We start from the raw sequence: 55,794 nt of genomic DNA, 5'->3' as shown, positions 1-55,794 counted from the left end.
TCGTCGAGCTCGCGATCCCCTACCTGGGGGAGAACCCGATCGAGATCGGCAGCGGTCTCGGCGACTACGCCCTGGCCTGGGCGGAGCACGTCCCGCACTTCACCGCCACCGAGGCCGACCCGGACCGGCTGGTGCAGCTCAAGGAGCGCCTGGCCGACCACCCGACGATCGACGTCCGGCAGATGCTCCTCCCCGCGGCCGACGCCGCCGGGGAATACAGCGCGGCCGTGTCCTACAACGTGCTCGAGCACATCGAGGACCACGTCGGCGCCCTGCGCAGCATGGCCGAGCTGGTCCGCCCGGGCGGCCGGATCATCCTCATCGTCCCGGCGTTCATGTTCGCCATGAGCCACGTGGACATCGCGACGGGCCACATCCGCCGCTACACCAAGAAGACGATGCGCGCCGCCATGACCGAGGCCGGCCTCACCATCGAGAAGCTGCACTACGCGAACGCCCTGGGCCTCATCGGCTACTACGGCGCGACCAGCATCTTCAAGCTCGCCCCCAAGGAGGGCGGCATGGTCAGCTTCTACGACAAGCTTGTCCTCCCGGTCACCAAGGCCGCCGAGACGGTCATGAAGCCGCCCTTCGGCCAGTCGGTCTTCGTCGTCGCGAAGGTCCCCGGCTGACCAGCCCCACCACCCCGGCCCGCCCGGCGACCACATACGTGCCGCCGGGCTGACCCGCTCGACCGCTCGGCACCCATCCGTGTGTCGCCGACCGCAGCTGTGAGCACCACCGGGCCCGCCCCGGTGACGAAGACCCCGCCCCGCGGCACGCGCCCCCGCGGTGACGAGGAGTGTGTAGTGAGTAGCACGAAGCCCGCCGGACCCCCGGCGGGCTTCGTCGTGTCCGGAGCCTCCGCTCAGGGCCGCCCGCCCTGAGCGGAGGCTGCCGCGGCCTCGGACGTCGATGGCCGGACAGACCAGTTCATGCATCTCGGCCCCGTGAGGCCGGATGCCACCGAGCCGGCCCGGTGCGGTGCCGGGCGCGGTGCGGTGCCGGGCGCGGTGCGGTGCCGGGCGCGGTGGATTGGGCCGGGTCAGCCCTTGATCTGGTAGGTCGGCCGGATCGTCGCGCGGGCCAGGGTGTGGAACGCGAGGTTGAAGCCGACGTACGCGGGCGTCGCGCCCTCGCCGACCTCCAGCCGGTCGACGTCGATGGCGTGCACCGCGAAGACGTACCGGTGGGGGCGGTCTCCGGGCGGCGGGGCGGCTCCGCCGTACCCACTGTCGCCGTAGTCGGACCGGATGCTGAAGGCGCCGTCCGGCAGCGGGTCGGCCCCGCGCGGCAGCTCGGTGACCGACGCCGGCAGGTTGACCACCACCCAGTGCCAGAAGCCGCTGCCCGTGGGGGCGTCCGGGTCGAAGCAGGTGACCACGAAGCCGCGGGTCTCGGCCGGGAAGCCGGACCAGGCGAGCTGCGGGGAGAGGTTCTTGCCGCCGACGCTGGTGTGCACGTACAGCTCGTCCAGCTGCTGGCCGTCGGTCACGTCGGTGCTGGTGACCGTGAACGCGGGCACCGCCGGCAGGAGGTCGTAGGGATCCGGTGCGGTGGGACGCTCCAGGCTCATGCGCGTAGCCCTCCTCGACTGATGAGTGTCGGGACCTGTTGCCCTGGTGGAGCCGAGACTAACCAGCTCAGATGTCCGCCGCCTTTCGGCCCGGAAACAGCCCGGAAGGAAGCGGGAACAGCACGGAAGGAAAACGCACAGGTGGTGCGCGTCCCCGGGCTTGCGCCGGGCGATAGTCATGTCAGACATCCGACCGGGTTCGTGCGGCAGAGATCCCCGTGCCCGGTGGTGACAGGTTCGTCCAGCGCCGGACGACCGGCAAGTCGGCACCCGCCCGTCCGGGCGGGTGCCGACTGCCGTCCAGCACCTTTCAGAATCGCTCGATGTGCAGCCCGCGGTAGAGCCTGCGGTAGACCACCCCGGTGCGCGAGTTCCCGGCGTCGATCATCATGCCGCCGCCCATGTAGATTCCCACGTGCCCCGGGCCGACGACCAGGTCGCCGGGACGGGCCGCGGAGCGCGACACCGTCCGGGCCCGGGCCGCCTGCGCGCCCGACGAGTGCGGCAACGACAGACCCATGAGCCGGTACGCCGACTTGGTGAAGCCCGAGCAGTCGAACGAGTTGGGGCCCGAGGCGCCGGCCGAGTAGCGCTTGCCGACCTGTGACCGGGCGAACGCGAGGACCGCGCTCATCCCCGTGGGGTGCCGGCGCGGGATCGCACGTGTGCGCACCGTCACTTTTCGCTGGGGAGCGACGACCGTGCGCCTCATCAGGACCCGCCGCTGAGTGACCCGTTTCTGAGCGGCCACAAGCGCGGCCCGGCGCGCGGCAAGACGGGCTGCCCGCTGCTCGACAATTGCGCGCAAAGTCGCGGACTGCTGATTTTCCGGGGGCTCGGGCACCGCTTCACGGGCGAGGGCCGCCCGGCGTACCGCCAGCACTTGACGTTGCGCCGCACGCAGCGCGGCCGCGGCCGGTTGCCGGACCGCCCGCCGGACCGCGGCTCGTGACGCCGGCCGCTCCGGCCGGAGCGACAAAAGTGGTTCGACCGTGCCGACCTGGGGTAATTCGACTGTGTCAGCAGCTCGGGTCGGGGGGATCTGCGCCTCAGCGGGAGAGGCGACGGGCTCGAGGGCCGGGACACCGACGGCCAGCGCGAGAACGCCGACGGCCAGCACACGGCCGGAGGACGGACGGGACAGCGAAGCCTCCGAGTTCGGCCCGGGGCACTCACGCGAATCCCATTCGCAGCGGACCACATCGGCCGCCGCAGTTGTCAGCCGTTGACCGCCGACAATGGGAACCCGGGCAAATTGGGTTATTCCGTCGACCATGCCAACACATGTTCGCTCCTGGATAAGGCGGAACACGCAAAATCATCCGGGTGTCGCCGACGATTTCGAGATCGTCTCCGCCGGAGAGAAGCCGTCGTTCGCGCGCCCGCGCGTACCCCGTTCCCGCTGGTGGAAACACTTTCGCCGCGGTATCGACCGGGTGATGTCGCGGCAACCGTGGCGAAGAACACGCGGCGTCCGGCCGGCCCGGGAGCACACTGGGCCGATGGAGCGCGTCGACCTCGGTGAGCTGCCCTATGACGAGGGTGTGCGGAGCATGGCGGGCTGGGTGGCGGAGCGCCAGGCCGGGCGGGCTCCCGACCGGCTCTTCCTGCTGAGCCACCCGCCGATCATCACGTACGGGCACACGACCCCCGTCTCGGAACTGCCCGCCGACCTCGCCCGCATCCCCACTGTGCGCACCGACCGCGGCGGCCACGCGACCTATCACGGGCCCGGGCAGCTGATCGGCTATCTCGTGCTCAACCTGCGGGAGCGCGGCCCGGGCGACGTCGTCCGGTGGCTCGAGACGACTCTCGTCGCCGCGCTGGGCGACCTCGGCTTCGCCACCGTGCGCCGGGACACGCCGAAGGGCTCGCCCAGTCTGGTCGGCGTGTGGACTCCCGACGGCGAGAAGCTCGTCTCGATCGGCATGCGCATCCGCGGCGGCGTGACCAGCCACGGCTTCGCGCTCAACATCGATCCGGACCTGTCCGTCTTCGACACGTTCGTCGCCTGTGGCCTCGACGACGTCCGGATGACCTCCCTGCGCCGCCTGTCCGACCGTCAGGGCGTGCCGCTGCCGGCCGAGGCCGAGATCCGCGACACGCTCGCGCGGCACCTACAGAAGGCCTGGTAACACGCTCTCGAACTCGGTCCGGTTCGGTCCGAGCACCGCGAAGACCACCCGCTCGAAGGGCCGCTCCCTCAGCGCCTCCGCGAAGGCCCGCGCGACCACCACCGGGTCGTTGCCGAAGACCCCGCACCCCCACGCGCCGAGCACGACCCGCCGATGCCCGTGCGCCGCCGCCACCTCGAGCACCCGGCCCGCCCGTCGGCGCAGGATCTCCGGCATCGAGGCGGCCAGCTGCGGCTGATTGCGCCGGATCGCCCCGAGATTCGGCGCGGCCGCGGTAAGGAAGGACACCAGGTACGGGTCCGGCAGCAACTCGCCCCGATCATCCCGGAAGACGGGTACGCCCGGCGAGTACACAACCCGGTCCGAGTACGTCAGCTCCGCGTGCGCCCGGTGGTACTCGTAGAACTCGCGAGCCGCCAGCAGACACGGGTAGAGCGCCGAGCTGCGCGCGATGCTCTCCTCCTGCGCCTGAGCCCCGTTGAGGAATCCGCCGCCCGGGTTGCGCGCCGACGCGAAGACGAGCGCCGCCACGTCCCCGCCGAGCCGCCGCGCGGCCGCCAATGTGGACTCGCCGGTGACCTCGATGGCGACTTCCCCGTCGTAGGCGGCCGGAGAGAGCGCGACCTCCGGCCCGTACATCCGGGTGCCCGCCACGGCGCTCGTCGCGTCGATCGTCACGTCCGCGCCGGCCGGGTCGCGATAGGAGCCCCGCTCGGCGATCTCCACGGCCTCGCGCCCCATGGCCTTCAGTCTGCTGCTCATGACGGCGTGGCCACCCTTGTTCAGCTGAGCGTGCGAGCGGAGGGTGTGGGATTCGAACCCACGAAGAGTTTCCCCTTACCGGTTTTCAAGACCGGCGCCATCGGCCACTAGGCGAACCCTCCCGGACTGCGGCGGGACTCAGTCTGCCAGATCGGCTCCGGAGCGGCCGCAGGAGACCGGTGGCACGTACTTTTTTCACCCTATGAAACAGCGGACGGAGCTGCTGAAACATCGCATTGCTGCAGGTCAGGGCGGTTGACGCTGAATCGACCGCTGTGATTAGTTCGGGTTCTTACCTGTCAGACCGGGGCCCCCACCCCGGTCGGAAGGGAGTCCCCATGATCAGAAGATCCCTCCTCGCCCTCGCCGTCGTGACGGGGGTGGCGCTCGTCGGTACGCCCCCGGCGCTCGCCGCCAACGAACAGGTGCAGGTGTATCTGACGACGACGAGTGACGGCGGTGGCCGTACCGTCTCGCGGGGTCTGCAGCAGCAGACGCCGATCAACTTCGCCGCGTCCACCGGCGGCGCGAACCAGACGATCAATGTCAACGAGAACACGACGTACCAGCAGTTCGAGGGGGCGGGTGCCTCCTTCACGGACACCGCCGCCTTCGACATTCGGGGCAGCGGGGCGCTGTCGGCGGCCACCCAGAACGAGGTCATGACGAAGCTGTTCAGCCCGTCGGCCGGGATCGGCGTCAGCGCCCTGCGCAACGTCATCGGCTCGTCCGACCTGGCGCAGAACAGCTACTCGTACGACACCACCTGCTGCGACGTCAACGACTTCTCGCTGAGCCGGGACGCCGACGTCATGGCGCTCACCAAGCAGGCGATCGCCCTCAACCCGTCCGCGTTCGTCATGGCCTCGCCCTGGTCGGCGCCGCCGTGGATGAAGGACAACAACGCGTACAGCCAGGGGTATCTGCAGTCGCAGTATTACGGGGCCTACGCGCAGTACTTCGTGAAGTACATCCAGGGCTACCAGGCCCAGGGCGTGCCGATCCGGTACGTGACCGAGCAGAACGAGCCGACCTGCTGCGCGGGCTACCCGTCGATGCAGTGGAACGCTTCGGGCCTCCAGTACTTCGCCAAGACCAACCTGTTGCCGGCGTTGCAGGGCGCGGGACTCAACACCAAGCTGCTCATCGGCGACTGGAACTTCGACACGTACGACACGTGGGTCGCGCCGCTGCTCAACGACACCGCCATCCGCAACCACCCCAACTTCGGCGGCATCGCGTGGCACGACTACGGCGGCAGCCCGAGCGTCGCGACCAATGTCCACAACCAGTTCCCGAACGTGAACGCGTACATGACCGAGCACTCGGGCGGCACGTGGGTCGGCAACCAGCACGCCGAGGACATGGGCGACCTGATCGAGTACTTCCGCAACTGGGGCCGCAGCTGGACCAAGTGGTCAATGGCGGTCGACGAGAACATGGGCCCGCACAACGGCGGCTGCGGCACCTGTACGGGCCTGATCACCGTGCACCGCAACGACGCCCGGCGCGGACAGGTGGACTACACGATCGAGTACTACACGATGGGGCACCTGACGAAGTTCGTGCGGCCCGGGGCCGTACGGATCGACTCGAGCGCCAACGGCACGGTGCCGAACGTCGCGTTCCGCAACGCCGACGGCTCGAAGGCGCTGATCGCGTACAACACCAGCGGCAGCCCGCAGAGCGTCAAGGTCAACTGGGGCGGCCAGTCGTTCGTCTACAGCCTGCCGGCACAGACCTCGGCCACCTTCACGTGGTCCGGGACTCAGTCCGGCGGCGGCAGCAACACCGGTAGCGCCATCCGCAGCGACACCGGCAAGTGCCTGGACGTGACCAATGGTTCCACGGCCAACGGCAACCTGCCGCAGATGTGGACCTGCACCTCGGGCCCCAACCAGACGTGGACCCGGAACGCGAACGGCACGGTTCAGGCCCTCGGCAAGTGCCTCGACGTCAAGGACAACGGCACGGCCGACGGCTCGGCGGTCCAACTGTGGGACTGCTTCGGCGGTACGAACCAGCAGTGGACCCTGACCGCCGCCCGTGACCTGGTCAACGTGGCGTCCGGCAAGTGCCTCGACATCGTCGGCAACAGCACCGCCGACGGGGCGAAACTGCAGATCTGGACGTGCACGGGCGCCGCCAACCAGAAGTGGTCGTAGGAGTTAGTTGTCGTACCCCCGGGGCAAGCTGAGGGTCATGCACGCAGTGGTGATCGAGGAGCCGGACGGCCTCGTCTGGTCCGAGGTGCCCGACCCTCAGCCGGGCCCCGGGGATGTCGTCGTGGAGGTGACCGCGGCGGCGGTCAACCGGGCCGACGTCATGCAGCGCCAGGGCAAATATCCGCCGCCGCCCGGCACCCCCGCGTGGCCGGGCCTGGAGTGCGCCGGGGTGATCACCGCGGTCGGCGCCGAGGTGACCGGCCACCACGTCGGCGAGCGCGTCTGTGCCCTGCTCGCCGGCGGGGGCTACGCCGAGCAGGTCGCCGTGCCCGCCGGTCAGCTGCTGCCGATCCCGCAGGGCATGAGCGTGCAGGAGGCCGCGGCGCTGCCCGAGGTCGCGTGCACGGTCTGGTCCAACGTCGTCGACCTCGCCCGCCTGCGCAAGGGCCGCGTGCTGCTGGTGCACGGCGGCGGGGGCGGCATCGGCACCTTCGCCGTGCAGCTGGGCAAAGCCCTGGGCGCCACGGTGATCGTGACCGCCCGCGAGGCCAAGCACGACCAGCTGCGCGCCCTCGGCGCCGACTTGGCGATCGACTACAGCACGACCGACTTCGTCGAGGCGGTCCGCGACTTCACCGGCGGCCGCGGCGCCGACGTCATCCTCGACATCATCGGCGCGAAATACTTGGCCCGCAACATCGAGGCGCTCGCCCCGGACGGCCACATCGCCACGATCGGCATGCAGGGCGGCAGCAAGGCGGAGCTCAACCTCGGCGCCCTGATGGCCAAGCGCGGCACGATCTCGGCCACGACGCTCCGCGCCCGCCCGGCCGACGACAAGGCCCGCATCGTCCGCGGCGTCCGCAACCAGGTCTGGCCCCTCCTCGACGCCGGCGAGATCCGCCCGATCATCGACCGCACCCTGGAGATGCGCGACGCCGCCGAGGCCCACCGCCTGATGGAGGCGAGCGACCACATCGGCAAGATCCTCCTGCTCCCCGGCGACCCGGCCTGACGTCAGCTGGTGAGGAGGCGGCGGGGGCCGGCGCCCTCGTTGCCCAGCTTGTCGCCCGGGTTGACGAGGGGGCAGGCGGCCAGCGACATGCAGCCGCACCCCACGCAGGCCGTGAAGTCGTCGCGCAGTTGCTGCAGGTGGCGCATGCGGCGGTCGAGCTCGTCCTGCCAGCAGGCGGACACGCGCGCCCAGTCCTCGCGGGTCGGGGTGCGGTTGTCCGGGAGGAGGGCGAGGATCGCGGCGACCTCCTTGAGGGGGATGCCGACGCGCTGGGCGATGCGGATGAAGGCGACCCGGCGCAGGGCGTCGCGGCGGTAGCGGCGCTGGTTGCCCGCGGTGCGGGTGCTGGTCAGGAGCCCCTGGCGCTCGAAGAAGTGCAGGGCCGACACGGCCACGCCGCTGCGTTCGGCCAGCTGGCCCACCGTGAGTTCCATGACGCCGCCCCTCCCCGTGCTTGACCTCAACATTAGTTGGGGTTCTAGCGTCCGGGGCATGCAGACCTCGCCTCTCCGCATCGCCGTCATCGTGGGCAGCACCCGGGAAGGGCGCTTCGGGCCCACCGTCGCCGGCTGGCTGGCCGACGAGATCACCCAGCGACCGGACCTGGACGCGGACCTCGTCGACCCGATCGGCCCCGGCTCCGTCACCAAGCAACTGGACCTCGCGGACGCGTTCGCCGTCGTCACGCCCGAGTACAACCACAGCTATCCCGCGCCGCTCAAGGCCCTGGTCGACGATCATCGGGCGGAGTGGCAGGCCAAGCCGGTGGGCTTCGTCTCGTACGGGGGATTGTCGGGCGGGCTCCGCGCGGTGGAGCATCTGCGGCCCGTCTTCGCGGAGCTGCACGCGCACACGATCCGCGACACGGTCAGCTTCCACGGCGCACGGCACTGTTTCGGGCCGGACGGGCGGCCTGTCGACCCCGCGAGCACGGTCGCCGTGCACCGGATGCTCGACGGGCTGGCGTGGTGGGGCGTGACGTTGCGGGAGGCCCGGGCGCTTCGGCCGTACCCGGGATCGCGAGGAGAATGACCATGCAGAAGCGTGACCGATATCCCGCGCTCGGCCGGGCGGCCTTTGCCGTGACCGGGGAGTGGCATGGCCCGGAGAAGGAGGCCGTCGCGGCGGAGCTGCTCGCCGCCCGCCGGCGCGAACCGTGGCCGGAGGGGCTGCTGACCTGGTCGGTCTTCGTCGACGCCGACGGAGAGAAGGTCCGCGACTATGCACAGTGGAGTGTCGAGCCGACACTGCCGGACCTGACGATCGCCGGGGCGGAGAGTCACGACCGGGCCGTCTACCGGCTGCATCGCGGGACCACGCCCGGGCCGGTCGAGCCGGGCGCGGTGGTCTTCATCCGGGCCGACACCACGGACGCCGGCCGGGCGCGCACCTGGATCGACGCCGTCTTCGCGGCCTTGGCCGGAGGCACCGACCTGCCGCCGGGTGGTCTCGGGGCCTTCTTCCACATCAGTACGGACGGCAGCCGCGTGCTGAACTACGCCGAGTGGGAGAGCCCGGAGGCGCACCGCCGGGCCCTCGCTGCGACGCAAGGCGAATCCGTCTCGCTGGGCCCGTTGTGGGACCGCGTGCACACCATGCCGGGCGTTCGGCCGGTGAGTGTGACGCGTTACCTGCTGCACGCGAGCCTGGGGACATGAGATAGATCGGCGTTGACCTGCAAAATTCGGTCCCCGACCGGTCAGGGGGTTTTCGTCGGGCCCGTGACCCCGTACCGTGCCCTCCGGGTTACTCCAAGTTGGACTCAGGAGGTATGCGTGAGGGCTCGTCGCGTCATGGTGCTGGTGGCCGCATCGATTGTGCTGGCCGCGTGCGGCAACAGCGCCGAGCCGGCGACGGAGAAGGCGGCGGTCGATGCACCGGCCGCGGCCGCGCCGACCTCCGCCGCCGCGAAGAAGGCGGACGAGGACGTGCTGCCCGCCCCGGACGACAAGACCGCCGAGAAGTACGTCGCCGCGCTGAAGAAGATCGACCCGGAGATCGTCGAGGACGGCGAGCAGAAGGTCGTCGACCGCGGCCTCGACCAGTGCGGCAGCGTGAAGGAGTTCCCCGACAACCAGGCGTCGCTGGTCAGCACCACGAACCAGCGCTTCACCTCCGCGGGGCACCCCAAGGGCTTCGGCAAGACGAAGGCCAAGGCGATCCTCAAGGCAGTCCGCAAGTACATCTGCCCGGAGTACTGATCGGCGTCACTCCGGGGCGTGCAGGATCCGCTGCGGCCCCGGCCCCTTCGCGGCCAGCGTGTCCGACGGGTTCACCAGCGTGCACCGCTGCAGCGAGAGACAGCCGCAGCCGATGCAGCCCGTGAGCTGGTCGCGAAGGCGTTCCATCATCGCGATCCGGTCCTCGAGCTTGCGCTGCCAGCGCGCCGACAGCCGGGCCCAGTCGGCGCGCGTCGGGGTGCGCTTGTCGGGCAGCTCGGCGAGCGCCTCGCGGATCTCGTCGAGCGAGACGCCGACCTGCTGGGCGATGCGGATGAAGGCGATCCGGCGCAGTTCGTGGCGCTCGTAACGGCGCTGGTTGCCGCCCGTGCGGGTCGAGCTGATGAGCCCCTCGCGCTCGTAGAAGCGCAGGGCCGACTGGGCCACACCGCTGCGGGCCGCCATGTCGCCGATCGTCAGGAGGTCCACGGGCTCCCCTTGAGCTGAAGTTCACTTCAACTTGCAGTGTGAGCCTATGACGGTAGCGCAAGCACGACCAGACGTGATGGCCCGGATCACCGCGGACCGCAAGCACGCGCCCAGTGCGTACTCGACGCTCGACGTGCTGCAGGTCCTCTACGACCGCGTGTTGCACATCTCGCCCGAGACCGCGGATGCGCCCGACCGGGACAGGTTCCTGCTGTCGAAGGGGCACGGGCCGGCCGCCTACTACGCCGTGCTGGCCGCCCAGGGCTACTTCCCCGCCGAGTGGCTCGACGACATCGGCGGCCGCGGCAGTCCGCTGGGCCACCATCCCGACCGGGTGCTGGTGCCGGGCGTCGAGATCGGGACCGGCTCGCTGGGACACGGTCTCGGGCTCGCCGCCGGCATGGCACTCGGCCTGCGCGCCCAGGGGTACGCGACCACGCGCACCTTCGTCCTGCTCGGTGACGCCGAGCTCGACGAGGGCAGCAACCACGAGGCGATCGCCTATCTGGCCGCGATCAGGCTGCCGGTGACGGCGATCGTGATCGATAACCAGTCGGCGACGCACGGGTGGCCGGGCGGGATCGGCGTACGGTTCCCGGGCTGGCAGGTCTCCTCGGTGGACGGACACGATCATGACGAGATCGCCGCCGCCCTCGGCGAACGCCCGGACCGTCCGCGCGTCGTCATCGCCCACGTCGAGCCGAAGGGACAATGACCATGCGGGAGACCTTTGTCGCCACAACCACCGCCCTGCTGGCCGAGGATCCGCGCACCGCGCTCGTGCTGGCCGACATCTCCGCCGACGCGTTCGAGCCGGCCCGGCGCCGGCATCCCGACCGGGTGCTCAACGTCGGCATCCGCGAGCAGCTGATGACCGGGGTGGCGGGCGGGCTCGCGCTCACCGGGCTGCGGCCTTTCGTGCACTCGTACGCACCCTTCGCCGTCGACCGCGCGTACGAGCAGCTCAAGCTCGACCTCGGCCACCAGGACGCCGGCGCCGTCATCGTCACGATCGGCGGCTCGTACGACGCCTCGGCCGAGGGATACACGCACCAGTCCCCGGGCGACGTCGCGCTGCTCGACACGCTCGACGGCTGGACTGTGCACGTGCCGGGGCACCCGGACGAGGCCGCCGAGATGCTGCGCGCGGCGGCCCGGCACGACGACCGGGTGTACGTACGGCTGTCCGCCATTCACAATGCCAAGGCCAGCCTCGGTACGGACCTCAAAGTCATCCGCCGCGGCACGTCCGGGGCCGTCGTCCTCGCCGTCGGGCCGATGCTCGACCCCGTGCTCGCGGCGACATGGGGCCTCGACGTCACGGTGGCTTACACGAACACGCCCCGGCCCCTCGACACCCAGGGCCTGGTCGCCCTGCGTCCGACCGAGGTGATCGTGGCGGAGCCGTACCTCGCCGGGACGTCCAGCCGGGTGATCGCCTCGGCGCTGGCGCACGTACCGCATCGGTCCCTGCACCTCGGGGTGGGCCGCACCGAGCATCGCGCCTACGGAACGCCGGCCGACCACGCCGCGCACCACGGCCTCGACGCCATGGGGCTGCGGCGGTCGATCGAGGAGTTTCTCTAGATCGTCAGGGCCTTGGGGCGCTCGTGGAAGACCTGCTTGAACAACGCGTCGAAGTGCCAGACGCGGTCGGGCTCGGGCACCCGGACGCGGAAGCGCTCCCGCACCCCGTCGATCGCCGTGGCCGCGACCTCGAGCGCGGTCTGCCGGGAGTCGGGGCTCCACGTGACGTCGCTCAGGTGGCGCAGGTGGGCGTTGAGGTGCAGGCGCAGGCGGCGCAGCATGCGGGTCTCGTGCGTGACGACCAGGCGCCTCGGGGTCAGCAGCAGGATGAAGTCGCCGGCGAAGGGGCGGTCGGGGTTCGCGCAGCGGGTCACCAGCACGGTGGTGTCGTCCGGCTCGACGCAGCGGCGGAAGACCGGCAGATGCCGGCTGACGGTGGGAATGGCCACACCGGCTTCGGCGGCGGCGGGGAGGAACGTACGGGAGAACACGTCCATGCCGCGTTTAACGGGGGTTCACTTGGGAAGAGGCGGCCCCACCTAGATGAAACTTGAATTACAAGAGCTCGAGGATGGTCGCGTTGGCCATGCCGCCGCCTTCACACATGGTTTGCAGGCCGTATGTGATGCCGGACTGTCTCATGTGGTGCAGCATCGTCGTCATGATCCGCGCGCCGGACGCCCCGAGCGGGTGACCCAGGGCGATCGCTCCGCCGCGCGGATTCAGCCTTTCCGGGTCGGCGCCCGTCTCGGCCAGCCACGCCAGCGGGACGGGCGCGAAGGCCTCGTTGACCTCGTAGACGCCGATGTCGTCGAGGCTGAGCCCGGAACGCTTGAGCGCCTTGGCCGTCGCCGGGATCGGAGCGGTCAGCATGATCACCGGATCGTCGGCCGCGACGACGGCGGTGTGCACGCGGGCCAGCGGCGTCAGCCCGTGCGCCTTGGCCCAGTCGGACGTGGTGACGGCCAGGGCGGCGGCGCCGTCGGAGATCTGCGAGGCCGAGCCGGCCGTGACGACCCCGTCCGCTTTGAAGGGCGTCTTCAGCTGGCCGAGCTTCTCCAGCGACGTGTCGCGGCGGATACCCTCGTCTGCACTGATTCCCGCCACGGGCACGATCTCGGCCGCGAACGCCTGTTGGGCTTTTGCGGCGGCGGCGTGACTCTCGAGGGCGTACTCGTCGAGCTGGGCCCGGCCGAACCCCCAGCGCGCGGCGATCATCTCCGCGCCGACGCCCTGGTTGAACGAGTCCGTGCCGTAGCGCGCCTGGATCGACGGGCCGTAGGGGTCCGCGCCCGCGTTGCTCGACCCCATCGGCACCCGGCTCATCGACTCGACGCCACCCGCGACCACCAGATCGGCCTGCCCGGAGATCACCGTCGCCGCCGCCACGTGCAGGGCTTGCTGACTCGAGCCGCACTGCCGGTCCATCGTCGTGCCGGGCACCTGCTCGGGCCAGCCGGCAGCCAGCACCGCGTTGCGGCCGATGTTCCACGACTGCTCGCCGACCTGCGAGACGCACCCCCAGAGCACGTCCTCGACATCAGCCGGATCCAGACCGGTCCGCGCCGCCAGCTCCCGCAGCACCGTCGCCGACAGCTCCACCGGGTGAACGCCCGCCAGGCCGCCCTTCCGCCGCCCGACCGGAGTCCGCACCGCCCCCACGATCACCGCATCACGCATACCGTCGACGGTACTGCCATAGTGGGGACCATGGCGCCTCTCCAGTGGCGGGTAAAGCCCGTCCTCCCGGTCACGAAGCTGCTCGGCGCGGTCGCCCTCGTGATCCTGGTGGTGGCCTTCGGCGGCGACGACCCGATCCAATGGGTGCTGGCCCTGGCCACCGCGGCCGGCCTGACCCTGTGGGCCCTGCGCGACCTGATCCGCCCGGTCCGCCTCACCGCCGACGAGACCGGCATCACCGTGGTCACCGGCTACGCCGCCCGCCGCCACCTGCCCTGGCCCACCATCGAACGCATCCGCGTCGACCGCCGCAACCGCCGCGGCATCCGCAGCGAACTCCTCGAGATCGACGCCGGCGAGAGCCTGCACCTCTTCAACATCCACGAGCTCGGCGCGGATCCGGAAGAGGTGGCGAAGGCCCTCAACGAGCTGCGCTACGTCGTGCGATAGATCATGCGGGCTTCGTACGTCGTGAGATCGACCGTGCGGGCTTCTTATCGTCAGGTAGACCGTGCGGGCTTCTTACGTCGTCAGGTAGACCGTGCAGGCTTCTTACGTCGTCAGGTAGACCGTGCGGGCTTCTTACGTCGTCAGGTAGACCGTGCGGGCGATGGCGATCGCGAGGAGGAGGACGAAGAGCACGGCGAGGCCGATGCCCTGGACGAGGTTGCGGCGGTCGCGGGGGGCGTAGGCCAGGACCACCGCTGCGAGGAAGCCGGTGGCCAGGCCGCCGAGGTGGCCCGGGATCGAGATGCCGCTGATGGTCAGCGTGAAGATGACGTTGATGACGATGACCGGCAGGATCGGGGCGATGCTCAGGTTGAGCCGCTTGAGCAGGACCAGCATCGCCGCCATCAGGCCGAAGACCGCGGTGGAGGCGCCGGCCGTGCGGGCGTCGGGGCCGGCGAAGACGTAGGCCGCCACGTTGCCGCCGAGGCCGGCGAGCAGGTAGAGGCCGGTGAAGCGCAGGGGTCCCAGGGCGCGTTCGAGCTCGCGGCCGAGGATCCACAGGGCGTACATGTTCAGGGCCAGGTGGATGACGCCGTAGTGCAGGAACATGGCGGTGACCAGGCGGTACCACTCGTCGTTGCCCGCGATGCCGGTGACGCCGAAGTTGCTGTAGCTGAGGACCGCGCCCCAGTTGAGCAGCGGGGTCGAGCTGCCGAAGAGACCGCCGAAGCCGCCGCCGGCGATGGCGCTGCCGCCGCTCGACGAGAGGATCGAGAGGATCATCACGGCGACGTTGAGGCCGATGAGGGTCTTGGTGGCCACTCCGGCCTGGCCGGCCGAGCTGCCACCGAAGGCGGTGCGGGCCGGGCGCTGCGTGCGGCGGCCCTCGTTGACGCACTCGGGGCACTGGTGGCCGACCGAGGCGGCGTTCATGCATTCCGGGCAGATGGGGCGATCACATCGCGTACACCGGACATAGGTCTCCGTGCCCGGGTGCCGATAGCAGGTGGGCGCCGTGACCGGAGACTCGCTCATGGCACAAAGGTACTAGCTCGCGGCTCGCACGCGAGAAGGCCGGAGGGCCGGAGGGCCGGACCCGCGAGCGAGAAGGCCGGAGGGCGGAGAGCGGAGGGCAGAGGACCCGGCCCGCGAGCGAGAGGGCCGGAGGGCCCGGAGGCCCGGAGGCCCGGCCCGCGGACCCGAAGACCCGCGAGCCGTGTGCCTTGGATCAGGCGCGCTCGATGGTGACGCGCTCGATGACGACGTCCTCGCGCGGACGGTCGCCGGGGCCCGTCGCCGTGGTGGCGATCGAGTCGACGACCTTGGCCGACTGCTCGTCCGCGACCTGACCGAAGATGGTGTGGCGCCGGTTCAGGTGCGGGGTCGGGCTGACGGTGATGAAGAACTGCGAGCCGTTGGTGCCCGGGCCGGCGTTCGCCATGGCGAGCAGGTACGGGCGGTCGAACTGCAGCTCCGGGTGGAACTCGTCGGCGAACTGGAAGCCGGGGCCACCGCGGCCGGTGCCGGTCGGGTCGCCCATCTGAACCATGAAGTTGGCGATGACCCGGTGCGAGATGGTCCCGTCGTAGTACGGGCCACTGCCCTTCTGGCCGGTGCGCGGGTCGACGTAGTCCTTGGTGCCCTCCGCGAGCTCCACGAAGTTGCGCACGGTCGCCGGCGCGTGGTCCGGGAAAAGCTGGAGCCGGATCGGACCGTGGTTGGTGTGCAGGGTGGCGTAAAGCGTCTCAGCCACGGGTACTCCTCACGATGTCGCGGTCGCCGCACCACCGGTTTGGCGGCCGGCGCAGGACAAGTATTTGTCTTTCGGATCCTCCCGCATGTGTCTGAACCCGCAACGTGGGGGTACCCGAAGAGGCAGCATGGGTCGTGGCAGAGAACCACAGGAGGTGCACTGGTGTTCGGAACAATGCGACGGAAGAACCGCAACGCGAAGATGAAGAGCGAGCTCGGCCAGAGCGTGGATCACTTCAAGCGTGCGGCGACGCTCGCCGCCCAGGAGACCAGCGCAACCGTGGGGCCCAAGTTCGTCGCGGCACGTGACCGCGTGCAGCCCGCCGCCACCAAGGCCAAGGACGCGGCGTCGTCCGGCTGGGGCAGCGCCGTCTCGACCCTCGGCCCGATCGTGGCCGCGGCGAGTGACAGCGCGCGGTCCGCGGGTCAGACCGTGAGCAAGAAGTCGGCGAAGGCCAACGCCAAGGCGGCCAAGGCGGGCAAGAAGGCCGCCAAGGCGTCGCGGAAGGCGGCCAAGATCGACCGCAAGTCGAGCAAGTCGCGCGGCACCGGCAGCAAGCTGGTCGGCCTCGCCCTGGCGGGTGCCGCCGTGGGTGCGGCGGGCGCCTATGTGCTGCGCAAGCGGCGCAACGCCCAGTGGGACGAGTACGACCCCAGCCCGGCCACCACGTCGATCGCCCCCAGCACCACGGGCGCCGACGACGCCGCGTTCGAGCCGGCCGACCTCGCGGGCCCGTCGGGCTTCGTGACGCCGCCCGGTTCCGACGTGCCGGTCGTGCCGGTCGGCGACGGCGACCAGACCTCCTCGAAGCAGCACAGCCCCGAGGTGGCCCGGCTCGCCAGCGGCAAGAACGACACCACCCCCCGGTAACGCAGGTTCCACGGTGATGGGTCTCCGGCGACGGAGGCCCATTCGTCGTGCCCGAGGTCGGTCGGCGGACCGGCCGGCCAGCGGCGGAAGCAAGCCCGAAAAGCGCGGCGGCGGGAGAACCTAACCGGCGCGGCGGCGGATGAAAGCGGCGGCGAGAGAACCTAACCGGCGCGGCGGTGGATGAAAGCGGCGGCGAGAGAAGCTGAGCGGCGCGGTGGGAAACCCCTAAGCGGCGCGGCGGGCGGCTGCGGGATCGAGCGACGGTCCGGCCGGCAGCAGCGAGACCAATTGACCGGGTACGCCCACCGGAGTCACGCCCCCGTACCCCAGCCGCGTCAGCACCTCCCGCCCGGCGAGCGGAAACCGGCGACCGGTGTCCGTGATCACGCTCACCGTGCCACTCTCCGCCGGCGCGGACGGCGAAGCGGTCGACACCACGAGGGCGCCCTTGCCCCGGGGCACGGTCACTTCGTCGGCCTGCACAGTCCCGGGGACGGCTGGATCATTGGTCACCGGCACGCCGGACGGCACGGAGGCTCCGACCCGGATGTCAATGTCCCCGTCGTAGGTCAGGCACACGCTCTCCGGCCCGTTGACAAGCGCCGGAACCGTGGCGGGCAGCCCGGCGGACACCGACTGCTCGACGAGATCGGTGCGGGAGCGTGGCAGGTTGGCGTACCCGGAAATGCTGATCTCCTGCACCCGCACCGGATCCGCGCCGGTCTGCAGGAGTGCCGCCTGGACCGCGGTGAGGTCCGCCACGCCGTCGTCCAGCACCACGCCCCACTGGTCGGGGGTGCCGCCCTCCCCGCGCACCCGCAGGAGCAGGCCGATGTCGACGCCGGGCAGCACCGACGACGCGTCGCCGAGGTCGTCCAGGTCGGGCGGATCAAGATCAGGACCCGCCGGTACGGCATTGAGCCACGCGGCCGCCACGGCGAGTGGCGTGGCGGTGTAGCCGAAGCGGGTGCGGATCTGCTGAACGCGTTCGGGCGGTAACAGGAACCGTTGATTCGCGTGCACGAGCCACGTCCGGTCCGCCAGATCATTGACCAGCAGCCCGCGCAACTCCTCCGCAGGAGCACCCGCCCGGGGCACAGGCAGCACTGTCCCACCGGATGCCGCCGTGCCGACCGCGAGCACGCTCTTGGAGGAAAAAGAGCAGACCGTCCACTGATTGGGCAGCAGGGCATCGGCCGCCGGCAGCGAGTCGGGCGCGTCCGGGATGCCGAGCGGATCGCCCAGCGGCACCGCGGCCAGGCTCTCCGCGGACGCCTCCTTGAGCGCAGGCGTGGCCGCGTCGGCGATCAGCAGGCCCGACGTGAAGTTGAGCACCGGGTGCAGCCGGTCGTCCGCCTTCAGATAGACGAACCGGGCGCCCGTGCCGCGCTCGAGGAACACCACGCCCGGGTTCCGCGCGTCGACCTGGCCGCCGCCGCGGATCAGCGCGTACGCGGCCACGGCGCCCACCACCAGGGCCGCGACGACCAGCCCGACGAGGACGGTCGTCCCGGCCCGCCGCAGGGGCGAGCGCCGGGGATCGGGGTCGTGGGCGACGATCGCCGCCACGACCCGCTGCTGGGCGAACTGGTACGACTGGAGTTGATCCTGCCGCGAGGGCATGCCCTCAGATTAGTTTTCCTCGATCGCTGATTACAACCAGCCATTGCGTCGGAACGTTCGGTACAGGAAGAACGTGAACGCCAGCATCACCGTGGCGACGACCGGATAGCCGTACACCCAGTGGGTCTCCGGCATGTAGTCGAAGTTCATGCCGTAGACGCCGGCGATGGCCGTCCACACGGTCGCGATGCCGGCCCACGAGGCGATCTTGCGCATGTCGTTGTTCTGGTCGACCGTGACCTGGGCCAGCCGGGCCTGCAGGATCGTGTTGAGCAGGTCGTCGTAGGAGGAGACCTGCTCGACCGTACGCGTCAGATGGTCCTGCACGTCGCGGAAGTAGCGCCGGATCTCCTTCGGCACGATCCTGTTCTGCGAGGACGTGATCGTGGCCAGCGGCCGCTGCAACGGCAGCACCGCGCGGCGGAACTCCACGATCTCCCGCTTCATCTGATAGATCGCCTGCACCGGGCTGCCCTTGTCGCGCGAGAAGGCGGCCTCCTCGATGACGTCGAGGTCGGCCTCCACCTGGTCGGCGACCGAGACGTACTGGTCGACGACCCGGTCGGTCACGGCATAGGCCACCGCCCACGGGCCCTGCGCCAGCAGATCGCTGCGCTCCTCCATCTCGGCCCGCACCGGCGCCAGCCGCGCGGCGTCCCCGTGCCGCACCGTGATGACGAACCGGTCGCCGACGAAGAGCATCATGTAGCCGGTCTCGACGATCTGCGAGTTCTCGGTCAGCTCGCCGTGGGGGACATAGCGGGCGGTACGCAACACGAGGAAGTGCACCGCGCCGAACTGCTCGAGCTTAGGGCGCTGCTCCCCCTTGACGGCGTCCTCGACGGCGAGCTCATGCAGGCCGTAGGTCCGCGCGATCGCCGCCATCTCCTGCTCGGAGGGCTCATGCAGCCCGAGCCACACGAACGCGTCGTCGCGGCCGCACGCCTCGGCCAGCGCCTCCTCGGGGTTGAACTCCCCGGGCTCGCGCCGCCCCTCCACATAGACCCCGCAGTCGACGACCGCGCTGCCCTTCCACTCCTGGCCGCTGCTGGCGGGAGTGCCCTCGGGGGTGCCGAGGATGCGGGTCATCGCCCGGACGGGGGCGGTCCACGCTCGCGACAGCGACCGATTGACGCCGGCCCCCTTCAGACTCGCCGACCGGCTCCGGTGCACATTGCTCTCGCTCATGAACGCCTCCCCCACAAAACTCGCCGAACAACCCCCGGAGGTTACGCCCGCAGGGTTACCCAGTCCTTACGCCCCAGCTTCAGCCCGCCCCAAGCCACTCCAGCCCCTGCGCTTCGCGCCGACTCAAGGGGGGCGAAGCACCCGCCGAGCGGAGCGAGGCCCATATAAACGGCGCCGAGCAGGCCGCTGCACTTTCGGGGGGTGAAAGATCGCAAGCGGCCCGCTCGGCGCCAGGGGGCGGGGATAATGTCGACGCGCGCGGCCGCATGGTCATGCAGCGAGCGCTGTAGGCATTGTGATCCGCCCGCCGGTCCCGAGGGAAACCCGGAACCGGCAGGAAGCGCTTACTGTCAAATACCCGACACTCAGGCCCGAACCTCGTCGATGGCTGCGGCCAGCCGGCGCACACCCTCGTCGATCTGGTCCACCGTCACGGCGGAGTAGGCGAGCCGCACCGAGTGCTGACCGCCGTCGATGAGGAAGTCGGTGCCCTTGACCACGGCGACGCCCTTCTTCATGGCCGCCGGGAAGAGCTTGTTCACGTCGACGTCCTCGGGCAGGTCGACCCAGAGGAAGTAGCCGCCGTCGGGCTCGGTGAAGGTCGCGCCCGGGATGTGCTTGCGGATCGACTCGGCCAGGACCTTGGCCCGCTCGCCGAGGGCCGTGCTGACCGTCCGCACCGACCGCTCGATGTCGCCGGAGATCGCGAACTGGTGCACGATCGCCTCGGACACCATGCCGGGCGAGATGTAGAGGTTGGTGGCCTTCTTGGCGATCGCGTCGATGAGCGCCGCCGGGCCGACCAGGTAACCGACGCGGACGCCGGGGCACACCGTCTTGGTGAAGCTGGAGGCGTGCACGACCAGGCCGCTGGTGTCCATCGACAGCATCGAGGGCAGGGCGTCGCCCCGGAAGCGAATGTCGACGTACGGGTCGTCCTCGAAGATCACGAACTCGTACTGGGCGGCGAGCTCGAGCAGCGTGCGGCGCTTCTCGGCCGAGAGCGTGATGCCGGCCGGGTTCTGGTAGTTCGGGATGATGTGGGCCAGCCGGGGCCGCACGCCCGACTCGAGCAGCCCGCGCAGCTCCTCGACGTCGATGCCGTCCTCCTGCAGCGTCACCTGGTGCACCTTGGCCCCGAGGTTCTGCAGGCTCAGCAGCGTGCGGTCGTAGGTCGGCTTCTCCACGATCACGTCGTCGCCGGCGCGGACGAGGTGGTTGAAGAGGAAGGCGTCGGCCTGCAGCGAGCCGTTGGTGACGATGACCTGATCCGGCGAGACATTGTGCTTGTCCGCGATCCACTTGCGCAGCGGCTGGTAGCCGACGGAGGTGCCATAGGCGGTGATGCCGGCCGGATCGGCGTCGAAGGCCCGGGCGGCGGCGGCCTTGAGGCCCTCCACGTCGATGATGTCCAGCGACGGCGCGCCCCGGGCGAATGAGATCAGCTGCTCAGCGGTCATGGCACCAGCTTACGAGCCGCGGCTATACCATTTTTCTCCGTGTCGAGTGAACCCCTTCGCGTCGCCGCTGCTCTCGTTCTCGACGAGGCCGGCCGCATTTTCTTCCAGATGCGCTCGCCCTCGCGGAAGCTTTTCCCGAATTCCTGGGACGTGGTCGGCGGGCACCTCGAACCGGGCGAAACGGTCGAGGAGGCGCTCGCCCGCGAGATCCAGGAGGAGACCGGCTGGGAGCTCGCCGAGATCGTGGCGAAGGTCGGCGACTACACGTACACGGGCGAGGACGGGCTCACCCGCTTCGAGACCGACTTCCTGGTCCGGGTGCGGGGCGATCTGAGCCGGCCCGTGCTCGAGGAGGGCAAGCACACCGCGTACCGGTGGCTGGGCCCGGACGAGCTGGACGTGCTGGACGAGAGCGCGCACATCAACGACGGCATGATCCGTCAGCTCGCCGAGGACGGCTTTGCTGTCCTGCGCGCCCTCGATATGTGAAGGCCCCGCTATCCTCGGCAGGCACCCCCCTCGAATGAACCGGAAGGAACCACCCATGATCGGTCTGGTACTCGCCGCCGGCGCCGGACGCAGGCTGCGTCCGTACACGGACACACTGCCGAAGGCGCTCGTCCCCGTCGACGGGGAAACCACGATCATGGACATCTCGCTGCGCAACCTCGCGGCCGCGGGCCTGACCGATGTCACAATCGTGGTCGGTTACTGCGCGAGCGCCGTCGAGCAGCGCAAGGCTGCCTTCGAGGAGAAGTACGGCGTCTCCATCACCCTCGTGCACAACGACAAGGCCGAGGAGTGGAACAACGCGTACTCCCTGTGGCTCGCGCGTGACCACTTCGCGCAGGGCGCACTGCTGGTGAACGGCGACACCGTCCACCCGGTGAGTGTCGAGCAGACCCTCCTCGCGAACCGCGGACCGGGGATTCTTCTTGCCGTTGACAATGTGAAGAAGCTTGCTGACGAGGAGATGAAGACCATCTTCTCGGAAGATGGACGACTCACCAAGATTACGAAGCTCATGGATCCGTCCACGGCCTTCGGCGAGTACATCGGGGCCACGGTCATCGAGGCCTCCGCCGCCGCCGAGCTGGCCGACTGCCTCAAGGCCACCTGGGAGAAGAACCCGGACCTCTACTACGAGGACGGCTACCAGGAGTTCGCCGACCGGGGTGGCGAGATCCGCGCGGCGACCATCGGCGACATCCCGTGGGTCGAGGTGGACAACCACGACGACCTCGCCAAGGCGCGGGACATCGCATGCCGCTACTAGCCCGGAGCGTCCAGACCCCGCTGCACATCGACGTCCGCCGGGGCGCCGTGGCGGATCTCGGGCGCATCCTCGCCGACGGCCGCATCTCCTCCGGCGGCGACGTCGCCGTGGTGGTCGGCCCCGGCCAGGGCGAGAAGATCGCCGAGCTGATCCGGCCCACGCTCGGGTCGGCGGACGTCTTCACCGCCGCGGGCGGCACGCTGGACGCGGCGATGGAGCTGGGGGCCAAGCTGCGCGCCCGGTCGTACGACGCCGTGGTCGCCATCGGCGGCGGCAAGACCGTCGACACGGCGAAGTACGCGGCGACCCGCTACGCCTTGCCGATGGTGTCGGTCGCCACCAGCCTGGCCAACGACGGCATCGCGTCGCCCGTCGCCAGCCTGGTCAACGACAACATCAAGGGCTCCTACGGCGTCCACATCCCGATCGCCGTCATCGTCGACCTCGACTTCGTCGAGAACGGGCCGGACCGGGTCAACCGGGCCGGCATCGGCGACGTGATCAGCAACATCAGCGCGCTGGCCGACTGGGAGCTGGGCCGCGAGGTCCGGGGCGAGCCGATCGACGGCCTCGCCGCCTCCCTGTCCCGGATGGGCGCCGAGGCGATGCTGACCATGCCGGGCGACATGACCGACGACGCCTTCGTGACCATCCTCGCCGAGGCGCTGATCTCCAGCGGCCTGGCGATGGCGGTCAGCGGCAGCAGCCGGCCCTGCAGCGGCGGGTGCCACGAGATCATCCACGCCACCGACACGCTCTTCCCCGACACCGCCTCGCACGGCGAGCTGGCTGGCCTGGGCGCGCTGTTCTGCACGTTCCTGCGGGGCGACGAGCGGCGCTTCGGCCAGATGGCGGCCTGTCTCGAGCGGCACCAGCTGCCCCGGACGCCGGCCGACGTCGGGCTGAGCGACGACCAGTTCGCCGAGGTCATCGAGTTCGCGCCGCGGACCCGCCCCGACCGCTACACGATCATCGAGCACCTCGCCATGACCCCGGACGAGATCCGCAGGAAGCTGGCCGACTATGCCGACGCCGTCGCCCACCGCTGACCAGCCCCCCGCCGGCCCCTCGCCGGCGGGTGGCCCTGTCCCTCCGAGCAACACCACCACGGCCGTGGGCAGCGCGCCCACGGCCGCCGACTACTACCGCGTCAACCGGGGCGGCGGCCTCTTCAGCGAAGCGATCAGCCAGCGCCTCGGCTCCCGGGTCGCCGTCTTCGCCCACAAGCACCGGCTGGCGCCGACCGTGCTGTCCGTGGCCAACCTGGGCCTGAGCTGCCTGGTGTCGTTCATCGTCGTCGCGGCGGCCGAGCCGGTGGCCGACGGCCGCATCTGGGCCTGGCCGATCGGCCTGCTCGCGCTCCTGGGCTGGCAGGCCGCCTACGCCCTGGACTGCTCCGACGGCCAGCTTGCCCGGGTCACCGGCCAGGCCAGCACCGCCGGCGGCCGCGTCGACGTCCTGTGCGACGTGGCGGCGCAGATCGCCCTGGTGGCCGCCCTGTCCGCCACGGCGTCGGCCCAGGTGCCGGAGACGCCGTCGTGGCTGCTGGCGGCCTTCGCGGGCACCTGGATGGTCAACCTGGTCACCTCGGTCATGCAGACCGGCGAGCAGGCGTCCAGCATGGTGACGAGCAGCTCCCTGCCCGTACGCGTGGTCAAGCTGGTCCGCGACTACGGCGCGGTGATCGCCCTCGCCGGCGTCGTCCTGACCGTCGCCCCGCAGTTCACGATCTGGGTGATCGGCGCGTTCACCCTGGTCAACGGCGGCTTCCTCGCCGCCAGCATCGCGTTCTCCGGCCGCAAGGCCCTCAACGGCTGATCCGGCGCGACCGGCGCAGGCCGGTCGCGCCGGGCCAGGCCGGGCCAGGCCGGGCCAGGCCGGGCCAGGCCGGGCCAGGCCGGGCCGCTTTCACACTCGGACGGGGATGGCCGACGAGGTGCCCAGCACCTGGCCGGCCGCGTCCAGCGCGTCCACGGCCACGTACTCGACCATGCCCGGGATCGTCAGCTCGGTCTCGAAGCCGGCCGACGCGGCCTCCACCGGCTGCGCGAGCTGGCCCGGCTGCGAGCCCGACCGCGCCCGCCACCGGGCGACCGCCGTCGCGCCGTTCCAGCTGGCGTTGACGATCACGGTGTTGTTCTCGACGCGGAGGCCGAGGGCGGGCTGGTCCGCCGGGGCGCCCGCCCAGTCGATCTTGTAGGCGCGGTACGACTGGTTGTCCAGCGGCAGGTGACCGTCGAGACGCACGGTGCCGTCGGGGGCGTACTCGGTGAACCACGGCGACTGGCCCCAGCCGACGAAGGAGCCGCCGTCCGGGAGCTCGCGGAAGTTGCCCTGGGTCGGCGCCAGCAGCTTGGCCGGGTGCGTGAACTCGCGCACCATGGCGACCGTCTTCGCCTTCTCGTCGATCGAGAAGATCAAGCCTCGGCTGTGGTCCTTCTCCTGGGTCAGGCCGGCGCCGTTGTCGAAGACGCTGTACGTCCCGTCGCTGCGCCGGCGGAAGTCGTGCTGCCAGCTGAACGCGGCGTCCGGCGCCACGGTGAACGACGACTTCTTGCCACCCACCCGCCACATGATGTCGCCGGTCTGCTTGTTGATCTTGTAAGTGGTCCACGTGTGGCGGGCCGACACAAGCACGTTCCCGTCGGCGTCCAGCCCGACCGAGTTGGCGTGGAAGTAGTCGTACGGCAGATGGGCCGAGTCCCCCGTCGGCACCGGTGCATAGGACTCGTCGATCGGCACGTGCTCGCTGGACCGCCATTGCCACAAGCGCTCGCCGGTCTCGATGTCGACCTCCTGGATGACGCCCTCGTGCAGGACGCCGTCCGCGGGCCCGCCGAGCGGCGTCAGGTCGTACGGGATCGGGTCGTAGACCCAGAAGAGCGCCGTGTTCTGCGGCGTGATCACGAAGTCGTGCTGATCGGCCTGCTCGCTGCCGACCGCCCGGACCCGCGTGATCTCCCGGTACGCGCTGTCCGCGACGACGAACTCGCCCTGCCCCACGCCCTGGCCGCCGGTGCCGCCGATCGTGCCCTCCCACCAGGTCAGCACCGGCTCGCCGCGGTAGGTCTGGCCCTTGAAGTCGATGGCGACCGTGGCCGGCGGCGGCACGCTGCGGTACCAGACGGGCTGACCCGCCTGGTTCACGATGAGCGGGCCGGTCGCCGTAGCGAACGGCGTCAGCATGATGACGCCGGGCGTCGTACCGGTGGCGGGCGTGGTGATTGTCACGGGCACCGGGTTGAGGTCGGGCCGCGACTTGAAGGCCGCCGGGGTCGCGGCCGGCTGAGCCGGCTCGGGATCGTCGGAAGGTGCCAGCGCATAGCCGACACCCCCGCCCGCGGCCGCCACCACGACGGCTCCTCCGATGCCCAGCAGAACCGTCCGGCGAGAAGTCATGCGGCCGAGCTTGCCCGTTTCGAGTCCGATCTATCTGGATGTGACCTGGGAATTTGCCGTCAGTTCGGAGTAAATTCCGAGCAGCCGGCGGGTGACGACGTCGGGGTGAAAGGCGCCGAGATAGCGCTCCCGCGCGGCACTCGCCTTCAGCGCGGCCCCGGCCCGGGCGATCGGCAGCGCGGCCGCCAGCGACGTGGGGTCCGGCGGCACGGCCCAGCCCGCGGGCTCCGCGGCCTCCCCCACCCCCAGCAGGTACGGGATCCCGCCCACGTCCGTGCCCAGCACCGGGCGCCCGGCGGCCATCGCCTCCAGGATCACCGTCGGGAGCACGTCGTCCCAGGTCGGCACGGCGACCACGACCGACGCGGCGTCCCGGGCGGCGGTCATGCCGGCGCGGTCCAGCGGTCCGAGATAGGTCACGTCCTCCCGCTCGGCGGCGGCCTGCTCGGCCAGCGGGCGCAGCTCACCGTCCCCGGCGATGCGCAGGGGGCCCAGCTCGCCGTCGGGGTGCCGGCGCCAGGCGTCGAGGAGCAGGGCCAGGCCCTTCTCGGGGGAGAGCCGGGCGGCGTAGAGGAAGCCCTCGCCGAGCGGGGCCGGCTCGCCCGGGTCGGGCAGGCCGTTGGGCTTGATGACGATGTGGTCGTCCGGGATGCCGTAGTCGCGCAGGTGGTCGGCGATCCGCCCGGTCAGCGCGATGTAGCGGTCGACCGAGCGCCACGTGGGCCGGTGCACCGCCAGCGTGGTCGCCATCAGCGCGCTCTGCGCCGCCGAGCCGCGGTAGCACTTGTGCTGCACGGCCGGCCAGCCGAACGCTTTTCCTCGGCAGTCGTGGCAATTGTGCCCGTCGCGGAAGTAGAGCCCGGAGGAGCACACCTGCCGATAGTTGTGCACGGTCTGCACGACCGGCACGCCGTGCTTGTGCGCGGTCCGCACGACCCAAGGCGACAGCAACGGGTACGGGTTGTGCAGGTGCAGCACGTCGGGACGCTCGCGTTCCAGCAGCTCGGCGAGGTCGCGCTGGGCGGCCCGGCCCCAGATCGGCGACACCGGCAGCAGCGCCTTCTCGACGGCGGGTAGGTCCCCGATGGAGTCGGAGGCGCGCTGGAACGGCAGCACGTCGACCCCGGCCTCGGCGAGCTGGGCGATCTCGGTGTCGACGATGACGTTCTCCCCGGAGGGAATCGCCTCGCGGTATCTGTTGTGCGCAACGACGACCTTCACGGCGACAAACGCTACCGTTGTCTGTGTGCCAGAGCTGCCCGAGGTCGAGGCGCTCGCCGCGTACCTGCGGGAGCGTGCGGTCGGCCACACTGTGGAGCGCTTCGAGGTGTCCTCGTTCAGCGCGCTGAAGACCTATGACCCCGCGCCGAGCGCCGTCGCCGGCTTGACGATCACCACGGCCGGCCGGCACGGCAAGTTCCTCGACGTCGGGCTCGGCCCCGACATCCATCTCGTCGTGCATCTGGCCCGGGCCGGCTGGCTGCACTACCGCGACTCCTTCAAGTCGCCCGCGCCGCTCAAGCCGGGCAGCGGCCCGATCGCGATCCGGGTCCGGCTGGACGACGGCTCCGGCTTCGACCTGACGGAGGCCGGCACGCAGAAGTCGCTCGCGGCCTATCTCGTACGCGATCCGGCCGAAGTCCCCGGCGTGGCGCGCCTGGGCCCGGACGCCCTGGCGGTCGACCGCGACGAGTTCGCCGAGCGGATCCGGGGTCGCAACGGGCAGATCAAGGGTGTCCTGACCGACCAGGAGGTGCTGGCCGGCATCGGCAACGCCTACTCCGACGAGATCCTGCACGTGGCGAAGATGTCGCCGTTCGCGCTCACCGGCAAGCTGACCGACGAGCAGCTCACGACGCTCTTCGAGGCCACGCGTCAGGTGGAGACCGACGCGGTGACCCGGTCGGTGGGCCAGAAGGCCGCCGAGCTCAAGGGCGAGAAGCGGGCCGGGATGCGGGTCCACGCCCGCACCGGGCTGCCGTGCCCGGTCTGCGGCGACACGGTGCGTGAGGTCTCGTTCGCGGACAAGAGTCTCCAGTACTGCCCGACGTGTCAGACCGGCGGCAAACCGCTGGCCGACCGCCGGATGTCGAAGCTGATCCGCTGACGCCCCCGGCCGTCACGGGCAGTGATTGCGTGAGGACACGTCGAAAGCTGCCACAACGTCACCTTCTTCTGCGTCGTTCCATCGGTATAGTGGCCCGGTCCCCACGCGTCGTCCGTCGCGCATGGGGCATCGACAGCCCCGCCGGGATCCCGGGGGCCGTGGCGGTGCGTAATGTTCGCGGTGCGGGCGGTCCGTGATGCGGGAGGACACAGGCGAGGTGACCACGAGCCTCCAGCGCCCGGCGCCCAGCACCAGCAAGAGCCGGAGCGGCATGCCGTACGACAGCTTCGAGTGGCAGCAGGAGCCACCGCCGAGTAACGGCGTGCCACGATCCGCGTGGACGCGTCAGCACCGCCGGCTCTCCCGGTGGCACCGGCCGTACACGGCGATCCTGGTCTTCACGGACCTGATCTCCGCCCTCTTCGCGAGCTATCTCGCGGTCACGTTCATCGAGAAGGCGAACTCCGGTTTCCAGAACCGCGAGGAGATCTTCTACCTCGTGGCCTTCATCGGCCTGCCGCTCGGCTGGCTGGTGATCCTCTGGGGCAACGGCAGCTACGACCGCCGCTGCCTGGGCCTGGGCAGCGAGGAGTACAAACGCGTCGTCCGGGCCTTCGTCGCCGTGGTCGCCGCCGTCTCCCTGCTCGCCTTCGGCACCAAGACCGAGCTGTCCCGGGTGACCATCGCCTACGTCACGATCATGGCCTTGGTCTTCATCCTCTTCTGCCGCGTCTCGGCCCGGCAGATCCTGCACGTCGCCCGGCGCAAGACCGGCCACGGCGCGCACCGGATGATCCTGGTCGGCACGCTGCCCGAGGCGCTCGAGGTCTACACCGCGGTCACCCGCAGCCCGGCCGCCGGCCTCATCCCGGTCGCCATCCACATCACCGACGGCTACGCCGCGGCCCGCGGCATCGAGACGCCGGTCCCCGTCTATGCGGGCCGGGACGTGCTCACCCTGGTCCGCGAGGTCGGCGCCGACACGATCGCCGTGTGCGGCTCGGCCAGCTCGGAGCCCGGCGAGCTGCGCCGCCTGGCCTGGCAGCTCGAGGGCACCGGCGTCGACCTGGTCGTCGCGCCGCAGCTCACCGACATCGCCGGCCCCCGCGTGCACATCCGCCCGATCGAGGGCCTGCCGCTGCTGCACGTCGAGGAGCCGACCCTCTCCGGGCCCGGCTGGCTCGTCAAGAACCTCATCGACCGCGTGGTCGCCTTCTTCGGCCTGCTCTTCCTGTCGCCGATCCTCGCGGTCATCGCGATCGGCATCCGGCTCTCCGACCCCGGCCCGGTGTTCTTCCGCCAGCCGCGCGTCGGGCACGAGGGGCGCACGTTCCGGGTCTGGAAGTTCCGCACCATGTACGTCGACGCCGAGGAGCGCAAGGCCAGTCTCGAGGAGCTCAACGACTCCGACGGCATGCTCTTCAAGATGAAGAACGACCCGCGCATCTTCGCCTTCGGCAGCAAGCTGCGCAACACGTCCCTCGACGAGCTCCCGCAGCTGATCAACGTGCTCAAGGGCGAGATGTCGTTGGTCGGCCCGCGCCCCCTGCCCGCCGACGACGGCGACTACCTGGGCGACGTGCGCCGGCGCCTGCTCGTGCGCCCCGGCATCACCGGCCTCTGGCAGGTCTCCGGCCGCTCCGACCTGTCCTGGGACGAGGCGGTCCGGCTCGACCTCTACTACGTCGACAACTGGTCGCTCACCTACGACCTGGGCATCCTCTGGCGTACGGTCGGCGTGGTCCTCAAGCAAAAAGGCGCCTACTAGCGGTTTGCCGCCGTTGCCGTCAGGATCTCCGCATGGGCGGACAGATCGGCAGCGCGGTCGCGGTCGTCGCTGTTCTGGTCGCGCTCGGCGGGGCGGTAGTGGCGGTGCTGCGGCTGCGGGCCCGGCGCGGGGTCGCGACTGCGGGGCAGCGGGCGACCTACGACGTGTTGCACTCCGCTTCGCTGGCGGCGGAGCCGTTGCGTACGGGATTGACTGCCGCGACCGCGGGCAAGGCGGCCCGGCACCTGCGCCGGCTGGTCGGGGCGCCGGGGCTGACGGTCGCCGACGCGGAGCGGTGCCTCGCTTTCGACGGACGGGGGAGCCATCACAGCGACCAGTTCGCCGAGGCGGCGCGCCGGGCCGTCACCGGGAACCGGTCGATCGTGCTGAGCGCCGGTGACCTGCCGTGCGACCGGGTCGACTGCATCGTGCGCGGTGCGGTGGTCGCCCCTCTGACCGGCGCGGACGGGCAGGCCCTGGGCGCGCTCGTCGCGGTCGCGGACAGTCATCCGGCGCCCGGGCTGGTGCAGGCGACCATGGAGACGGCCCGGTGGGCGGGCTCGCAGCTGGCGCTGGCCGAGCTCGACTCCTCGCGCGAGCGGCTGGCCCGGGCCGAGGTCCGTGCCCTGCGCGCCCAGATCAGCCCGCACTTCATCTACAACGCGCTGACCGCGATCGCCTCCTTCGTCCGCACCGACCCCGAGCGGGCGCGGGAGCTGATCCTGGAGTTCGCCGAGTTCACGCGCTACTCGTTCCGGGCGCACGGCGAGTTCACGACGCTCGCCGAGGAGCTGCGGTCGATCGACCGCTATCTGACCATCGAGCGGGCCCGCTTCGGCGACCGGCTGCAGGTGCGCCTGCAGATCGCGCCGGAGGTGCTGCCGGTGGGGCTGCCGTTCCTGTGCCTGCAGCCGCTCGTCGAGAACGCCGTCCGGCACGGACTGTCGCGCAAGCCCGGCGTCGGTATGGTGAGCATCGAAGCCCGTGATGCCGGTGCCGAGTGTCACATCACGGTCGAGGACGACGGGGTGGGCATGGATCCGGCGGCGCTGGCCGCGGGGGTCGCGCGGGCGGCGGCCTCCAACGGCAAGGGGGACGAGGCCGGGCAGCACGTCGGGCTCTCGAACGTGGACGAGCGGCTGCGCACGGTCTTCGGCGACCGCTTCGGGCTGGTCGTGGAGACAGCGCCGGGGGCGGGGACCAAGGTGAGCATGCGGGTGCCGAAATTCCATCCCGGGGTACGCGCGTGAGTCTCGTGGTTCTGGCCGTGGACGACGAGCCGCCGGCGCTGGACGAGCTCGCCTATCTGCTCAACGCGGACGGCCGGGTGGCGTACGTGCACCGGGCCGGCGACGCGACCGAGGCGCTGCGCGTGCTGCGGGACACCGAGGTCGACGCGGTGTTCCTGGACATCCGGATGCCGGGGCTCGACGGCATGGAGCTCGCCCGGATCCTGCGCCGCTTCGCCCGGCCGCCGGCGATCGTGTTCGTGACGGCCTACGACGACGGGGCGGTGGACGCCTTCGACCTGGGCGTCACCGACTATGTGCGCAAACCGGTGCGGGCCGAGCGCCTGGGCGAGTCGCTGCGCCGGGTCGCGGGGCTGCGGGCCACTCCGGCGCCGGCACCGCCGAAACGCGAGGACGAGCCGAGCATCCCGGTCGAGCTGGCGGGGACGACCCGGCTGCTGCCGCGGTCGTCGGTGCGGTGGGTGGAGGCGCAGGGGGACTACGCGCGCTTGCACACTGCCGACAATTCCCATCTCGTACGCGTCTCGCTCGCGACCCTCGCCGAACGCTGGGCCGACGCGGGGTTCGTGCGCATCCACCGCTCGTACCTGGTCCAGCTCCGGCTGGTGCGGGAGCTGCGCCTGACCTCGTCCGGTTACGTGGTCAGCATCGACGGGGCCGAGCTGCCCGTGAGCCGGCGGCACACCCGGGAGCTCAAGGACCGGCTGATCCGGGCGGTCAAGAACGACTGGACGCGCTGAGTCCCCCGGTTTCTCCACAGAGTTATCCACAGCCTCCACAGGTTGTCCCCAGAGTTATCCACAGGCTGCAGATCTTCACGGGTTGTCCACAAGTCCCCCTCCGCGCCTGCACGGGAAGTCAATAAGCTGCTCGGCGCAGGGGCGGGGTCGGCGCGCCACGGGGGTGCGCCGCACTTGTCTTCTCGCTTCGAGGAGGTGGCACGACATGGCGGGTTCGCCCGATGCTCCGCAGCGGCGGGTGCTCGTGGTCGAGGACGAGCGGACGATCGCGGAGGCGGTCGCCGCCCGGCTGCGGGCCGAGGGCTTCGCGGTCGACCTGGCCGCCGACGGCCCCGGCGCGGTCGAGGCCGCCCGGCGCCTCCGGCCCGACGCGATCGTGCTCGATGTGATGCTGCCCGGCTTCGACGGTCTCGAGGTGTGCCGCCGCGTGCAGGCCGAGCGGCCGGTGCCGATCCTCATGCTGACCGCCCGCGACGACGAGACCGACCTGCTCGTCGGGCTGGCGGTCGGCGCCGACGACTATCTGACCAAGCCCTTCTCGATGCGCGAGCTGACGGCCCGGGTGCACGCCCTGGTGCGCCGCGCGGTCCGCAACGCCGCGCCGGCCGCCCCGGAGCTGCTGCGCTTCGGCGACCTCGAGATCAATTTGTCGGAGCGCCGGGTGCTGCGGGCCGGGGTCGAGGCGCGGCTCACGCCGACCGAGTTCGACCTGCTCGCGCATCTGGCCGCCCACCCGCGCACGGTCCTGCCCCGTGAGCGGCTGCTGGCCGACGTGTGGGGCTGGGCCGACGCGTCCGGCACCCGCACGGTCGACAGCCACATCAAGGGCCTGCGGCGCAAGATCGGAGCGGACCTCATCCGTACGGTCCACGGGGTCGGTTATGCCCTGGAGGTGGCCCGATGAGGCGGCCGGCCGCACCCGTCCTGCTGCTGGGCCGCCAGCTCCGGTTGCCGGCGGTGATCGTGCGGCTGCTGGGCCGGCTGCCGCAGCCGCTCGATCCCGTGCGCTCGATCAAGGCGAAGCTCACCGTCGCGCTCGGCATCGCGGGCGGCGTGGGCCTGATCATCTTCTGGTGGAGCCTCGACTGGATCCGGGTCGACGTCGGCTGGTTCGCGGTCGCGGTCGCCCTGGGCCTGGTGACGCTGCAAGTCATGGCCCACGGCGCCACCGTGCCGCTGCGCGAGATGACGGTCGCGGCCAAGGCGATGGCCCGCGGCGACTACACCCTGCGCGTCCGTGCCACCTCCCGTGACGAGGTGGGGGAGCTGGCCACGGCCTTCAACCAGATGGCCGCCGACCTCGCCGCGGCCGACCAGCAGCGCCGCGAGCTGATCGCCAACGTGTCCCACGAGCTGCGCACGCCCATCACCGCCCTGCGCGGCCTCCTGGAGAACATCGTCGACGGCGTCTCGGAGGCCGAGCCCGAGACCATGCGCACCGCGCTGGCCCAGACCGAGCGCCTCGGCCGCCTGGTCACCGAGCTGCTCGACCTGTCCCGCCTCGACGCGGGCGTGGTGCCCCTGGTCCGCCGGCCGATCGACGTGCCCTCCTTCCTGGCGGAGGTCGTCCGCGAGGCCCGGGTCACCGCCGACGGCACCGGCCGCGACGTCCGTTTCGCCGTCACCGCCCCGGCCTGCACGATCGGCGGCGACCGCGAGCGCCTCCACCAGCTCTTCGCCAACCTCCTCGACAACGCCGCCCGTCACAGCCCGCCCGGCGGCACGGTGACCGTCCGGGCCGAGCGCCACGACGACTGCCTCCGCATCGCGGTCTCCGACGAGGGCGAGGGCATCCCGCCGGCCGACCGCGAGCGCGTGTTCGAGCGCTTCACCCGCGGCGAGCGCGCCACCGACGGCGGCACGGGCCTCGGCCTGGCCATCGCCCGCTGGGTGGCCCAGCTCCACGGCGGCTCGATCGCCGTGGCCGACCCGCTCGACCACGCCCCACCGCTCGACCACGCCCCACGGCTCGACCACGCCCCGCCGCTCGCCGGCCCCCGCGCTGCAGCATCGGCGGGTGTCCACGGCTCGGCCTCGCCCGGGCACGATCGACTGCTCTCGGCACCTCGGTCGCGGCCCGGCTGCCATATCCACGTGCGGCTGCCGCTCGCCTGACGAGCGCCGACCGGCCCTCATTCATATCCAACCCGCCCGCGGCCATCCGTGCCGGTCGTGGGACGGGTCCCGCTGTCCCTTCTCCGGGGACAAATGCCACGTACAGGGGGATACAGCATGCCCACTCCCGCCGACCAACCAGCGCCGACGAGTGCGGTCGCCACCAAGCCCGAGGTGCCGCCGCCCGGCTCGAAGGGCCCGGGCGGGCCGACGCCGCTCCCGCCGGTCCTCGGGCCGTGGCCCCGGCTCTCCGTCTGGGGGCACAGCTGGCCCGGCCCCGGCCGCCCGGCTGCCCCGGCCACGGTCTGGTCCCTGCTCGCCGCGGCCGCGGTCGCCGCGATCAGCGTGCCGTTGTCCCGGGGCGGCGCCGGCTGGCTCGTCGCCGCAGTCGCCGGTGTCGCGGCGCTGACCGTGGCGCGGCTCGTGCCGCAGCGACCGTCCGGTGGGCCGCCGCCGCTGGTGGCCGGGCCGCCGCGGGCGCTCGACCCCGCCCGGCACGTATGGGCCGTCGCCACCGTCCTCCTGATCGCGGTGGGCACTGTCCGGGCGGCCGGCTGGCTGTTCGTGTTGTGCCTGCTCGCCGCGGTGCTCACCGGCGCCCTTGCCGTCGCCGGTGGGCCGACGAGCCGGAGCCTGGCCCGGGTGCTGCTCCTCGCGGTGTGCGCCCTCTTCCGGGCCGTGCCGTGGGTGGGACGCGGCGTACTCACCGATCGTCCGTCCGGCCCCGCCGCCGACAACGAGCCGGGCGTTCAGTCCCCCGGCGATTCCGGCCGCGGGTCGGGCGGGCTGCGGGTGGGTGTCACCGTGGCTGTCTCGCTGGCGCTGCTGGTGGTTTTCGGAGGGCTGTTCGCTTCGGCGGATGCGGCGTTCGCGGGGCTGCTGGAAGACGTCGTGCCGAACGTCGACGCGGTGACCGTGGTGCGGTGGGTGTTCGTCTTCGTCGTCGCCGGTGGGGTGCTCGGTGGGGCCGCTTATCTGCGGGCCGCGCCGCCGACCGACGGGCGGAGTGTGCGCGTTCGCCGCCGGGTGCGGCGGCTGGAGTGGGCGATGCCGTTGTCGCTGCTCGTGGTGCTGTTCGCGGTGTTCGTGGGGGTGCAGCTGACCGTCCTCTTCGGAGGCGCGCAGCACGTGCTGGTCACCGAGGGTCTCACCTACGCGGAGTACGCCCGCGGCGGCTTCTGGCAGCTGCTCGTGATCACCGGGCTGACGCTGCTCGTGCTGGCCGGGGCGGCACGGTGGGCGCCCCGGGACACGCGGGCCGACCGGGTGCTGATCCGGGTCGTCCTCGGCGCGCTGGCGGTGCTCACGCTGGTGATCGTGGCGTCGGCGCTGCACCGGATGGACCTCTACGCCGACACCTACGGGCTGACCCGGCTGCGCGTCCTCGTGATGCTCTGCGAGGCGTGGCTCGGCGCGGTCTTCCTGATGATCCTGGGCGCCGGGGTGCGGCTGCGGGCGGCGTGGTTGCCCCGGGCCGTGGTGGCCGCCGGGGTGCTCGCCCTCCTGGGGCTGGCCGCCGCCAATCCCGAACGGCTGATCGCGGATCGCAACATCGCGCGCTTCGAGCAGACCGGCAGCATCGACACGGCCTATCTGGCGACCTTGTCGGCCGACGCGGTGCCGGCCTTGGATCGGCTCCCTCCGGGGCAGCGTGCGTGTGCGATTGCCCCGATCGCCCGGCGGCTGACCGGCGGCCCCGACGACTGGCGCGGCTGGAACCTCGGTCGTGAGCAGGCCCGCGAGCTGCTCGCCGACCGGGCGCCGGGACGGGAGGTGGGATGCCCGGCGGTGCGCTATTGATCGACGGGGCTTGACTTCGGGCGCGGGGCGGCAAGACTGCCGGACATGAGTGAGGAGCCGGCGACCGAGCCCCGGCCACCCCGCCGGACGCGCGTCGTCCTCGGCGACGTGGCCGACGCGGCCACGCAACGCCGCCCCGCTCAACGCACGGCGAGCCCGGCCGACGCAACGCGAATCAGCACCACGACGCCGAACGACGCGGAGAGGAGCAGCGCCGCACCGAGCGGCACAGCGCACGGCGCCGGGACCCACCGTGGCCCCGAGCCCAGCGGCCCGAGAGCCGGCGCGGCCGGTGCGACAGGTGCAGCGGGACGGGAGGATCCGACGCGGGCGGATCTCGAGGAGTTGACGGCGGTGGGGGAGGCGCTCGTGGCGGGGCTCGTGCGGGCGCAGCTGGCGTTGGCGGTGCGGCTCAGCCTCGTGGTGGCGGCCGGGCTCGGGGCGTTGCCGCTGCTCTTCGCCGTGGCGCCGGCGGTCGGGCAGGTGAAGGTGGCCGGGGTCAACCTGCCGTGGGTGCTGCTGGGCGTGCTGGCCTTTCCGTTCCTGGTGCTCGTCGGGTGGGCCTACGTGCGCTGGGCCGAGCGGAACGAGCAGGACTTCGTCGCCGTCATCCGGCGGCCGGAGTCGTGAACCCGTACGTTGTGCCCGGGCTGGTCGTGGTCGTGCTGATCACGGTCGGCATCGGGGCGTACGGGCTGCGGTTCGCGCGGACCACATCGGACTTCCTCGTGGCGTCCCGCTCGGTCAGCCCCGCCTGGAACGCCGCCGCGATCAGTGGCGAGTACCTGTCCGCCGCGTCGTTCCTGGGCGTGGCCGGGCTCGTGCTCCGCTACGGCGTCGACGTCCTCTGGTACCCGGTCGGGTTCGCCGCCGGCTATCTGGCGTTGCTGCTCTTCGTGGCGGCACCGCTGCGCCGGTCGGGGGCCTTCACGCTGCCCGACTTCTGCGAGGTGCGTCTCCGATCGCCCCTGTTGCGCCGGCTGGCGACGGTCTTCGTGATCTTCATCGGCTGCCTCTATCTCGTGCCGCAGCTGCAGGGGGCGGGACTGACCTTCACCACCGTGGCGGGCGGCCGGTACGAGTGGGGCGCGCTGCTGATCGGCGCCGTCGTCACGGCCAACGTGGCGCTGGGCGGGATGCGGGCGATCACGTTCGTGCAGGCCTTCCAGTACTGGCTCAAGCTGACTGCTCTGGCCGTACCCGTCATCTTCCTGATCCTGCAGTGGCAGGCGGACGGGCGACCGGCCGTCACCCCGCCCAGCGGCCCGGTCTTCCCGGCGGCGACGACCGTCGTGGTGCAGCAGGACGCCGTGCTGGACGGCACGATCACCGTGCGCGCGGGCGAGCGGCTCACCTTCGCCGAGGGTGACCGCGTGCCGAAGGTCAGCTCGGTGGACACGGCCGACGGCGCCGCGTGGCTGCTGCCGGGCGGGGACACCGGGCTGTTCGCGACCTACTCGCTGATCCTGGCGACCTTCCTGGGCACGATGGGGCTGCCGCATGTGCTCGTCCGCTTCTACACGAACCCGGACGGCGCCTCCGCCCGGCGCACCACCCTCGTCGTGCTCGCGCTGGTCGGGCTCTTCTACCTGCTACCCACCTCGTACGGTGTCCTGGGCCGGATCTACACGCCCCAGCTCCTGATGACCGGCAGTACGGACGCCGTGGTGCTCCTCCTTCCCGAAGCTGCCCTGGGCGGCGGTCACCTGGGTCACTTCCTCGGCGCCCTCGTCACCGCCGGGGCGCTCGCCGCCTTCCTGTCCACGTCGTCCGGCCTCCTCACCAGCGTCGCCGGCGTCATCTTCACGGACGTCCTGCACGCCGAGCGGGGCGGCTCGGTGCGCGACTTCCGGCTGGCCACGGTGCTGGCGGCGGCCGTGCCCGTGGTGCTGTCCCTGCAGGTCGCCGATCTGGACGTGTCGCAGGTCGTGGGGCTGGCCTTCGCGGTGGCGGCGTCGAGCTTCTGCCCGCTGCTTGTACTCGGCATCTGGTGGCGCGGGCTGACGGACGCCGGGGCGGTGGCCGGGGTGCTGACCGGCGGGGGCGCGGCGATCATGGCGGTGTTACTGACCGTGCTGGGCCCGCCGCTGCCGGAGTGGCTGGCGGAGGTCGTCGGGCAGCCGGCCGCGTGGACCGTACCGCTGGCCTTCGCCGTCATGATTTCGGTGTCGCTGTTGACGAAACGGCGCGTGCCCCATGACATCGGCGCCACCATGCGGCGGCTGCATACGCCGGAATCTTTGCGACTGTAAGTGAACTTTTCTGTGTGAGTGCTCCGTATAGAGGGCCAGGGCCCATCCCCAGAGCTGTACCCGCAGCGCGGCCCCGGACGCGAAGGAGCGAGGCATGTACTCGAGGCGCAAGAACAGCCGCACCCGCAAGGTGATCATCGGCATCGCGGCGGCGGCGCTGGCCGGCGGGGCGTTCGCGGTCAGCACGGGCATGAGCAGCGCCGGAGAGAACTGCGCCGGGCTCGACCAGGCGCTCCAGAACAACCTGAACTTCATCGCCGACCAGAAGGCGAACCCCGACGCCCTCTCGGACGCCCGCATCGCGAACCGCCAGGACGTGGTCAACCTGATCAACCAGCGCCGGGCGGCCGCGGGCTGCACGGGCGACGTCCAGGCCGCCCCGCCCGCGCAGGCCACGACGGCCCCCACGCAGGAAGCAACGAAGCCCCCGGCGACCGAAGCCCCGGCGGGCAATGACCAGGGCGCGACCGGCGATGTGGTGTGCAAGGGCTCGACCGTGACCCTTTCCGGCGAAGCGGGCGCCCCCGCCGCCTCCAGCGGCACCTTCCCCATCGGCACCACGCTCAAGGTCACCAACCTGGACAACAACAAGAGCATCACCGTCAAGGTCGCCACCCCCTCCGGCAGCTGCGTCCTGCTCAACAACGCCGCCTTCGAAGAAGTGCGCGAGGCCGGGAAGTTCCTCATCCGCCGTGCCGTCATCGAGCGCGTCGGCTGAATTGTCCGGGTGGCCCAGGACCTGACCAACGGTTAGGTTGCGGGGTGTGACGATCCCCCAGCAGCGCGGCCACGCCGATCCGGCGCTCGAGCTGCGGGGCCTCGTCAAGCGATTCGACCGGAAGGTCGCGGTTGCCGGGATCGACCTGGATGTCCCCGCCGGCTCCTTCTTCGGCCTGCTCGGCCCGAACGGCGCCGGCAAGACCACGACCCTGTCCATGGCCGTCGGTCTGTTGCGGCCCGACGCCGGGCAGGCCCGCATTCTCGGGTACGACGTCTGGGCCGACCCGCCCGCCGCCAAGTCCCGCATCGGCGTCCTCCCCGACGGCGTCCGGCTCTTCGACCGGCTGACCGGCCCCGAGCTGCTCGCCTATCACGGCCTGTTGCGCGGCATGCCCGCCGACGTGGTCGACCGGCGCAGCGGCGAGCTGCTCGACGTCCTGGAGCTGGGCGCCGGCAACCGGACGCTGGTCGTGGACTACTCGGCGGGCATGAAGAAGAAGATCGGGCTGGCCTGCGCGCTGCTGCACGCGCCCCGGCTGCTCGTGCTGGACGAGCCGTTCGAGGCGGTCGACCCGGTGTCGGCCGCGCTCATCCGCGACATTCTCCAGCGGTACGTGTCCGGCGGCGGCACGGTCGTCTTCTCCAGCCACGTGATGGCCGTGGTCGAGCGGCTGTGCAGCCACGTCGCGATCATGGCCGGCGGCGTGATCCGCGCCGGCGGTCCCCTGGCCGGGGTGCGCGGCGACCGGTCGCTCGAGGACGTCTTCGTCGAGGTGGTCGGCGGGCGCACGGCGACCGGGTCGGAACTCGCGTGGCTGTGAGGTTCGTCCGGCTCAAGCTGCGTCTCTTCGCGGGCGGGCTGCGCGCCGGCGGCTGGCGGGTCGGGCTCTTCGTGATCGGCTCGCTGCTCGGCGTCTTCGCCGCCGTGCTCGGCTATGTGCTGTTCAGCCTGCCCGGGCTGTTCGGCGAGCAGCGGACCGCGGAGCTGATCGCCGCGGCCGGCGGCAGCTTGATCGTGCTGGGCTGGGTGTTCCTGCCGCTGCTCTACTTCGGCGTGGACGAGTCGCTCGATCCCGCTCGCTTCGCCCTCCTGCCGCTGCGGCGTCCGGTGCTCCTGCGCGGCTTGTTCGCGGCGGCTCTCGTCGGCATTCCGCCCCTGGCCACGTACGCGGCGACCCTCGGCCTGGTCCACAGCGCGACCGCCCTCGGCGGGGTGGCGGCCGGCGTCACCGAGCTCGCCGGCGTGACCCTCGGGCTCGGCCTCTGCGTCGCGCTGAGCCGGGCCATGACCAGCGCCTTCGCGACGGGGCTGCGCAGCCGGCGCTCCCGGGACCGGGCGACCGTGGTGCTCGCGTGCACGGCCGCGCTGCTCGGGCCGATCCAGCTCGGTGCCGCCTCGGCCGCCGAGAACGCCGACTGGCGCGGCATCGCCCGGGTCACCGGCGTCCTCGCGTGGACGCCGCTCGGGGCGCCGTACAGTCTCGGGCTCGACGTCGCGGCGGGGCGCGCGTGGGCCGTACCCGTCAAGGTCCTGATCGTGGCCGGCAGCATCGCGCTCCTGCTCTGGTGGTGGTCCGCGACGCTGGAGCGGGCCATGCTCGGCGCCGCGGGTAGCGCCGGCAGCCGGCAGCGCGCCTCGACCCGCACGCCGGTCGGCCAGCTCGTGCCGCGCTGGCTGCCGCGGACGAGGTTCGGGGCGCTGGCCGCGCGCGAGACCCGCTACTGGTGGCGGGAGACGCGGCGGCGCACCACGCTGATCAGCTTCGCCGTGGTCGGCGTCTTCGTGCCGTTGCTGCTGCTCAACGACGCGTCGGAGTTCGGCCTGGGCGCGATGCTGGTGTTCATCGCGGCGCTCGGGGCGGTCAGCCTGGCCAACCAGTTCGGCTTCGACCGCAGCGCCTACGCGGCCAACGTCGTGGCCGGCGTCCCGGGGCGCGTCGAGCTGGCGTCGCGGGTCGCGGGCTTCTCCGTGTACGTCCTCCCGGCGCTGCTGGTCATCACGGTGGTCATGGGCGTCGTGGGGGACTGGCTCGCCGGGGTGCCCGCGGTCTTCGGGACGGTCGTCGCCGCGTACGGCGCCGGGCTCGCGATCGTGCTGCCCCTCTCCGTCCGGGCCGCCTACGCCCTGCCCGACTCGACGAGCCCCTTCGCCATGAACTCGGGCGCCGGGCCGGCCAAGGCCCTGCTCAGCCTTGCGGCTCTCGTCGGCGCCGCCCTCGCCACACTGCCGCTGCAGCTGGTCGGCTGGCTGCTCGCGGACGTGTGGCGGTGGGTGGGACTGCCGATCGGGATCGCGTACGGCATCGGGGCCCTCGCCCTCGGACTCCGCCTGGCCGGCCCACTCCTGGACAGGCGGATGCCCGAGTTGCTCGCTACGATCAGTTAATAGACCGTTCCCATCGCCGCGCGCACCTCGGCGAGGGTCTGATCGGCCAGCTCGTTCGCGCGCTCGTTGCCCCGGCGCAGCACCTCCCGGACCGCGCCCAGATCCTTCGCGTACGCCGCCCGCCGCTCCCGCATCGGAGCCAGGAACTCGTTCACGGCATCGGTCGCCGTCCGTTTCAGAGCAGCCGCCCCGGCGTCCCCGATCTCGGCCGCCACTTCGTGCGGATCCCTGTCCTGGCACAGCGCCACGAGCTGAACGAGACCCGAGACGCCGGGCCGCAGCCCCGGATCGAAGGTGATGTGCCGGTCGGCATCCGTCGTCGCGCCCCGGATCAGTCGCGCGGTCTCGTCGGGTGTCGCCGACAGCGCGATGGCGTTGCCCCGGCTCTTGCTCATCTTCCGGCCGTCCGTCCCGGGCAGCACCGGCGCGACGCTGAGCAGCCCCTCCGGCAGCGGGAACACCGGGCCGTACCGCTCGTTGAAGCGCCGGGCCACCGTACGGGTGATCTCGATGTGCGGCATCTGGTCCTGACCCACGGGCACGAGGTTGCCCTTGCAGAACAGGATGTCGGCCGCCTGATGCACCGGATAGGTGAACATCAGCCCGCTCACCGAGCTCTGCCGCGAGTGCTGGATCTCGTCCTTCACGGTCGGGTTGCGCTGCAGCTCCGGCACGCTGACCAGGCTCAGGAAGGGCAGCAGCAGCTGATTGAGCGCGGGCACGGCACTGTGCGCGAAGACCGTGGTCGCCTCGGGATCAAGGCCCGCGGCCAGATAGTCGAGCAGCAGCCCGTCGACGGTCTCCCGCAGCCGCTCGGCCACGTCCCGATCCGTCAGCACCTGATAGTCGGCGACGATCACGACCATGTCGGCGCCTTGCCGCTGCAGCTCGACCCGATTGCGCAGCGTCCCGAAGTAGTGCCCGAGGTGCAGCGGCCCGGTCGGCCGGTCGCCGGTCAGCACGCGGTCGGTCATTTCATACTCCTTTGTCAGGGTTCATGGGCGACCCTGGACAAAGAGAAAGGCCGCCCGTGACGGACGGCCTCGGCGCACAGCAGCAGCTCAACCGTCTCTAGGACGGCCGCCAGCTCTGCACGCAAGTCATGCCCCGATCCTACCGCGCGGCAGAATGTTGCTGTGACTCCTGAGAACGGCGGCTTCATCCACTCCAGTGACCCGTTCGCGACGCCGGACGGGGACAAGTCGCCCGTGCGGCGGCTGCGGGGGCGGCTCGCCTCGCCGGTCACGCTGTGGACGGCGCCGGGGCCGGCCGGGCTCACCGTGTCGTCGATGCTGGTCGCGGACGGCGACCCCGGGCGGGTGCTGGGCCTGGTCGACGAGGAGAGCGAGTTCTGGGACGCCGTCTCGGCGGCCGGGCGCTTCGCCGTGATCCCGCTCGAGCCCGGCGACCAGCAGCTCGCGGACAAGTTCGCCGGGCTCATGCCGGCGCCGGGCGGGCTCTTCGCCGCGGGCGACTGGACGGAGACCGAGTGGGGACCCGTGCCGGCGGCCGCGGCGACGTGGGCGGGGTGCCGGCTGGACGGCGAGCGCCCGTACGGCTGGGGGCTGTTGATCGAAGCGACGGTCGAGAAAGTGACCGCCGACGATGCACCCGACGGGCCGCTCATGCATTTCCGGGGGCGGTACCGGTCGTTGAACCGGTAAGCGCACGCCGCACACCGCTCGGCGCAGCCGCCGACCGGTGACGCGTGGGGAGGAGCGCCGCTACGTACGGTGCCCGCAAATGACCCCACGAAGGTGGTGAGCCACGTTGACGACCGAAGCGACTCCGACCGAGAAGTACGTAGCAGTCCAGAACTCCCCGGAGTTCTCGGAGCTGCGACGCAAACTGCGTAACTTCGTGTTCCCGATGACTGTCGCGTTCTTCCTCTGGTACGCGCTCTACGTCCTGCTGTCCGCGTACGCCCGCGGCTTCATGGCGCTGAAGATTGTCGGCAACATCAACGTCGCGCTGCTGTTCGGCCTGCTGCAGTTCGTGTCGACGTTCCTGATCGCGTGGTACTACTCGCGCTACGCGGCCCGGCAGCTCGACCCGCTGGCCGACAAGATCGGCGCCGACCTCAAGGGCGGGGAGGTGACCAAGTGACGGACTTCATCGCCGCCGAGGCCACGTCCTCGACCAGCCGCACGCTCACCATCACGCTCTTCCTGGTCTTCGTCGCCATCACGCTCGCCATCACGATCTGGGCCAGCCGGCAGACCAAGACGGCCACCGACTTCTACGCGGGCGGCCGGCAGTTCTCGGGCTTCCAGAACGGCATGGCGATCGGCGGCGACTACATGTCGGCGGCCTCGTTCCTGGGCATCGCCGGCCTCATCGCGCTCTACGGCTACGACGGCTTCCTCTACTCGATCGGCTTCCTGGTCGCGTGGCTGGTGGCCCTGCTGCTGGTCGCGGAGTTCCTGCGCAACTCGGGCCGCTACACGATGGCCGACGTGCTCGCCTTCCGGATGCGTCAGCGCCCGGTGCGGACGGCGGCCTCGGTCTCGACAATCGTCGTGTCGATCTTCTATCTGATCGCGCAGATGGTCGGCGCGGGCGCGCTCGTGTCGCTGCTGCTGGGCATCAAGGCGGACACGACCTTCCTGGGCATGGACGCGGGCACGGCCAAGGTCGCCACGATCATCCTGGTCGGCGCGCTCATGATCGTCTACGTGGTCGTGGGCGGCATGAAGGGCACCACGTACGTCCAGATCGTCAAGGCTTTCCTGCTCATGACCGGCGCGCTGGTCATGACGCTGCTGGTGCTGGCGCACTACAAGTTCAACCTGTCCAGCCTGCTGGGCGACGCCGCCGAGCAGTCCGGCAAGGGCGCCGCCTTCCTGGAGCCCGGCCTGCGCTACGGCATCGAGTCGGACAGCGCCTCGGCCACCTTCTACAGCAAGATGGACCTGCTCTCGCTGGGCATCGCGCTGGTGCTGGGCACGGCCGGCCTGCCGCACATCCTGACCCGGTTCTACACGGTTCCGACGAGCCGGATCGCCCGCAAGAGCGTGCTCTGGGCCATCGGCATCATCGGCGTCTTCTACCTGTTCACGCTGGCGCTCGGCTTCGGGGCGGCGGCGATGGTGGGCGGCACGGCGATCACCGCGCAGGACAAGGCCGGCAACACCGCGGCCCCGCAGCTCGCGCAGGAGCTGGGCATCACGTTCCTCGGCGGTGACACCGGCGGCGCGGTGCTGCTGGCGATCATCGCGGCGGTCGCCTTCGCCACGATCCTCGCCGTGGTCGCCGGTCTGACGCTGGCCTCCTCGTCGAGCGTGGCGCACGACTTCTACGCCAGCGTGATCAAGCGCGGTCAGGCGGCCGAGCGGGACGAGGTCCGGGTCGCCCGGATCTCGGCCTTCGTCATCGGCGCGGTCGCGATCGTGTTGTCGATCTTCGCGCAGAGCCTGAACGTCGCGTTCCTCGTGGCGCTGGCGTTCGCGGTGGCGGCCTCGGCCAACTTGCCGGCGATCCTCTACAGCCTGTTCTGGAAGCGGTTCAACACCTCCGGGGCGCTCTGGTCGATCTACGGCGGGCTCATCGCCGCGGTCGTGCTGGTGTTCTTCTCACCGGTCGTCTCCGGCTCGGCGACGGCGATGTTCCCCGACCACGACTGGCACTGGTTCCCGCTGTCGAACCCGGGCATCATCTCGATCCCGATCGGCTTCCTGTGCGGCTTCATCGGCACGCTCGTCTCCAAGGAGAACGACACCGACAAGTACGCGGAGCTGGAGGTCCGGTCACTGACCGGTCACGGCGCGCACTGACGCCACCAGCTCCTACCCGGCGAGGGGGGCCGCCCGGCCCCCCTCGCTACAGTGAGCCAATGGCTATCGAGCAGCGGTTCGGCGCGGGACATCGGATTCTGGTCAGCGGAGGCGCCGGCTTCGTCCCGTCGCACGTCGTCGACGCGCTGCTCGCCCGTGGCTGCCAGGTCGTGGCCGTGGACAACTTCATCACCGGCTCCCGCGACAACATCGCCCACCTCGCGTCGGAGCCGCGCTTCACGCTCGTCGAGGCCGACCTGACGCAGGGGCTGCCGAGCGACCCGGCGCTCACCGAGCGTTTCGACGCCATCCTGCACATGGCGTCGCCGGCGAGCCCGACGGACTTCGCCAAGCTGCCGACCGAGATCCTGCGCGTCGGCTCGATCGGCACGCTGGCGCTGCTCGACCGGGCGGTCGCCGACTCGGCGCGCTTCCTGATGGCGTCGACCTCGGAGGCGTACGGGGACCCGGAGGTCCACCCGCAGCCGGAGAGCTACTGGGGCAACGTCAACCCGATCGGCATCCGGTCGGTCTACGACGAGGCCAAGCGCTTCTCCGAGGCGGCCACCATGGGCTACCACCGCTTCCACGGGCTCGACACGGCCATCGTGCGCATCTTCAACACGTACGGCCCGCGGATGCGCCCGGACGACGGCCGTGCAATTCCCACCTTCATCAGCCAGGCGCTGCACGGGGTGCCGCTGACGGTCCAGGGCACCGGCGCGCAGACCCGCTCGATCACGTACGTCGACGATCTGGTCCGCGGCATCCTGCTGCTGCTCGACTCGACCGAGACCGGGCCGATCAACTGCGGCACCGAGCACGAGCTGACGATGCTGGAGCTGGCCGAGCTGATCGTGAAGCTCGCCGGCAGCAGCTCGCCGATCCAGCTCGTCGAGCGGGCGGCGGACGACCCGGAGAAGCGCCGGCCCGACCTCACGCTGGCCCGCACGCTGCTCGGCTACGAGCCCCAGGTGGGCCCCGAGGAGGGCCTGCGCCGGACGATCGACTTCTTCGCAAAGTGAATACTTTGTCACGGTAGTGAACGTTGCACGGGGAGTAGTTGTCTCCTCCCTTCGTGCCACCGGGCGCTGATGCACCGTTTGCCTGGCTCGGTGTCTCTAATCTGAAGTCATGTCTGCGACTTCGTCCCCCTGGGGTAGCCCCGCCGGCCGGGCTTCGGTGCCGGGCCCGCTGGGTACATCCGGCGCCATGGATCGATCTTCGGTGCCCGGTGCCTCCGGACGGGCCGGAACGGCTCGTCCGGGCGGCCGCCCCGCATATGGACAGCGTCCGGCCGGTGCCTACGGTGGCCGTCCGGCAGCCGGTGAGCAGGAGTGGCCGCCGCGCGGGTCGTCCGGGTCGGGCATGGGTCCGGGCGGGCCGATCGAGCCGCCCGGCGGGCCGGGACGCGGCCGGCCGTACTCGGGGAAGCGCAAGCCGCGCTGGGGCCGCATCGCCCTGGTGGCCGGGGCCGTGGTCCTGGTGATCGCGCTGATCACCGGCTTCTCGCTCTACGGCTACGCGAACAACCTGAACGACGACCTCAAGCGGACCGACGCGTTTGCGGACATCACCGACGGCCGGCCGGCCAAGACGGTGGACGGGGCGCTCAACTTCCTGCTCGTCGGCAGCGACTCGCGTGACCCGGACGCGTCGAAGGAGGACGCGAACTCCTGGCGCGCGGACACGCTGATGATCATGCACGTGCCCGAGGACCACAAGAGCGCGCAGCTGATGTCGATCCCGCGCGACCTCTACGTGCAGATCCCGGGCGCCAACGACGGCGCCTGCGACAGCGGCAGCCGCAACAAGATCAACGCGGCGTTCGCCTTCGGCGGGCTGCCCCGGGCCGTCCGGACGGTCGAGTGCCTGACCGACGTCCACCTCGATCACGTGCTCGCCATCGACTTCGGCGGCTTCAAGGAGGTCACCGACGCGCTGGGCGGCGTGGACCTCAAGGTGGACCAGAGCATCACGTCGATCCACAAGCCGTACCGGAAGTTCACCAAGGGCACCATGCACATGGACGGCGCGACCGCGCTGGACTGGGTGCGTCAGCGCAAGCAGTTCCCGCGCGGCGACTTCGACCGGATCCGCCACCAGCAGGAGTTCCTCAAGGCGCTCATGGACAAGGCGGCCAGCGGCGGCACGCTCAGCAACCCCGGCAAGCTCAACGACTTCCTCAAGTCGGTGACCAACGCGATCACCGCCGACAAGGACTTCTCGCTGACCGACATGGCGGTGCAGTTCCGTAGCCTCCGCGGCGAGAACCTCACCTTCATCACCAGCCCCAACAAGGGCAGCGAGACGATCGGCGGACAGAGCGTCGTGGTCCAGGACAAGGAGAAGCAGGCCGCTTTGTTCAAGGCTCTGGCGACCGACAAGATGGATGAGTGGATGTCGGCCAACCCCAAGTAAGCGGACGAAAAGCGCGGGACGGCCGATATCGCCTCCCGCGCTTTTTCTTGTCCGGAAAGTAAACAGGGACGAAACAGCGAAGGACTTATAGTGTCTTCCGCCGTTCACCCTTGACCTTGGGAGCGCACATGACCGTCCAAGCCCCCCGGCGCCCGCAGACGCCGCCGGACCCGGACGGTCGCCGGCGCCCCTCGATCTCGGCGGCGGAGCTGCTGGCCGAGCACAAGAAGCGCACGAAGAGCCCGCTGTGGGCCAAGCTGAGCGTCGCCTTCGGCGCCGTGCTGCTGGTCGCCGGGGGCGGCGGGGTGGCCGGCACGAAGTACTTCGTCGCCAGCGCCTCCAACGCCGTCACCCAGCAGAACCTGATCGCGGGCGACGTGGCCAAGAGCGGCGCCGACGGCGGCGGCGACATCGACGGCGCGGTCGACATCCTGCTCATGGGCGTCGACGCGCGGAAGCGCTGGGCGGTCGACGACCTGCGCTCGGACACGATCATCGCGCTGCACATCCCGGCCAGCCACGACCAGGCCTTCCTCGTGTCGATCCCGCGGGACACCGAGATGCAGGTGCCGCCGTTCGCCAAGGCCGGCTATGCGGGCGGGGTCGCGAAGGCCACCGAGGTCTTCTACTGGGGCGCGCAGAACGGCGGGGGCTGGGAGGGCGGCGCCCAGCTCATGGCCCAGACCATCAAGCAGAACACCGGCATGACCTTCGACGGCGCCGCGATCATCGACTTCAACGGGTTCAAGAACGTCATCGACGCGCTCGACGGCGTGAACATGTGCGTCGACCAGCGGGTCAAGTCGCACCACATCCAGATGGTCGACGGCAAGCCGCTCTATCTGGCCGACGCCCGCAAGACGCCGGGCACGCACGAGGAGATCTGGTACGAGAAGGGCTGCCAGGACTTCGAGGGCTGGCAGGCGCTCGACTACGCCCGGCAACGCTACGGCCTCAAGAACGGCGACTACGACCGGCAGCGGCACCAGCAGCAGCTCATCAAGGCCATCGCCAAGAAGGCGGCGAAGAGCGGGGCGCTCACCAATCCGGTCAAGGTGAACAGCCTCATCAAGGCGGCCGGCAAGGCCTTCGTGCTCGACACCGGCAACGTCCCGGTTGCCGACTTCATCTTCGCGCTCAAGGGTGTCGCGGCCAACGACATGGTGCTGCTGCGGACCAACAACGGCACCTTCGCGGGCAACGGGAACGGCCGGGAGACGATCACGCCCAAGAGCCTGGAGATGTACAAGGCCGTCAAGCAGGACAAGCTCTCCGAGTTCATCGTGGCGAACCCGGACGTCGTGGCCAACGAGAAGTAGTTTTACGCTCTACCTGTGTTCGGACCGCAGATTCCCAGCGTCACTCCCGGCCAGGTCGACCCGGCCGCCTACCTGCTCGACGTGCGCGAGCCCGACGAGTGGACCGCCGGCCATGCCCCGCAGGCCCACCACCTGCCGATGATGGAGGTCCCGGCGCGGCTCGCCGAGATCCCGACGGACGCCGAGGTCGTGGTGGTGTGCCGCTCCGGCGGCCGCTCCGGCCAGGTCGTCAACTACCTGATGGGCAACGGCTGGGACAACGTGCGCAACCTCGACGGCGGCATGAAGGCCTGGGAGTCCGAGGGCCGCGAGGTCGTCAGCGAGAACGGACAGCCGGCCCGCGTGCTGTGAGTCCGGGACGGCCGCTGGTCTTCGCCCATCGCGGCGGCGCCGACGCGCTGCCGGAGCACACCCTCGCCGCGTACCTGCGGGCGCTCGACGAGGGTGCCGACGGCGTGGAGTGCGACGTCCGGCTGACCCGGGACGGGCATCTGGTCTGCGTGCACGACCGGCGGCTCGACCGTACCTCCAACGGCACCGGCCTGGTCAGCACCAAGACGCTGGCGCAGCTGGAGGAGCTCGACTTCGGCTCCTGGCACTCGTCGGCGGCCGTCGAGGAGCAGAGCATCGAGCACACGCGCCTGCTCACCCTCGACCGCCTGCTGGGTGCGTTGCGGGCCTGGGGGAGGCCGGTCCGGCTCCTGATCGAGACCAAACACCCTTCCCGGTACGGCGGGGAGGTCGAGCGCCGCCTCGTCGAGCTCCTGCGCCGCTACGACCTCGCCGAGCCCCGCCCGGACGATCCGATCCACGTCACGGTGATGTCGTTCGCCGCCTTCGCCCTGCGCCGGATCCGCGCGCTCGCCCCGAGGCTCCCCACGGTCTACCTGCTCGAGATACTGCCCCCGGTCATCCGCAAGGGCCGGTTGCCGTTCGGCGCCCGGATCGCGGGACCCGGGGTCGCCCTGCTGCGGACCCGGCCGGCGCTCATCCCGACCTTCCGCGCGGCGGGCAACCAGACGTACGTATGGACCGTCAACGACGAGATCGACCTCGACCTGGTCCTCGCGCAGGAGGCCGACGGGATCATCAGCGACCGGCCCCGCTTCGTGCTCGAGAAGCTCGGCGGCGCACGTGGCGTGTGACTCCGGCCACCCCGGGCCGAGAAAGTTCATGATCGACTCGTGCCGCCCTGCCCAAACGGCCGGAAGCGAGGCAGACTCGCAGACATGCCGGTCACTCCCGACTATGCCGCGCTGACCCGCGGGCAGATCGCGCTTCTCGACCGGATCAACGCGGGCGACACCGGGCTCGCCGTGCTCGACCAGGTCGTCCGGCTCGCCACGGCGGTGCTGGGTGGCACGGGCGGCAGCTTCACGGAGTTCGCCGCCGACCACGGCCGGGTCGTCGCCGCGACCGGCGAGTGTGCCCGCACGCTGGGCCGCCGCACGTCCTTCGCCGAGCGGCCCGGGGTGCCGTGCGAGCTCAACGGCGTGGCCATCGGCCGGCTGCACGTGTGCCTCGACGAGCTGAGCCCCGAGCAGCGGACCGTGCTGGAGCTGCTGTCAGCCACCATCGCCCAGCTCTATGCCGCGCGCGCCGGCCTGCCCGTGCACACCGACGGTCCCCAGCCGGCGTCCCGCCTGACGACGGAGGTCACCGATCACGACGGTCTCGTCGAGCATTGGAAGCGCCGCCACGAGGACAGGGACCTGTTCGTCGCCGTCACCAGCCACGAGCTCCGCACCCCGGTCACGGTCATCAAGGGGTACGCCGACACGCTCACGAACCACTGGGAGTCCCTCGGCGAGGAGGGCCGCCGGGAGGCCGCCCGCGTGATCGGCGCCCGGGCCGGGGAGCTGGCCCGGCTGGTCGACCGGCTGCTCTCGGCGACCAGCGAGGAGTCGGGCGACGCGCCGCCTGGGCCCTTCGACCTCGTCGACGCCCTCCGCTCGGCCGCCGCCGACCTGCCCGAGGACCTGCGCGCCCGGCTCGTGCTCGACGGCCTGCCCGGCGACCTGCCCAAGGCGTTCGGCGACCGTGACGCCATCGCCACCGTGCTGACCGAGCTGGCCACCAACGCCGAGAAATACTCCCCGCCCGAGACCGAGGTGACCGTCACCGCCACGTCCGACGAGACGACCGTGACGTTCCAGGTGGCCGACCGGGGCTACGGCGTGCGGCCCGAGCATGCCGAGCTGGCCTTCGAGCGCTACTGGCAGGGCGAGCCGGCGTCGGGTGGCCGCAATCCGGGCGCGGGTCTCGGGCTCTACCTCGTCCGGCGTACGGTCGAGCGGCGCAACGGCTGGGTCTCGCTGCGCCCGCGTGAGGGGGGCGGGACGATCGCGGAGGTCCGCTTCCCCCGGGCGTGATTCATTCCCGGGCCGGTTCCCCCGGGCGTGACCGCTGTCACCTCGCCGCCTAGGCTGGTTCGCCGTGAGCAAGCGTCGAAACAACCCCCGAGCCGCGTCGGCGGCGCCCAAGCGTGAGAAGGTCCGGGACATCTTCGTGGCCCGGCCGTTCGAGGGCCTGGCCGACGAGACCGAGTGGATCGCGCTGCGCGAGCTGGTCCCGGCCGCTTCCGCGCCGCTGACCCTCAAGCCCGAGATCATCGAGGAGTACGGCGACCGCCCGGTCACCCTCTCGACGGTCCTCCCGATGGCGTGGCCCGCGATGACCCGCCAGGACGGGCGCATCTTCGTCGGTCTGCAGCGCCACATCCAGTCCGGTGACGTGTCACGCGACGTGGCAGTCGCCGTCCTCAACGCGCTGCAGACCGAGCCCGGCGGCACCGTGCCCGTGCCCGCACTGCCCGGCGAAGGGCCCCGGCTGCAGGACATCCTGGCCGACGGTCCGCTCGACGTGACCGTGCACGACGGCTTCGAGTACTGGCTCGACGCCCAGCAGGCCGAGGACCCGAGCGTGAAGGCGTCGCTCGAACGGGCGAACGCGTCGATCTATCCGACCGTACGGATGACGGCGGCGCACGCGGCGTACTGGTGCCGGGTGCCGGAGAAGTCGCACGTGCGCTGGGTGCTGCCCGAGCCGGAGGACACCGCGCTCGACGCCCTGGCCCGCCTGTCCGCCTCCGGTGACCTGCTGCTCGGCGAGGGGACCAAGTTCGCCGGGATGTTCCGGGCGCACGGTCTGCTCGTACCCGTGTGGGATCTGCCGCACGACCTGGAGGCGGGCGACTGGGAGGCGCCGCTGGCGGACTTCGCCAAGCGCTACAGCGACATTCTCGCCGAGACCGGGCCGCTCGACGCCGCCGCCCGGCGCGCGAAGCAGGGCCTGGTGGGCCGCCAGCTCACGCTGCGCTGACTCACCGCCCCGGGCATGGTTGCGGCTATGTCCGGGGCTCTCCTCCCAGCGGGGCCCGCTCGATCAGGCCTCTCCGGCCGCCTCCCCCAGCGGAGCGCGCTCGATCGGGCAGGACATGCACCTCGGGCCGCCGCGGCCGGAGCCCAGCTCGGACCCGCTGATCGCGATCACCTCGATGCCGGCCCGTTCCAGCTGGGCGTTGGTCTCGACATTGCGCTCATAGGCGACACACAACCGTGGCGCGATGGCGAGCGTGTTGTTGCCGTCGTCCCACTGCTCGCGCTCGGCGGTCACCGGGTCGAGACCGGTGTCGATGATCCGCAACCGCTCGATGCCCATCGCCTCGGCGGCGGCGTCCAGGAAGGGCCGGGCCGCCCCGACCCGCGGCTCACCGTCGAAGCCCGAGGTCACCGGGTACGCCATCAGCGCGTCCGCCACGTTCGGGTACATGACCACGGCATCGGTGTCGACCATCGTGCACACGGTGTCGAGATGCATGGTGGCCCGTTCCTGGGCGATCGGCACCGCGAGGATCGTGTGGGCCAGTCCCGCGTCGAAGACCCGCCGGGCCAGCCGCTCGGCGCCGGCCGCGGTGGTGCGCTCCCCGACGCCGATGGCGAGCACGTCCGGGGCGAGCAGCAGCACGTCGCCGCCCTCCACGTTCTCCAGTCCCGGGGTGTAGAGCAGCTCGGTGCCCGCGAAACGTGGATGGTGCGTGTAGATCGCCCGGGTGAGCGTCGTCTCACGGCTCCGGGCGGGCATCGCCAGGCTCGTCACGGCCACCTGGTCGCGTACCCAGGCGGATGAATCCCGCGTGAAAAGCAGGTTGGGCAGCGGGTCGATGACGAACTCGTGCCGATCCATCAGCTCGTAGACCAGTCCACCGGGCTTGCCGGGGCCGGGCTTGACCTCCTCGTGGGCGAGGCCGGCCATGAGGACGTGGGCCAGCTCGCGCGGGTCGAGGTCACTCAGATGGGCGGCGACCCGGGCCCGGAGGTTGTCACCCAGCCGGGGGTCGGCCAGCACCGTCTCGGTGAGCAGAGACCGCGCGTCCGGGACGTCCAGGGTCTCCTCGAGCAGCTGCCCGAGATAGAGCACTTCGACGCCGCGGTCGCGCAGGGCCTGCGCGAACCGGTCGTGCTCCTCCTGCGCCCGGCCCACCCAGGGGATGGCGTCGAACAGCAGGGAGTCGTTGTTGCGGGGGGTCAGCCGGGCGAGCTCGGCGCCGGGGCGGTGCAGCAGGACGGTCGCGAGCCGTCCGACCTCGCTGTCGACATAAGGGGCCACAGGACCGAGACTAAGTCGGGAACGGCAGGTCGGCGCGGTGAGCGCGGCCTTTTGTCCGCTACCGTCCGCATGCGTCCTGTGACCTACCGCCAAGATCCGAGACAGTGCTGCGCTCTGTGTGAGGGCACGCTAACTTGTCCGGAGGACGTTTCGGATTTCAGGGGAGCCCTAGGTCGCGTCATGCACCATACGGAAAAACGCCTTGGCCGTGAATGTGGCATTCATCCCCACTCATTCCGCTTTCTTTCCGGCCCCATGGCTTGCTTGAGTACCGGGTCAGACACTTACCGTAGTGGAAAGAGAGCCCGATGGACCTTTTGCCGGAGGTCGCTGTGACTGTCTTCCCCGCACGCCCCGCCCTGCCCGCCACCTATTCGCCCACCCCCTCCGAGTCGCGCCCGGGCACTGCGCTCGAGCCGGTTCGCCCGAGCCCCGTCGAGTGGGCCCGCCGTCGCCGCGCCGAGCGTGACGCCCGTCGCCTCGAGGCGGCCGGGACCCGCGCGCTGACCCGCCTCGACCGGCTGGGACCCGCCTGGCACATCGTCGACTGGCCGCGTACCGACTCGCTCGGCTACGAACACGACCCGAGCGACGACCGCGCCGGATTCCTCGCCATCGGCCCCGGCGGCGTCTATGCCGTCACCGTCGCCGACCACGGCCGCGCCCGCGTGCTCATCGCCGGTGACGTGGTGCAGATCAACGGCAAGCGCCCGGCGTACGTGGCCGAGGCTCGCCGCGACGCCAAGCGCGCCGGCCGGGCCATGAGCGCCGCCGTCGGCCTCACCGTGCCCGTCACGCCCGTGCTCGCCTTCGTGGGCTCCGGCGTGATCAGCGTCCACGGCCTGCCCAAGGAGTGTCTGGTCGCCACGCACAAGGAGCTCGACCGGCTGCTGATCGCCGGTGGTTCGCGCATCTCGCCGGCCACCGCGAGCAAGCTCTCCGCCGTCGCGCAGCACCCGGGCACGTGGGCCAACGCGCCCTACCGCCCCGCCTCGAGCGAGTACCGGTGGTACGCGAACGGCCAAACGGCCGCTGACAAGCGGCCGACCCGCCGGTAACGTTCCTGTCGGTGCACCGCACACCCGCGAGGGTTGACGTGAGCGACGCCGGCCGGACACTCGAAGGGTCGAGACTGTTCGTCTCGGCTGTCGGTCCGGCCGGAGTCCCGCTCCGGCCGGCGGTGCCGATGATCAGGGAGGTGCGGGTGGCGCACGTCGAGCTCTCGTTGTCGGGAGCGTTCGTGCCACAGGCGCGCACGCCGGTGGAGTCCGAGTTCGTCTCGAACATCGACCGGTGGGCCGCGACGGTCTGGCAGGCCGTCGAGCCGTGTCTGGTGATCGACAATCACCACACCGTCGTCGCGGTGTCACCGGCGGCCAGCGATCTGCTGGATCTGCCGAAGGGCGCCGACGTCGTGGGCAAGCCGTTGCTCGGCGAGGGCTCGCTGCGCCTCGTCGACTTCACGGCCGGCGGCAGCGAGCTCGATCTGCCGGAGCTCGAGAAGATCCCGCCGATCCTGGCGCTGAGCTCGGAGCGCCTGGCCCGCGGGCTGTTGCGCATCCAGCCACCGGGTGACGAGCGACACATCACGGTCGATGCCATCGCGACGCCGATCTGGGAGAACGGGCACGTGATCGCCTCACTCACGTTCTTCTCGGAGATCCGCTACTGATACGCCGGTTGCCGATCATTCATGTGGCGATGAACGCACCCGTCACCCGTTGGGGTTAACAGGGTCCGGACCGTAGTGTTCCCTCATGCTCGACCTCGACCTGCTGCCCGACGACTATGCGGTGTGCCGGCTGCCCGGCGGATCCGCGCTGCCCGCATCGCTGACGGCCGGGCCCGATGACAAAAATGTCATCTCGGTGACCTGGGCGCCGGACGAGGTCTCGGTCATCTGCCCGAGCGACCGCGTGCCGCCCGGCGCGACCTACGAGGCCGCCTGGCGCTGCTTCCGCGTCGCCGGCCAGGTCGACCTCGCGCTGACCGGCATCCTGGCGTCGCTGGTGCAGCCGCTCGCGGAGGCGCGGGTCAACCTGATCGCCTTCTCGACCTACGACACCGACTACGTGCTCGTCCCCCAGGTCCGCCTGGAGGAGGCCATCGGCACGCTGACCGCGGCGGGCCACCGCGTCGCCGCCTGAGCGGCCGCCCTCACCCCCGCCTCACCCCCGCCTCACCACCTGGGGCCGGTGCTGCCCTGACCGGTCGTCGCCACCCGGGGCCGGTGCTGCCCTGACCGGTCGTCGCCGCCGAATTGTGACGTTCATCTATCCGGTTCGGCGCCCTACGATGGGGGCCGTGGTCCGCGTCCTCCGTCTGCCGGTGCTCGCCGGGGCGCTCGTCGCCTCCGGCCTCCTCGCCGCCTGCGGCGCACCGCCGGAGCCGCCCGCGACCGCGCCACCCCTGGCCACCGGCCCGGACCCGTCCGCCTCGGTCTCGCTGCCGCCGCCGGTGCTCACCCCGATCCTGCCGACGCAGACGACACCGGCCCTGCCCGGCGGCCTGCCGACCACGCCGGCCTGGCCCACGCTCCCCACCACGACGACCACGCCGGTCTACACGCCGCCGGTGACGCCGACGACCACGATCCCCACCCCGGCGACACCGACCCAGTCGCCGGCGCCCAGGTGCACGGCCGGGCCCACGGCGGCGCAGGTGATCGCCGTCGTCAAGGGCACGGCGGGCATCCCCGACCGGCCGCTCAAGGTGGTCGACGGGCCGTCCTGCTCCGGCTCGTGGCAGTTCTCGGTGATGGAGATCGAGGCCGCGAACGCCGGCGACAAGTACGAGCCGCTCAGCGTCGTCACCAAGGGCCAGCCGGCGGCGTTGCAGCTGGTCGAGGCGGGCACCGACGTGTGCAGCCTGGTCGTCCAGAGCGAAGCCCCGGCCGGCATCCGCGTCCGCGCCTGCGGCGCCTGACCCTGTCGCCGCCCTCGACCTCGGCGCCTAACCCTGTCGCCGCCTTCGACCTCGCCGCCTGACCCTGTCGCCGCCCTCGACCT

General features: G+C 71.1%; 57 protein-coding genes and 1 tRNA gene (1 of these 58 only partly in view). 41 read left to right on the top strand and 17 right to left on the bottom strand.

Annotated features, from left to right (window positions below; all coding sequences use genetic code 11):
- Positions 1 to 632 carry the 3' portion of a class I SAM-dependent methyltransferase gene (locus RAN62_RS25755; RefSeq protein ID WP_305787342.1) on the top strand. 82 nt of this gene lie to the left of the window's left edge, so 632 of the gene's 714 nt are visible here — the last part of the coding sequence; its start codon lies beyond the left edge, outside the window; the stop codon is at positions 630 to 632.
- 413 nt (positions 633 to 1,045) lie between these two features.
- On the opposite strand, the gene RAN62_RS25750 is transcribed toward RAN62_RS25755, so the two are convergent.
- Positions 1,046 to 1,576 carry a YbhB/YbcL family Raf kinase inhibitor-like protein gene (locus RAN62_RS25750; RefSeq protein WP_305787341.1) on the bottom strand — a complete coding sequence of 177 codons (531 nt, stop codon included), beginning with the start codon at positions 1,574 to 1,576 and terminating at the stop codon, positions 1,046 to 1,048.
- 310 nt (positions 1,577 to 1,886) lie between these two features.
- Positions 1,887 to 2,249 (bottom strand): C40 family peptidase, encoded by a 363-nt coding sequence (locus RAN62_RS25745; RefSeq protein ID WP_305787340.1) that lies wholly within the window; start codon positions 2,247 to 2,249, stop codon positions 1,887 to 1,889.
- 829 nt (positions 2,250 to 3,078) lie between these two features.
- Here RAN62_RS25745 and lipB point away from each other — a divergent pair.
- Positions 3,079 to 3,711: a lipoyl(octanoyl) transferase LipB gene (gene lipB, locus RAN62_RS25740; RefSeq protein WP_305787339.1), complete on the top strand. Its 633-nt coding sequence runs from the start codon at positions 3,079 to 3,081 to the stop codon at positions 3,709 to 3,711.
- Here lipB and RAN62_RS25735 read toward each other — a convergent pair.
- Positions 3,694 to 4,473 (bottom strand): TIGR02452 family protein, encoded by a 780-nt coding sequence (locus RAN62_RS25735; protein WP_305787338.1) that lies wholly within the window; start codon positions 4,471 to 4,473, stop codon positions 3,694 to 3,696. The genes lipB and RAN62_RS25735 overlap by 18 nt on opposite strands.
- 37 nt (positions 4,474 to 4,510) lie before the next feature.
- A tRNA-Ser gene (locus RAN62_RS25730) sits at positions 4,511 to 4,595 on the bottom strand.
- A gap of 216 nt (positions 4,596 to 4,811) precedes the next feature.
- On the opposite strand from RAN62_RS25730, the gene RAN62_RS25725 reads away from it, so the two are divergent.
- Positions 4,812 to 6,638 (top strand): ricin-type beta-trefoil lectin domain protein, encoded by a 1,827-nt coding sequence (locus RAN62_RS25725; protein WP_305787337.1) that lies wholly within the window; start codon positions 4,812 to 4,814, stop codon positions 6,636 to 6,638.
- Between the two features lie 37 nt (positions 6,639 to 6,675).
- Entirely contained in the window at positions 6,676 to 7,653 is a 978-nt protein-coding gene (locus RAN62_RS25720) for an NAD(P)H-quinone oxidoreductase (protein ID WP_305787336.1), read from the top strand.
- A gap of 2 nt (positions 7,654 to 7,655) precedes the next feature.
- Here the strand turns inward: RAN62_RS25720 and soxR (RAN62_RS25715) are convergent, their stop codons facing one another.
- Complete coding sequence (soxR, locus tag RAN62_RS25715) at positions 7,656 to 8,087, bottom strand: redox-sensitive transcriptional activator SoxR (RefSeq protein ID WP_305787335.1); 432 nt, start codon at positions 8,085 to 8,087, stop codon at positions 7,656 to 7,658.
- A 58-nt stretch (positions 8,088 to 8,145) separates the two neighbouring features.
- Between soxR (RAN62_RS25715) and RAN62_RS25710 the strand changes: the two genes are divergently transcribed.
- From RAN62_RS25710 to RAN62_RS25700, 3 genes are all read left to right on the top strand, one after another.
- Complete coding sequence (locus tag RAN62_RS25710; RefSeq protein WP_305787334.1) at positions 8,146 to 8,685, top strand: NADPH-dependent FMN reductase; 540 nt, start codon at positions 8,146 to 8,148, stop codon at positions 8,683 to 8,685.
- A gap of 2 nt (positions 8,686 to 8,687) precedes the next feature.
- The gene (locus RAN62_RS25705) at positions 8,688 to 9,311 is read left to right on the top strand and encodes an antibiotic biosynthesis monooxygenase (RefSeq protein WP_305787333.1); all 624 of its coding nucleotides are present in this window, start codon (positions 8,688 to 8,690) and stop codon (positions 9,309 to 9,311) included.
- A gap of 117 nt (positions 9,312 to 9,428) precedes the next feature.
- The gene (locus RAN62_RS25700; protein WP_305787332.1) at positions 9,429 to 9,854 is read left to right on the top strand and encodes a hypothetical protein; all 426 of its coding nucleotides are present in this window, start codon (positions 9,429 to 9,431) and stop codon (positions 9,852 to 9,854) included.
- Between the two features lie 6 nt (positions 9,855 to 9,860).
- Here the strand turns inward: RAN62_RS25700 and soxR (RAN62_RS25695) are convergent, their stop codons facing one another.
- Positions 9,861 to 10,301, bottom strand: a complete 441-nt coding sequence (gene soxR, locus RAN62_RS25695) for a redox-sensitive transcriptional activator SoxR (protein WP_305787331.1) — start codon at positions 10,299 to 10,301, stop codon at positions 9,861 to 9,863.
- Positions 10,302 to 10,347: 46 nt separating this feature from the next.
- On the opposite strand from soxR (RAN62_RS25695), the gene RAN62_RS25690 reads away from it, so the two are divergent.
- Both RAN62_RS25690 and RAN62_RS25685 read left to right on the top strand, forming a co-directional pair.
- Complete coding sequence (locus RAN62_RS25690; protein WP_438874544.1) at positions 10,348 to 11,016, top strand: thiamine pyrophosphate-binding protein; 669 nt, start codon at positions 10,348 to 10,350, stop codon at positions 11,014 to 11,016.
- 2 nt (positions 11,017 to 11,018) lie between these two features.
- The gene (locus tag RAN62_RS25685) at positions 11,019 to 11,888 is read left to right on the top strand and encodes a transketolase family protein (protein WP_305787330.1); all 870 of its coding nucleotides are present in this window, start codon (positions 11,019 to 11,021) and stop codon (positions 11,886 to 11,888) included.
- Here RAN62_RS25685 and RAN62_RS25680 read toward each other — a convergent pair.
- Both RAN62_RS25680 and RAN62_RS25675 read right to left on the bottom strand, forming a co-directional pair.
- Positions 11,885 to 12,325: a hypothetical protein gene (locus RAN62_RS25680; RefSeq protein ID WP_305787329.1), complete on the bottom strand. Its 441-nt coding sequence runs from the start codon at positions 12,323 to 12,325 to the stop codon at positions 11,885 to 11,887. The genes RAN62_RS25685 and RAN62_RS25680 overlap by 4 nt on opposite strands.
- Positions 12,326 to 12,383: 58 nt before the next feature.
- Positions 12,384 to 13,508, bottom strand: a complete 1,125-nt coding sequence (locus RAN62_RS25675; RefSeq protein WP_305787328.1) for a thiolase family protein — start codon at positions 13,506 to 13,508, stop codon at positions 12,384 to 12,386.
- A 30-nt stretch (positions 13,509 to 13,538) separates the two neighbouring features.
- On the opposite strand from RAN62_RS25675, the gene RAN62_RS25670 reads away from it, so the two are divergent.
- Positions 13,539 to 13,958, top strand: a complete 420-nt coding sequence (locus tag RAN62_RS25670) for a PH domain-containing protein (RefSeq protein ID WP_305787327.1) — start codon at positions 13,539 to 13,541, stop codon at positions 13,956 to 13,958.
- Positions 13,959 to 14,090: 132 nt separating this feature from the next.
- Here the strand turns inward: RAN62_RS25670 and RAN62_RS25665 are convergent, their stop codons facing one another.
- Together RAN62_RS25665 and RAN62_RS25660 are read right to left on the bottom strand one after the other, a co-directional pair.
- Positions 14,091 to 14,993, bottom strand: coding sequence for a rhomboid family intramembrane serine protease (locus RAN62_RS25665; RefSeq protein ID WP_305787326.1), 903 nt, complete (start codon positions 14,991 to 14,993; stop codon positions 14,091 to 14,093).
- A 193-nt stretch (positions 14,994 to 15,186) separates the two neighbouring features.
- Positions 15,187 to 15,711 carry a peptidylprolyl isomerase gene (locus RAN62_RS25660; RefSeq protein ID WP_305787325.1) on the bottom strand — a complete coding sequence of 175 codons (525 nt, stop codon included), beginning with the start codon at positions 15,709 to 15,711 and terminating at the stop codon, positions 15,187 to 15,189.
- A 162-nt stretch (positions 15,712 to 15,873) separates the two neighbouring features.
- Between RAN62_RS25660 and RAN62_RS25655 the strand changes: the two genes are divergently transcribed.
- On the top strand, positions 15,874 to 16,581 hold the full coding sequence (locus tag RAN62_RS25655; RefSeq protein WP_305787324.1) for a hypothetical protein: 708 nt from the start codon (positions 15,874 to 15,876) through the stop codon (positions 16,579 to 16,581).
- Between the two features lie 225 nt (positions 16,582 to 16,806).
- On the opposite strand, the gene eccB is transcribed toward RAN62_RS25655, so the two are convergent.
- The 3 genes from eccB to RAN62_RS25640 all read right to left on the bottom strand — a co-directional run bounded on the left by eccB (position 16,807) and on the right by RAN62_RS25640 (position 20,852).
- Positions 16,807 to 18,204, bottom strand: coding sequence for a type VII secretion protein EccB (gene eccB, locus RAN62_RS25650; protein WP_305787323.1), 1,398 nt, complete (start codon positions 18,202 to 18,204; stop codon positions 16,807 to 16,809).
- Positions 18,205 to 18,234: 30 nt separating this feature from the next.
- Complete coding sequence (locus RAN62_RS25645) at positions 18,235 to 19,392, bottom strand: magnesium and cobalt transport protein CorA (RefSeq protein ID WP_305787322.1); 1,158 nt, start codon at positions 19,390 to 19,392, stop codon at positions 18,235 to 18,237.
- Between the two features lie 365 nt (positions 19,393 to 19,757).
- Positions 19,758 to 20,852 (bottom strand): aminotransferase-like domain-containing protein, encoded by a 1,095-nt coding sequence (locus tag RAN62_RS25640; RefSeq protein WP_305787321.1) that lies wholly within the window; start codon positions 20,850 to 20,852, stop codon positions 19,758 to 19,760.
- A gap of 39 nt (positions 20,853 to 20,891) precedes the next feature.
- Between RAN62_RS25640 and RAN62_RS25635 the strand changes: the two genes are divergently transcribed.
- From RAN62_RS25635 to RAN62_RS25620, 4 genes are all read left to right on the top strand, one after another.
- Positions 20,892 to 21,341, top strand: coding sequence for an NUDIX hydrolase (locus tag RAN62_RS25635; RefSeq protein ID WP_305787320.1), 450 nt, complete (start codon positions 20,892 to 20,894; stop codon positions 21,339 to 21,341).
- Positions 21,342 to 21,396: 55 nt separating this feature from the next.
- Entirely contained in the window at positions 21,397 to 22,128 is a 732-nt protein-coding gene (locus RAN62_RS25630) for a phosphocholine cytidylyltransferase family protein (protein ID WP_305787319.1), read from the top strand.
- Positions 22,116 to 23,177, top strand: coding sequence for an iron-containing alcohol dehydrogenase family protein (locus tag RAN62_RS25625; RefSeq protein WP_305787318.1), 1,062 nt, complete (start codon positions 22,116 to 22,118; stop codon positions 23,175 to 23,177). Before RAN62_RS25630 ends, RAN62_RS25625 begins: the two co-directional genes overlap by 13 nt.
- A 64-nt stretch (positions 23,178 to 23,241) precedes the next feature.
- Entirely contained in the window at positions 23,242 to 23,946 is a 705-nt protein-coding gene (locus RAN62_RS25620) for a CDP-alcohol phosphatidyltransferase family protein (protein WP_305787317.1), read from the top strand.
- Between the two features lie 90 nt (positions 23,947 to 24,036).
- On the opposite strand, the gene RAN62_RS25615 is transcribed toward RAN62_RS25620, so the two are convergent.
- Positions 24,037 to 25,527, bottom strand: a complete 1,491-nt coding sequence (locus RAN62_RS25615) for an arylsulfotransferase family protein (protein ID WP_305787316.1) — start codon at positions 25,525 to 25,527, stop codon at positions 24,037 to 24,039.
- Positions 25,528 to 25,557: 30 nt separating this feature from the next.
- A complete protein-coding gene (locus RAN62_RS25610; RefSeq protein ID WP_305787315.1) occupies positions 25,558 to 26,748 on the bottom strand; it encodes a glycosyltransferase family 4 protein in 1,191 nt (396 codons plus the stop codon).
- A gap of 25 nt (positions 26,749 to 26,773) precedes the next feature.
- Here RAN62_RS25610 and RAN62_RS25605 point away from each other — a divergent pair, with 25 nt between their 5' ends.
- The 12 genes from RAN62_RS25605 (at position 26,774) to RAN62_RS25550 (ending at position 40,665) form a co-directional block, all read left to right on the top strand.
- Complete coding sequence (locus tag RAN62_RS25605; RefSeq protein ID WP_305787314.1) at positions 26,774 to 27,634, top strand: Fpg/Nei family DNA glycosylase; 861 nt, start codon at positions 26,774 to 26,776, stop codon at positions 27,632 to 27,634.
- Between the two features lie 196 nt (positions 27,635 to 27,830).
- Positions 27,831 to 29,402 (top strand): sugar transferase, encoded by a 1,572-nt coding sequence (locus RAN62_RS25600; protein ID WP_305787313.1) that lies wholly within the window; start codon positions 27,831 to 27,833, stop codon positions 29,400 to 29,402.
- 32 nt (positions 29,403 to 29,434) lie between these two features.
- Positions 29,435 to 30,652 (top strand): sensor histidine kinase, encoded by a 1,218-nt coding sequence (locus RAN62_RS25595; protein WP_305787312.1) that lies wholly within the window; start codon positions 29,435 to 29,437, stop codon positions 30,650 to 30,652.
- On the top strand, positions 30,649 to 31,392 hold the full coding sequence (locus tag RAN62_RS25590; protein ID WP_305787311.1) for a LytR/AlgR family response regulator transcription factor: 744 nt from the start codon (positions 30,649 to 30,651) through the stop codon (positions 31,390 to 31,392). The genes RAN62_RS25595 and RAN62_RS25590 overlap by 4 nt, the downstream gene beginning before the upstream one ends.
- Positions 31,393 to 31,597: 205 nt before the next feature.
- Positions 31,598 to 32,296 carry a response regulator transcription factor gene (locus tag RAN62_RS25585; RefSeq protein ID WP_305787310.1) on the top strand — a complete coding sequence of 233 codons (699 nt, stop codon included), beginning with the start codon at positions 31,598 to 31,600 and terminating at the stop codon, positions 32,294 to 32,296.
- Positions 32,293 to 33,507 carry a sensor histidine kinase gene (locus RAN62_RS25580; RefSeq protein WP_305787309.1) on the top strand — a complete coding sequence of 405 codons (1,215 nt, stop codon included), beginning with the start codon at positions 32,293 to 32,295 and terminating at the stop codon, positions 33,505 to 33,507. Before RAN62_RS25585 ends, RAN62_RS25580 begins: the two co-directional genes overlap by 4 nt.
- Before the next feature lie 117 nt (positions 33,508 to 33,624).
- A complete protein-coding gene (locus RAN62_RS25575) occupies positions 33,625 to 35,307 on the top strand; it encodes a DUF4153 domain-containing protein (RefSeq protein WP_305787308.1) in 1,683 nt (560 codons plus the stop codon).
- A 45-nt stretch (positions 35,308 to 35,352) separates the two neighbouring features.
- Entirely contained in the window at positions 35,353 to 35,937 is a 585-nt protein-coding gene (locus tag RAN62_RS41430; RefSeq protein ID WP_438874543.1) for a DUF485 domain-containing protein, read from the top strand.
- Positions 35,934 to 37,559, top strand: a complete 1,626-nt coding sequence (locus tag RAN62_RS25565; RefSeq protein ID WP_305787307.1) for a sodium/solute symporter — start codon at positions 35,934 to 35,936, stop codon at positions 37,557 to 37,559. The genes RAN62_RS41430 and RAN62_RS25565 overlap by 4 nt, the downstream gene beginning before the upstream one ends.
- Before the next feature lie 94 nt (positions 37,560 to 37,653).
- Positions 37,654 to 38,277, top strand: coding sequence for an SCO2207 family protein (locus RAN62_RS25560; protein WP_305787306.1), 624 nt, complete (start codon positions 37,654 to 37,656; stop codon positions 38,275 to 38,277).
- Between the two features lie 46 nt (positions 38,278 to 38,323).
- Positions 38,324 to 39,100: an ABC transporter ATP-binding protein gene (locus RAN62_RS25555; protein WP_305787305.1), complete on the top strand. Its 777-nt coding sequence runs from the start codon at positions 38,324 to 38,326 to the stop codon at positions 39,098 to 39,100.
- Positions 39,091 to 40,665, top strand: coding sequence for an ABC transporter permease (locus RAN62_RS25550; RefSeq protein WP_305787304.1), 1,575 nt, complete (start codon positions 39,091 to 39,093; stop codon positions 40,663 to 40,665). Before RAN62_RS25555 ends, RAN62_RS25550 begins: the two co-directional genes overlap by 10 nt.
- Here the strand turns inward: RAN62_RS25550 and trpS are convergent.
- Positions 40,662 to 41,639 carry a tryptophan--tRNA ligase gene (gene trpS, locus RAN62_RS25545; RefSeq protein ID WP_305787303.1) on the bottom strand — a complete coding sequence of 326 codons (978 nt, stop codon included), beginning with the start codon at positions 41,637 to 41,639 and terminating at the stop codon, positions 40,662 to 40,664. The genes RAN62_RS25550 and trpS overlap by 4 nt on opposite strands.
- 162 nt (positions 41,640 to 41,801) lie before the next feature.
- Here trpS and RAN62_RS25540 point away from each other — a divergent pair, with 162 nt between their 5' ends.
- The 10 genes from RAN62_RS25540 to RAN62_RS25495 all read left to right on the top strand — a co-directional run bounded on the left by RAN62_RS25540 (position 41,802) and on the right by RAN62_RS25495 (position 51,499).
- A complete protein-coding gene (locus RAN62_RS25540) occupies positions 41,802 to 42,329 on the top strand; it encodes a flavin reductase family protein (protein ID WP_305787302.1) in 528 nt (175 codons plus the stop codon).
- 106 nt (positions 42,330 to 42,435) lie between these two features.
- On the top strand, positions 42,436 to 42,771 hold the full coding sequence (locus RAN62_RS25535; RefSeq protein ID WP_305787301.1) for a DUF485 domain-containing protein: 336 nt from the start codon (positions 42,436 to 42,438) through the stop codon (positions 42,769 to 42,771).
- Positions 42,768 to 44,438 carry a monocarboxylic acid transporter gene (locus RAN62_RS25530; RefSeq protein ID WP_305787300.1) on the top strand — a complete coding sequence of 557 codons (1,671 nt, stop codon included), beginning with the start codon at positions 42,768 to 42,770 and terminating at the stop codon, positions 44,436 to 44,438. Before RAN62_RS25535 ends, RAN62_RS25530 begins: the two co-directional genes overlap by 4 nt.
- A gap of 59 nt (positions 44,439 to 44,497) precedes the next feature.
- The gene (locus tag RAN62_RS25525) at positions 44,498 to 45,463 is read left to right on the top strand and encodes an NAD-dependent epimerase/dehydratase family protein (RefSeq protein ID WP_305787299.1); all 966 of its coding nucleotides are present in this window, start codon (positions 44,498 to 44,500) and stop codon (positions 45,461 to 45,463) included.
- 109 nt (positions 45,464 to 45,572) lie between these two features.
- A complete protein-coding gene (locus RAN62_RS25520) occupies positions 45,573 to 46,859 on the top strand; it encodes an LCP family protein (protein ID WP_434062844.1) in 1,287 nt (428 codons plus the stop codon).
- A 128-nt stretch (positions 46,860 to 46,987) separates the two neighbouring features.
- Positions 46,988 to 48,178 carry an LCP family protein gene (locus tag RAN62_RS25515; RefSeq protein ID WP_305787297.1) on the top strand — a complete coding sequence of 397 codons (1,191 nt, stop codon included), beginning with the start codon at positions 46,988 to 46,990 and terminating at the stop codon, positions 48,176 to 48,178.
- A 15-nt stretch (positions 48,179 to 48,193) separates the two neighbouring features.
- Positions 48,194 to 48,529, top strand: coding sequence for a rhodanese-like domain-containing protein (locus RAN62_RS25510; RefSeq protein WP_305787296.1), 336 nt, complete (start codon positions 48,194 to 48,196; stop codon positions 48,527 to 48,529).
- Positions 48,526 to 49,323 (top strand): glycerophosphodiester phosphodiesterase, encoded by a 798-nt coding sequence (locus RAN62_RS25505; protein ID WP_305787295.1) that lies wholly within the window; start codon positions 48,526 to 48,528, stop codon positions 49,321 to 49,323. Before RAN62_RS25510 ends, RAN62_RS25505 begins: the two co-directional genes overlap by 4 nt.
- 84 nt (positions 49,324 to 49,407) lie before the next feature.
- On the top strand, positions 49,408 to 50,550 hold the full coding sequence (locus RAN62_RS25500; protein WP_305787294.1) for a sensor histidine kinase: 1,143 nt from the start codon (positions 49,408 to 49,410) through the stop codon (positions 50,548 to 50,550).
- Positions 50,551 to 50,614: 64 nt separating this feature from the next.
- Entirely contained in the window at positions 50,615 to 51,499 is an 885-nt protein-coding gene (locus RAN62_RS25495; RefSeq protein ID WP_305787293.1) for a DUF5926 family protein, read from the top strand.
- 63 nt (positions 51,500 to 51,562) lie between these two features.
- Here the strand turns inward: RAN62_RS25495 and RAN62_RS25490 are convergent, their stop codons facing one another.
- Positions 51,563 to 52,786 (bottom strand): arginine deiminase, encoded by a 1,224-nt coding sequence (locus RAN62_RS25490; RefSeq protein ID WP_305787292.1) that lies wholly within the window; start codon positions 52,784 to 52,786, stop codon positions 51,563 to 51,565.
- Between the two features lie 332 nt (positions 52,787 to 53,118).
- Between RAN62_RS25490 and RAN62_RS25485 the strand changes: the two genes are divergently transcribed.
- From RAN62_RS25485 to RAN62_RS25470, 4 genes are all read left to right on the top strand, one after another.
- Entirely contained in the window at positions 53,119 to 53,844 is a 726-nt protein-coding gene (locus RAN62_RS25485) for a hypothetical protein (RefSeq protein ID WP_305787578.1), read from the top strand.
- Between the two features lie 146 nt (positions 53,845 to 53,990).
- Positions 53,991 to 54,458: a transcriptional regulator gene (locus RAN62_RS25480; protein WP_305787291.1), complete on the top strand. Its 468-nt coding sequence runs from the start codon at positions 53,991 to 53,993 to the stop codon at positions 54,456 to 54,458.
- 85 nt (positions 54,459 to 54,543) lie between these two features.
- The gene (locus tag RAN62_RS25475) at positions 54,544 to 54,933 is read left to right on the top strand and encodes an ACT domain-containing protein (RefSeq protein WP_305787290.1); all 390 of its coding nucleotides are present in this window, start codon (positions 54,544 to 54,546) and stop codon (positions 54,931 to 54,933) included.
- Between the two features lie 157 nt (positions 54,934 to 55,090).
- Positions 55,091 to 55,711 (top strand): hypothetical protein, encoded by a 621-nt coding sequence (locus RAN62_RS25470; RefSeq protein ID WP_305787289.1) that lies wholly within the window; start codon positions 55,091 to 55,093, stop codon positions 55,709 to 55,711.
- Positions 55,712 to 55,794 lie beyond the last annotated feature (83 nt).

It is taken from the genome of Symbioplanes lichenis (assembly GCF_030709675.1).
GTDB lineage: Bacteria > Actinomycetota > Actinomycetes > Mycobacteriales > Micromonosporaceae > Actinoplanes > Actinoplanes lichenis.
This window is presented reverse-complemented; position numbering and strand designations above follow the sequence as displayed.

What these genes read in the sequence shown, in the direction of transcription:
- RAN62_RS25615 (WP_305787316.1), bottom strand. Translation starts at nt 25,527, where the DNA reads ATGACTTCTCGCCGGACGGTTCTGCTGGGCATCGGAGGAGCCGTCGTG.
- RAN62_RS25630 (WP_305787319.1), top strand. Translation starts at nt 21,397, where the DNA reads ATGATCGGTCTGGTACTCGCCGCCGGCGCCGGACGCAGGCTGCGTCCG.
- soxR (WP_305787335.1), bottom strand. Translation starts at nt 8,087, where the DNA reads ATGGAACTCACGGTGGGCCAGCTGGCCGAACGCAGCGGCGTGGCCGTG.
- RAN62_RS25625 (WP_305787318.1), top strand. Translation starts at nt 22,116, where the DNA reads ATGCCGCTACTAGCCCGGAGCGTCCAGACCCCGCTGCACATCGACGTC.
- RAN62_RS25595 (WP_305787312.1), top strand. Translation starts at nt 29,435, where the DNA reads ATGGGCGGACAGATCGGCAGCGCGGTCGCGGTCGTCGCTGTTCTGGTC.
- RAN62_RS25720 (WP_305787336.1), top strand. Translation starts at nt 6,676, where the DNA reads ATGCACGCAGTGGTGATCGAGGAGCCGGACGGCCTCGTCTGGTCCGAG.
- RAN62_RS25475 (WP_305787290.1), top strand. Translation starts at nt 54,544, where the DNA reads ATGCTCGACCTCGACCTGCTGCCCGACGACTATGCGGTGTGCCGGCTG.
- RAN62_RS25515 (WP_305787297.1), top strand. Translation starts at nt 46,988, where the DNA reads ATGACCGTCCAAGCCCCCCGGCGCCCGCAGACGCCGCCGGACCCGGAC.
- RAN62_RS25500 (WP_305787294.1), top strand. Translation starts at nt 49,408, where the DNA reads ATGCCGGTCACTCCCGACTATGCCGCGCTGACCCGCGGGCAGATCGCG.
- RAN62_RS25680 (WP_305787329.1), bottom strand. Translation starts at nt 12,325, where the DNA reads ATGGACGTGTTCTCCCGTACGTTCCTCCCCGCCGCCGCCGAAGCCGGT.
- RAN62_RS25665 (WP_305787326.1), bottom strand. Translation starts at nt 14,993, where the DNA reads ATGAGCGAGTCTCCGGTCACGGCGCCCACCTGCTATCGGCACCCGGGC.
- RAN62_RS25735 (WP_305787338.1), bottom strand. Translation starts at nt 4,473, where the DNA reads ATGAGCAGCAGACTGAAGGCCATGGGGCGCGAGGCCGTGGAGATCGCC.
- RAN62_RS41430 (WP_438874543.1), top strand. Translation starts at nt 35,353, where the DNA reads ATGAGTGAGGAGCCGGCGACCGAGCCCCGGCCACCCCGCCGGACGCGC.
- RAN62_RS25690 (WP_438874544.1), top strand. Translation starts at nt 10,348, where the DNA reads ATGACGGTAGCGCAAGCACGACCAGACGTGATGGCCCGGATCACCGCG.
- RAN62_RS25600 (WP_305787313.1), top strand. Translation starts at nt 27,831, where the DNA reads ATGCGGGAGGACACAGGCGAGGTGACCACGAGCCTCCAGCGCCCGGCG.
- RAN62_RS25560 (WP_305787306.1), top strand. Translation starts at nt 37,654, where the DNA reads ATGTACTCGAGGCGCAAGAACAGCCGCACCCGCAAGGTGATCATCGGC.
- trpS (WP_305787303.1), bottom strand. Translation starts at nt 41,639, where the DNA reads ATGACCGACCGCGTGCTGACCGGCGACCGGCCGACCGGGCCGCTGCAC.
- RAN62_RS25725 (WP_305787337.1), top strand. Translation starts at nt 4,812, where the DNA reads ATGATCAGAAGATCCCTCCTCGCCCTCGCCGTCGTGACGGGGGTGGCG.
- RAN62_RS25575 (WP_305787308.1), top strand. Translation starts at nt 33,625, where the DNA reads ATGCCCACTCCCGCCGACCAACCAGCGCCGACGAGTGCGGTCGCCACC.
- RAN62_RS25675 (WP_305787328.1), bottom strand. Translation starts at nt 13,508, where the DNA reads ATGCGTGATGCGGTGATCGTGGGGGCGGTGCGGACTCCGGTCGGGCGG.
- RAN62_RS25710 (WP_305787334.1), top strand. Translation starts at nt 8,146, where the DNA reads ATGCAGACCTCGCCTCTCCGCATCGCCGTCATCGTGGGCAGCACCCGG.
- lipB (WP_305787339.1), top strand. Translation starts at nt 3,079, where the DNA reads ATGGAGCGCGTCGACCTCGGTGAGCTGCCCTATGACGAGGGTGTGCGG.
- RAN62_RS25645 (WP_305787322.1), bottom strand. Translation starts at nt 19,392, where the DNA reads ATGAGCGAGAGCAATGTGCACCGGAGCCGGTCGGCGAGTCTGAAGGGG.
- RAN62_RS25640 (WP_305787321.1), bottom strand. Translation starts at nt 20,852, where the DNA reads ATGACCGCTGAGCAGCTGATCTCATTCGCCCGGGGCGCGCCGTCGCTG.
- RAN62_RS25685 (WP_305787330.1), top strand. Translation starts at nt 11,019, where the DNA reads ATGCGGGAGACCTTTGTCGCCACAACCACCGCCCTGCTGGCCGAGGAT.
- RAN62_RS25705 (WP_305787333.1), top strand. Translation starts at nt 8,688, where the DNA reads ATGCAGAAGCGTGACCGATATCCCGCGCTCGGCCGGGCGGCCTTTGCC.
- RAN62_RS25580 (WP_305787309.1), top strand. Translation starts at nt 32,293, where the DNA reads ATGAGGCGGCCGGCCGCACCCGTCCTGCTGCTGGGCCGCCAGCTCCGG.
- RAN62_RS25585 (WP_305787310.1), top strand. Translation starts at nt 31,598, where the DNA reads ATGGCGGGTTCGCCCGATGCTCCGCAGCGGCGGGTGCTCGTGGTCGAG.
- eccB (WP_305787323.1), bottom strand. Translation starts at nt 18,204, where the DNA reads ATGCCCTCGCGGCAGGATCAACTCCAGTCGTACCAGTTCGCCCAGCAG.
- RAN62_RS25520 (WP_434062844.1), top strand. Translation starts at nt 45,573, where the DNA reads ATGTCTGCGACTTCGTCCCCCTGGGGTAGCCCCGCCGGCCGGGCTTCG.
- RAN62_RS25750 (WP_305787341.1), bottom strand. Translation starts at nt 1,576, where the DNA reads ATGAGCCTGGAGCGTCCCACCGCACCGGATCCCTACGACCTCCTGCCG.
- RAN62_RS25670 (WP_305787327.1), top strand. Translation starts at nt 13,539, where the DNA reads ATGGCGCCTCTCCAGTGGCGGGTAAAGCCCGTCCTCCCGGTCACGAAG.
- RAN62_RS25525 (WP_305787299.1), top strand. Translation starts at nt 44,498, where the DNA reads ATGGCTATCGAGCAGCGGTTCGGCGCGGGACATCGGATTCTGGTCAGC.